The sequence below is a fragment of the Pseudomonas sp. GD04019 genome, from assembly GCF_029837695.1.
Lineage (GTDB): Bacteria > Pseudomonadota > Gammaproteobacteria > Pseudomonadales > Pseudomonadaceae > Aquipseudomonas.
Window position 1 is genome coordinate 57,672 of record NZ_JAOEEA010000008.1, and the last position, 54,735, is coordinate 112,406.

Sequence of the window (54,735 nt, forward strand, 5' to 3'; positions counted from 1 at the left end):
GGAAGGCCTGGCGGACATGCCCAGCGCCGATCCAGCGGTGCGCGCCGAGCTGGAGGCCTGGGCCGCCGCCGAGGGTTGGGAGGCACTGCACCAAGAGCTGGCGCGCATCGATCCGCAGTCCGCGGCGCGCATTCATCCCAATGACCCGCAGCGCCTCACCCGGGCTTTGGAGGTCTATCGGGTCAGCGGCCTCAGCATGAGCGAGCACCGCCTGCGCCAAGCGGCTCAAAATAGCGGCTCAGAGGCGCCTGGTACCGGGCAATTGCCTTATACTATCGCGCAATTCGCCATTGCTCCCGAGCAGCGCCAGGTACTGCACGAGCGGATCGCTCGTCGATTTCACCTGATGCTAGAACAGGGCTTTGTCGAAGAGGTCGAAGCGTTGCGCCTGCGGGGCGACCTGCACGCGGGACTGCCATCGATCCGTGCGGTGGGCTATCGACAGGTATGGGATTACTTGGAGGGTGGCCTGAGCCGCGAGGAAATGACGGAGCGGGGGATCATCGCCACGCGTCAGTTGGCCAAGCGCCAATTTACCTGGCTGCGTGGCTGGGAAAACCTGCACTGGCTGGACAGCCTGGCCAGTGACAATCTGAGGCGTACCTTGAAATACCTGAGGGCGGTCTCCATATTGTGATGAGACCCGTCTATTCGCCGTCTATCCTTGGCTTTTGAGGCTTATACGGCATAAGCCATCTTTGCTTTACTACATTTGACCCTTAAGGAGTGCGGCACATGTCAAAAGGGCATTCGCTACAAGACCCTTACCTGAATACCCTGCGTAAGGAACGCGTACCGGTTTCTATCTATCTGGTGAACGGCATCAAGCTGCAGGGCCAGATCGAATCCTTCGACCAGTTCGTTATTTTGCTGAAGAACACTGTCAGCCAGATGGTCTATAAGCACGCCATTTCCACCGTGGTGCCGAGCCGCCCGGTGCGCCTGCCTAGTGCGACCGAAGGCGAGCAGGTCGAGCCGGGCAACGCCTGATAGGAGCCTGACTTGTTCTTCGAGCGTCACGGCGGTGGTGAACGGGCCATCCTTGTCCATCTGGAAGGCAGCAACCCCGAGGTGGCCGAAGACCCGCAGGAGTTTCAGGATCTGGCGTTGTCGGCGGGTGCCGACATGGTGGCTCTGGTCACCGTGTCGCGGCACATGCCGACCGCCAAGTTCCTGATCGGCAGCGGCAAGGTCGAGGAGCTGCGCGACCTGGTCAAGGCCGAAGAGGCCGAGCTGGTCATCTTCAATCACACACTCACGCCCAGTCAGGAGCGCAACCTAGAGCGCGTGTTCGAGTGTCGTGTGCTCGACCGTACCGGGCTGATTCTCGACATCTTCGCCCAACGCGCGCGCACCCACGAGGGCAAGCTGCAGGTCGAGCTGGCCCAGCTGGACCATATGAGCACGCGCCTGGTGCGCGGCTGGACCCACCTCGAGCGGCAAAAGGGTGGTATCGGTCTGCGCGGCCCGGGTGAAACCCAGTTGGAAACCGACCGCCGCCTGCTGCGCGTGCGCATTCGCCAGATCAAGCAGAAGCTGGAGAAGGTGCGTAGCCAGCGCGAGCAGGCTCGTCGCGGCCGTCGGCGTGCGGACATCCCTTCGGTTTCCCTGGTCGGCTATACCAACGCCGGCAAGTCCACCCTGTTCAATGCGCTGACCACTTCCGAGGTCTACGCCGCCGACCAGCTGTTCGCCACCCTTGACCCGACCCTGCGTCGGCTGGAGCTGGACGATCTCGGCCCAGTGGTGCTGGCCGACACCGTGGGCTTCATTCGCCACCTGCCGCACAAGCTGGTGGAGGCGTTCCGCGCCACGCTGGAAGAGTCGAGCAACTCGGACCTGCTGCTGCACGTGATCGACTCCCACGAGCCAGAGCGTGACCAGCAGATCGAGCAGGTCATGGCGGTACTCGGCGAAATCGGCGCCAACGAGCTACCGATGCTCGAGGTGTACAACAAGATCGATCTGGTCGAGGGCGTCGAGCCGCAGATTCAGCGCGATGGCGACGGCAAGCCCGAGCGGGTATGGCTGTCGGCACGGGATGGCAAAGGCCTGGAGTTGCTGCGTCAGGCGGTCGCCGAATTGCTCGGCGAGGATCTGTTCGTCGGTACCTTGCGTCTGCCGCAGCGCCTGGGGCGTCTGCGCGCGCAGTTCTTCGCGCTGAACGCGGTACAGAGCGAGGCGCATGACGAGGCGGGTGATACGCTGCTGGCGATCCGTTTGCCGCGCGCCGAGCTCAATCGCTTGGTCAGTCGCGAAGGTTTGAAGCCGCAGGACTTCCTCGCGCAACACACTTTGCAATAAAGCCCGCGCCGCCGTTTTTGCGGCGGCTCGGGGGCTTTCGGTAGCATGGGCCGGCGCGCCGTGGGCGCGTCTTCGCTTTATTTGATGGAGAGCGCTATGGCTTGGAATGAGCCGGGTGGCAACTCGAACAACCAGGATCCCTGGGGCGGCCGCAAAGGCGGTGGACGCCAGGGCCCACCTGATCTCGACGAAGCCTTCCGCAAGCTGCAGGAGAGCCTCAACGGCATCTTCGGCGGTAAAAAACGTGACAGTGACGGCCAAGGTGGCGGTTGGGGCATCCTCCTGATCGGCGCGGCGCTGCTGTTCGCGGTCTGGCTGTGGAATGCCATCTACATCGTCGATGCCCAGGAGCAGGCGGTCATCCTGCGTCTCGGCAAGTATCACGAGACGGTCGGTCAGGGCCTGAACATCTACTTCCCGCCGATCGACAAGAAATTCCAGGAGAACGTGACCCGCGAGCGTTCCTTCTCCAAGGAAGGGCAGATGCTCACCGAGGACGAGAACATCGTCGAGGTGCCGCTGACCGTCCAGTACAAGATCAGCAACCTGAAGGACTTCGTGCTCAACGTCGATGCGCCCGAGATCAGTCTGCAGCACGCCACCGAGAGCGCCCTGCGCCATGTCGCCGGCTCCACCTCGATGGACGAGGTGATCACCCTCGGCCGCGAGCAGATGGGCCAGGACGTCAGCAAGCGTCTGCAGGACTTCCTCGACAACTACGGCACCGGTATCACCGTCACCCAGGTCAACATCCAGCGCGCCACGGCTCCGGCCGAGGTCAAGGATGCCTTCGACGACGTGATCCGCGCCCGTGAAGACGAGCAGCGCGAGAAGAACCAGGCCGAGACTTACGCCAACGGCGTGGTGCCCGAGGCTCGTGGTCAGGCCCAGCGCATCATCGAGGACGCCAATGGCTACCGTGATGAAGTGGTGGCCCGCGCCCAGGGTGAGGCCGATCGCTTCACCAAGCTGGTGGCCGAGTATCGCAAGGCGCCCGAGGTGACTCGTCAGCGCCTGTACCTGGACACCATGCAGCAAGTCTTCAGCAGCACCAGCAAGGTGCTAGTCACCGGGAAGGAAGGGCAGAACAACCTGCTCTATCTGCCGCTGGACAAGATGATCGACAGCCGCGGCAGCGCTGGCGCCAATGCCTCGGGCGCACCGAGCGCCAGTGGCGATGCCGGTACCCGCATCATCAATAACGTCGAGCGTGGCGATCTGCGCACCAGGGAGAGCCGCTGATGAGCAACAAATCGCTGTTTGCCCTGATTGCCGGGGTAGTGGTCGCCGTTCTGGCATGGAACAGCCTGTACATCGTCACCCAGACCGAGAAGGCCGTACTCCTGCAGTTCGGTAAGATCCAGGTGGCCGACGTGCCGCCGGGTCTGCACGTCAAAGTCCCGGTAATGAATCAGGTGCGCAAGTTCGACGCGCGCCTGCTGACCCTGGAGTCGCCGATTCAGCGCGTGCTGACCCTGGAGAAGAAGGCCGTGATGGTCGACGCCTACGCCAAATGGCGTGTCGCCGACGCCCAGCGCTACTACACCGCGACCTCCGGCATTCGCCAGATCGCCGACGATCGTCTGTCTCAGCGCCTGATCACCGCCCTGGCCAACCAGTTCGGTACTCGCACCCTGCATGAAGTGGTCTCCGGTGAGCGTGACGCACTGATGGCGGCCATCACCAAGTCGCTCAACGCCATGGCGCAGAAGGAGCTGGGCATCGAAGTGGTGGACGTTCGCGTCAAGGCCATCGACCTGCCGAAAGAGGTCTATCGCAGCGTGTTCGACCGCATGAGCTCGGAGCGTGAGCGCGAGGCCCGCGAGCACCGCGCCAAAGGCCGTGAACTGGCCGAAGGTATCCGTGCCGATGCCGATCGGCAGAAGCGTGTGATCCTCGCCGAGGCCTATCGCGAGGCCGAGGAAATCCGCGGTGACGGCGACGCCAAGTCCGCTGCCATCTACGCCGGAGCCTACGGCCAGGATGCCGAGTTTTATGCGTTCTACCGCAGCCTGGGCGCCTATCGCGACAGCTTCTCGAGCAAGAGCGATGTACTTGTGCTGGACCCGGATAGCGAGTTCTTCCGCTATCTGCAGCAGCCCAAGCCCTGATCGAAGGCGCCCCGAGGCGGCCGTTCGGCCGTGTCGGGGTGACCTCCGGGGAAAACGTGTTATCATGGGTCAGCCGGGAAAAAGCCCGGCTTTTTTGCGTCTGCGGGAATCATGTGGCAGGAACTGGGCATCGCGTTTTGTCTGATGTTGGTGCTGGAAGGCATCCTGCCCTTCCTCTATCCGCGGCGTTGGCGCGGAACGATCGCGCAACTGGCACAACTGCCCGACCGGCAGCTGCGTCTCATGGGGTTGGCCAGCATGCTGCTGGGGACCGCCCTCCTGTATCTGCTTCACTGAAGGCTGCCGCCCGTACCGAGAGGGGAATGGCGAAATGGCAACGGTAGACCGCTGGCTGCTGCCAGATGGCATCGAAGAAGTACTGCCGCCGGAAGCGGCACTGATCGAGGCGGCGCGCCGCCAGGTGCTGGATCTGTTCCAGCGCTGGGGTTACGAGTTCGTCGTCACCCCGCACATCGAATACCTCGAGTCCCTGCTCACCGGTGCCGGCCAGGACCTGGATCTGCGTACCTTCAAGGTGACCGACCCGCTGTCCGGGCGGCAGATGGGCTTTCGCGCCGACATCACGCCGCAGGTGGCGCGGATGGATGCGCACACCCTGCGTCGCGAAGGCCCGAGCCGCCTGTGCTATGCCGGCAGCGTGCTGCATGCCAAGCCGCGTGCCCTGGCCACCTCGCGCAGCCCGATCCAGCTGGGCGCCGAGCTGTACGGCGACGCCAGCCCGGCCAGCGACGTGGAAGTCATCAGCCTGATGCTTGATACCCTGGCCCTGGCCGGTGTGCCGGATGTGCACATGGACCTCGGTCATGTGGGCATCTACCGCGGCCTGGCCCGCGCCGCCGGCCTGTCCGGCGAGGCCGAGCAGCAGCTGTTCGACGCCCTGCAGCGCAAGGCCATCGACGAGGTCGATGCGCTTACCGAGTCCCTGCAGCCGCACCTGGCCAGCATGCTGCGCGCGCTGGTCGAGCTGTGTGGCGGCCGCGAGGTGCTGGACCTGGCCCAGGCCTGCCTGGTCGAGGCGCCGGCCGAGGTGCATGCCGCGCTGGATCAGCTGGTGGCCATCGCCGACCAGCTGGAGCTGCGCTATCCCGAGCTGCCGCTGTATTTCGACCTCGGCGAGCTGCGTGGCTACCACTACCACACCGGCGTGGTGTTCGCCGCGTTCGTGCCGGGCGTAGGCCAGTCCATCGCCCAGGGCGGCCGCTACGACGACGTCGGCGGCAATTTCGGTCGGGCGCGTCCGGCCACCGGTTTCTCCACCGATCTGAAGACCCTGGTCACCCTCGGCGACATGCGTGTCGACGAACCGGCCGCCGGGGTCTGGGCGCCAGATCATCACGATCTGTACCTGTGGCAGGCCGTACAGCGCCTGCGCAGTGAAGGCGTGCGTGTGGTCCAGGCTCTGCCCGGGCAGGATGTAAGCGCGGCGAGCGAGGCGGGCTGTGACCGCCAGCTGCAGCTGCGCGATGGACGTTGGCAGTTGGCGCCGCTGGCGTCCTGATGGTTTTCCGCCGGCTGTGGCCGGCATCGAGCTTCCAAAGAGGACAAGTGTTATGGGTAAGAATGTCGTGGTCCTGGGCACCCAGTGGGGTGATGAGGGCAAGGGCAAGATCGTCGATCTGCTGACCGAGCAGGCCGCCGCGGTAGTGCGCTACCAGGGCGGCCACAACGCCGGCCACACGCTGGTGATCGACGGCGAGAAGACCGTGCTGCACCTGATCCCGTCCGGCATTCTGCGCGAAGGCGTGCAGTGCCTGATCGGCAACGGCGTGGTAGTCGCCCCCGACGCCCTGATGCGCGAGATCACCAAGCTGGAAGAGAAGGGCGTACCGGTGCGCGAGCGCCTGCGCATCAGCCCGTCCTGCCCGCTGATCCTGTCCTACCATGTGGCCCTCGATCAGGCTCGCGAGAAGGCCCGTGGCGACGCCAAGATCGGCACCACCGGTCGCGGCATCGGCCCGGCCTACGAAGACAAGGTGGCCCGTCGCGGTCTGCGCATCGGCGACCTGTTCCACCGCGAGCGCTTCGCCTCCAAGCTGGGCGAGCTGCTGGACTACCACAACTTCGTGCTGGTCAATTATTACAAAGAGCCGGCCATCGACTTCCAGGCCACCTTGGACGAGTGCATGGCGTTCGCCGAGCTGCTGCGCCCGATGATGACCGACGTCACCGCCGACCTGCACGAGCTGCGCCGCGCCGGCAAGGACATCATGTTCGAAGGTGCCCAGGGCTCGCTGCTGGACATCGACCACGGCACCTACCCGTACGTCACCAGCTCCAACACCACCGCCGGCGGCACCGCCACCGGTTCCGGTTTCGGCCCGCTGTACCTGGACTACATCCTCGGTATCACCAAGGCCTACACCACCCGAGTCGGCTCCGGCCCGTTCCCGACTGAGCTGTTCGATGAGACCGGCGCCTTCCTGGCCAAGCGTGGCCACGAGTTCGGTTCCACCACCGGTCGTGCCCGTCGCTGCGGCTGGTTCGATGCCGTGATCCTGCGTCGCGCCATCGAGATCAACAGCATCTCCGGCCTGTGCCTGACCAAGCTGGACGTGCTCGACGGCCTGGAAACCATCAGCATCTGCACCGGCTACAAGGACGCCCAGGGCAACCTGCTGGTGGACGCGCCGACCGACGCCGACAGCTATATCGGCCTGCAGCCGGTGTACGAGGAAATGCCGGGCTGGAGCGAGTCGACTCTGGGCGCCAAGAGCCTGGAAGAGCTGCCGGCCGCCGCTCGTGCCTACATCAAGCGTGTGGAAGAGCTGGTCGGCGCGCCGATCGACATCATCTCCACCGGCCCGGACCGCAACGAGACCATCGTGCTGCGGCACCCGTTCGCCTGATCCGCTGTCACGAAAAAGGCCGCTGCGAGCGGCCTTTTTTGTGGGCGTGATTCCTGTGGGGCGGCAAATCGCAGGCAATAAAAAGGCCGGCTTGTGGCCGGCCTTCAGGGGGTGGTACTGGCTTATTTTTGGTAAGCCGCTACCGCCTTCAGAATGGCTTGGCGGGCTTCGTCGGCGTTGCCCCAGCCTTCGACCTTGACCCACTTGCCCTTCTCGAGATCCTTGTAGTTCTCGAAGAAGTGCTTTATCTGCTCCAGCAGCAGGGCCGGCAGGTCGGTGTATTCCTGTACGTCCTTGTAGATCACGCTCAGCTTGTCGTGCGGGACGGCGATCAGCTTGGCGTCGCCGCCGGCTTCGTCGGTCATGTTCAGCACGCCCACCGGACGGCAGCGGATGACCGAGCCCGGGGCTACCGGATACGGGGTCACGACCAGCACGTCGAGGGGGTCGCCGTCGTCGGCCAGGGTGTGCGGGATGAAACCGTAGTTGGCCGGGTAGAACATCGGGGTGGCCATGAAGCGGTCGACGAACAGGCAATCGGTATCGTGATCGATTTCGTATTTGATCGGCGCGTGGTTGGCCGGGATTTCGATGGCGACGTAGATGTCGTTCGGCACGTCTTTGCCGGCCGGGACTTTGCTGTAGCTCATGGTGGATACCCCAGGGTTGGGCCAAAAAAGTGGGCGGATTATAGGCACATTCCGGTGGCGTTACTACGCCCGCGTGCTCATCCGTTGGTCGTGTCGCGATAGTCCGGATGGCTTTGCTGCAGGCCGCGCAGGCGAGCGAGCGGGTCCTGACGGTAGAAGGCGGCGAGCTGGCCGTAGACCGCTGGGAAGGCCTCCTGCAACAGGTCGGGGGCGGTAAAGAAGTACTCGCTGGTGACGGCGAAGAACTCGGCCGGGTTCTCTGCCGCGTAGGGATCGATCGCGGTTTCCGCCTCGGGATTGGCGTCGAGCTGCGCATTCATGCCGTCATAGGCGGGCTGCATGGCCTGCGCCCAGTCCTGGATGCGCATGTCGCGGTGTAGCGGTGGCAGGCCGTTGGCATCGCCGTTGAGCATGTCCAGCTTGTGCGACAGCTCGTGGATCACCAGGTTATAGGCGTCCCAGCCGCCGCCGGCTTGCACGCCGGGCCAGGCGAGAATGACCGGGCCCTGCAGCCAGGCTTCGCCGCTGCGCTCGTCGTCCCACTCGTGTTCGATGCCACTGGCATCGCGGTGGCGCTGCGGGCTGACGAAGTCGTCCGGGTACAGGACGATCTCATGGAAGCCCTGGTACCAGTCCAGGTCGGCCAGGTGCAGCAGCGGCAGCTCGGCCTGGGCGGCCAGGGTCAGGCGGTCGACCTCGTCCAGCGTGACGCCGGGCAGTGCCGTCAGGCGCTTGTGATGGAGAAACAGGATGGCGCGCTGGAACAGGCGCTGCTCCTCGGTCTCGCTCAGGCCGTCGAGGATCGGCAGGCGTGCGCGTGCCGCGTGCCAATGGCGGGTGGTGTAGGGCGAGTGGGAGAGGATGCGCTGGCGGCGCCAGGCACGGAACGACCACATGGAAAGCTCTCGGGCGATGGCGGACGGGCAGACCGTCCGCCTGGCTGTCAGTCGCCTATTTCCAGGGTGTAGTTCTTGAAGCGGGTGTCTTCGCGGAAGCCGATGGACTCGTAGGTCTTCTGCGCCACTTCGTTGCTCACGCTGGTGGCCACGCGCATGCGCACGGCGTTGGTTTCCTTGGCCATCTGCTTGGCGGTCTGCAGCAGGCGGTCGGCGACCAGCATACGGCGGGCGTCTTCGGCGACGAAGATGTCGTTGAGGATCCACACGCGCTTGAGCGACAGCGAGGAGTAGCTGGAGAACAGCTGGCAATAGCCGAGCAGCTTGTCCTCGTCGTCGGCCAGGGCCAGGTAGATCACCGATTCCTTGCGCTTGAGACGGGTCTCGAGGAACTTGCGCGAGGAGTCCGGGAACGGCAGCTCGCCATAGAACTCACGGTACTTGATGAACAGCGGGGTCAGCAGGTCCAGGTGCTCCAGGGTGGCTTGGACAATGCGCATGGCGGGCCTCGGCGTCTATGGAGTGGTGAAATTGGCACTGTGCCAATGGTCGGGTCGATGCTGCCGAAAGCGGATGGAAAGCGCAATCCAAGCAAGCGTTTGATTCTGTTCGCGGCTCAGGCCGGCGGCGCTAGCCGCTCTGCGACGGCGCTCGCCGGCCTGGCCGAGGTGGCTCATAGGCGACCATGCACGGCGTCGGTAAACAATCTGGCGACGTTTTCCTCGGTCAGTGGCAGCGGATTGCCCCCGGCGGAAGGGTCGACCACCGCCATCTGCGCGATCAGCGCGGTCTTGCCGTCGTCGACGCCCAGCTCGGCCAGGCTGTGCGGCACGCCGGTGTTGGTGCGTAGCTGCAGGACCAGCTCGAGGAAGCTGTCGAAGCCCGGGTTGGCCAGTTGCAGGTAAGCGGCCAGGCGGGTGATGCGCTCCTCGATGGTGCTGCGGTTGAACTTCAGCACGTAGGGCATCAGCGTGGCGTTGGTCATACCGTGGTGGGTGTCGTACAGCGCGCCGATCGGGTGGGCCAGGGCGTGCATGCCGCCGAGGCCCTTCTGGAAGGCGGTGGCGCCCATGGCAGCGGCGGCGAGCATGTCGGCGCGGGCGTCGAGGTCGTCGGGTTGCTTGACCGCGCGTACCAGCGCGCCCTTGACCAGGCGCATGCCTTCCACCGCGATGCCGTCGGCCAGCGGGTGGAAGCCCGGCGCGCAGTAAGCCTCCAGGCAGTGGGAGAAGGCATCCATGCCGGTGCCGGCGGTGATGAAGGCCGGCATGCCCACGCTCAGTGCCGGGTCGCTGATAACGATCTTTGGCATCATCAGCGGATGGAAGATGATGCGCTTGGTGTGGCTGCGTTCGTCGGTGAGGATGCCGGCGCGACCGACTTCCGAGCCGGTGCCGGCGGTGGTCGGCACGGCGATCACCGGGGCGATGCCGCGCGGGTCGGCGCGGGTCCACCAGTCGCCGATATCCTCGAAGTCCCACACCGGCCGGGCCTGGCCGCTCATGAAGGCGATCAGCTTGCCCATGTCCAGGCCGCTGCCGCCGCCAAAGGCGACTACGCCGTCGTGCTTGCCGGCATGGTAGGCGGCCAGGCCGGCGGCAAGGTTACTTTCCACCGGGTTGGGCTTGAGGTCGCTGAACAGCGCGGCGCCGAGGCCGGCTGCCTTGAGCGAGTCGAGGGCGGCGAGGGTGATCGGCGCGTTGCCCAGGCCGCGGTCGGTGACCAGCAGCGGGCGCAGCATGCCGATGCTCTTGCACAGCTCCGGCAGCTCCTGGATGCGGCCGGCACCGAAGCGTACCGAGGTCGGGTAGTTCCAGTTGGCGGTCTTGCTCATGGCGGACTCCTTGTCAGAGCTGGTGGCGCAGGTGGAAGGACTTGGGCCGGGTGAGGTGCTCGTAGCCTAGGCGCGAGAGAGTGGCGCCACGCCCGGTGTGCTTGACCCCGGTCCAGGCCAAGGCCGGGTCGAGGTAGTCACAGCGGTTCATGAATACGGTGCCGGTCTCCAGTTGCTGGCCGATGCGTTCGGCGGCGTCCAGGTCCTCGGTCCAGATCGCCGCGCTGAGGCCATAGGGGCTGTCGTTCATCAGGGCGATGGCCTCGGCCTCGCTGGCCACCGGCATGATGCCGACCACCGGGCCGAAGCTCTCGTCGCGCATCACCGCCATCTGGTGGTTGACCCCGGTCAGCACCTGCGGCGCCAGGTAGGCGGTGCCGGGGGCGTCGTTGGCGAAGCTGGTGGGGTCGATCAGGGCCTTGGCGCCTTTGGACTTGGCCTCGGCGATCTGCCCGCGGACGAACTCGGCTGCGCTGCTGCGTACCAGCGGGCCGAGGGTGGTGGCCTCGTCCAGCGGGCTGCCCAGCACGTACTGCTTGGTCAACTCGACGAAGCCCTCGACAAAGGCCGGGTACAGCGCCTTATCCACATAGATGCGCTCGATGCCGCAGCAGCTCTGCCCGGAGTTGAAGAAGCTGCCGTCCACCAGGTTCTCCACGGCATGGGCCAGGTCGGCGTCGCCGCGCACGTAGGCCGGGTCCTTGCCGCCCAGCTCCAGGCCGACGCCGATGAAATGCCCGGCGGCGGCGCTCTCCATCAGGCGGCCGCCCTCGACCGAGCCGGTGAAGTTGACCTGTTGCACCTGGCCGGAGGCGATCAGAGTGGCGGTCTGGCCATGGTCCAGCACCAGGTTGTGGAACAGCCCGGCGGGCAGGCCGGCGCGCTCGAAGGCCTGGGCGAAGCGCTCGCCGACCAGCAGGGTCTGGCTGGCATGCTTGAGCAGCACTGCGTTGCCGGCCATCAGCGCCGGGATGATGGCGTTCACGGCGGTCAGGTAGGGGTAGTTCCACGGCGCCACCACCAGCACGGTACCCAGCGGCTCGCGGCGGATATAACGGCGGAAGCCGGCCTTGGGATCGGGCACCACGTCGGCCAGGGCGCTCTCGGCGATGCCGATCATATGGCGTGCGCGTTCCTCGAAGCCGCGCAGCTCGCCGGCGCCGAAGCGGATCGGGCGGCCCATCTGCCAGGCCAGCTCAGGGACTATCTCGTCCTTCATCGCCAGCATGGCGTCCACCGCCTTCAGACAGTAGCCGGCACGCTGGCCGATGGAAAGTTCGCGCCAGGCGCGTTGGGCCTGGGTGGCGGCGGCCAGGGTCTGCTCCAGGGCGCTGCTGCTGGCGATGGGGCGCTCTGCATAGAGGCTGCCGTCGACCGGGGAAATCAGGCGGATATGGTTCATTCTCGTGCGGGACTCCCTGTGATCATCCCCTCTCCCGCGTACGGGAGAGGGTTAGGGAGAGGGCGTGGTCCGTCCCTCTCCCCCGGCCCCTCTCCCATGAGTGGGAGAGGGGAGTGAGGTCAATAACGCTCGAAGCCGCGGCGCAATTCCCAGTCGGTCACCCGGCGGTCGTATTCCATCTGCTCCCAGCGCGCGGTGTGCAGGTAGTGCTCGACCACATCGTCGCCCAGGGCCTGGCGCAGCAGCTCCGAGCGGTCGAGGGCGTCGGTGGCGCCGCGCAGGGTTTTGGCCACTTCCGGCAGTTCGTCGTTCTCGTAGGCGTCGCCGGAGAAGGGCGCCGGCAGCTCCAGCTGTTCATCGATGCCGGCCAGGCCGGCGGCGATCAGCGCGGCATAGGCCAGGTAGGGGTTGAGATCGGCGCCGCCGATGCGGCACTCGATGCGGATACCCTTGCTGTCCGCGCCGCACAGGCGGAAGCCGGCGGTGCGGTTGTCGCAGCTCCACACGGCGCGGGTCGGGGCGAAGGTGCCGGCCTGGAAGCGTTTGTAGGAGTTGATGTAGGGGGCGAGGAAATAGGTGATGTCGCTGGCGTACTTGAGCTGGCCGGCCACCCACTGGCGCATCAGCTTGGACATGCCGTACTCGCCGGCTGGGTCGTGGAACAGCGCCGTCTCTCCGTCGAGGCTGAACAGCGAGTTGTGGATATGGCTGCTGGAGCCGGCCAGGTTGTAGTTCCACTTGGCCATGAAGGTGACGGCCTTGCCCTGCAGCAGGGCGATCTCCTTGCAGGCGTGCTTGATGATGCTGTGCCGGTCGGCCATCACCAGCGCCTCGGCGTAGCGCACGTTGATCTCTTCCTGCCCGGGGCCCCACTCGCCCTTAGAGTTCTCCACCGGGATACCGGCGGCCTGCAGGTGCTTGCGGATGGCGCGCATCACCGGCTCCTCGCGGATGGTCTGCAGGATGCTGTAGTCCTCGATGTAGTAACCGGCGGTCTTGGGGTTTTGGTAGTGCTGGGCGTGGATGTCCTCGTAGCTCTGGTCGAACAGGTAGAACTCCAGCTCCGAGGCGAACATGCCCTTGTAGCCGCGCTCGGTGAGGCGGGCTATCTGCCGCTTGAGGATGCCGCGCGGGCTGTGCGGCAGGTCGTGGTGGTGATGGTCCTGTACGTCGCACAGCACCAGGGCCGTGCCTTCCAGCCAGGGCAGCACGCGCATGGTGGAGAGGTCAGGCTTGAACACGAAGTCGCCGTAGCCCTGCTTCCAGCTGGCAGCGGCGTAGCCGGGCACCGGCTCCATGTCGATGTCGTCGGCCAACAGGTAATCGCAGCCGTGGGTTTCCTCGTAGGCGCTGTCGAGGAAAAACTCGACCTGGAAGCGTTTGCCGATCAGGCGGCCCTGCATGTCGACCATGCAGGCCAGGACGGTGTCGATCTTGCCGGCTACGGCGAGCTCGCGCAGGCCGGCCAGGGTGAGGTGGGCAGTCATCCGTTGGTCTCCGGAAAAGTGGCCGCACCCGCGGGCGCGGCCGGGGCTCATCAGTTATTGGTTTTGTCTTTTTCGCGCTGTTCCATGGCGAATTCCTCTTCTGGCGAGAGGATCAGGCGGTGGCGGCCGACGATGGCGAAGTAGGTGATGCCGATGGCGAACCACACGGCCACCCAGAACACGCCGAGGGTGTAGGCCGGGTCGCCGGTGAGCTGGAAGTACAGGGTCACGGCGGCGATCAGCATGGTCAGCACGGCGCCGGGTACGCCCAGCGGGCTGCGGTAGGGGCGCTCGATGTCGGGCATCTTGCGGCGCAGCAGAATGAACGACAGGGCCTGCATGAAGTAGGAGAACATGGCGCCGAACACCGCCATGTTGAGCAGGGTGCCGCCGATCACCGCACCACCCTTTTCCTCACCGAAGATGAACCACAGGGTCATCATCACGGCCAGCGCCATCAGGCTGCCAATCAGCATGGCCACGTGCGGGGTCTTGCGCTGGCCATGAGTGATCGACAGTTGCGGCAGGAAGTAGCCGGCACGGCTCAGCGAGTAGATCTGCCTGCCCATGGCGAAGATGATGGTGTGGAAGCTGGCCACCAGGCCGAGCACCGCCACCAGGGCCAGGAGCTTGGCGATGTCGTCACCGTAGATGGCCTTGAAGCCGTCCAGCAGCGGCTCGCCGGAGGAGCCCAGGGCGTGTGAGCCGACACCACTCACTGCCGGGTTCAGCCAGAGGATCATGAAGGCCGAGAGGATCAGGGTGAACATGCCGAGGATGATGCCCTTGGGCATGTCGCGTTTCGGGTCGACCGACTCTTCCGCCGCCAGCGGCAGCTGCTCGATGGCAAGAAACAGCCAGACCGCGAAAGGCATCGCCGCCAGCACACCGAGCAGGCCGTTGGGCAGGAATGGGCCGTTGCCCTCCGGCAGCTCGACGCCGCCCGGGCCGACGTTCATGGCGAAGCGGTTGAAGTCGATATGCGGCAGGGCGCTGATCCAGAACACCACCAGGCAGGCCAGGGCCAGCAGGGTGACGACTAAGGTGACCTTGAAGGACAGCTCGACGCCGATCACGTTGAGCCAGATGAACACCACGTAGAAGCCGATCCACCACAGCGGCTGGTATTCGCTGGGCGTGCCGAAGATGCTGCCCATGTAGCTGCCGATAAAGAACACGATGACGGCTGGGGTGAGCACGTATTCGACATTCTCCGCCAGGCCGGTGAGAAAGCCGCCCCACGGCCCCATGGCGCTACGGGCGAAGGAGTAGGCGCCGCCGGTGTGGGGCAGGGCCGGCGACATCTCCGCCAGGGAGAAGGTCAGGCCCAGGTACATGATGGCGATGATGATGGCGGCGATCAGCATGCTGCCCCAGCCATTGGCCAGGCCGAAGTTCCAGCCGGAGAAATGGCCGGAGATCACCGCGCCGACGCCCAGCGCCCAGAGCGACCAGACGCCGGCATAGCGGCGCAGGCCGCGTTGTTCGAAGTAACTCTTGTCGACCGTGGTGTAACTGACTCCCGATTGCTGCTTCATGGTCCTCTCCTGCATTTCGCGTTGGCTCGGGTTCTTGTAGGAATTGCGGCCTTGCTTGAAACGGGATGGAGCACAGCGGCTGACAGCGGGAGGATGCACGGAGGAGGAGCCCGGACGGGCTCGGGTGCCATGCACGCATGGCGGGTGTGTTGCTCCCCCGGATGCCGGGAAAGTTTCCCGGCGAGATCGAAGCGCAGACGGACATCCGGTCGCTGACAGCTTGCGGGCATGGACGACGAGGAACCTCATGCCACCTCGGTGTTCCGAGGCTCCTGACACTCTAGTCGAGATTTCGCGGGGCGGTGCGGCAGCCTGTCAGGTGCCGCCCTGTGCTACCCTGCGGCCAGTTCTGCCGGGGCTTCCCGGTTCTTTTCGAGGTCATCGATGCACATCCATATTCTCGGTATCTGCGGCACCTTCATGGGCTCCCTGGCCGTGCTGGCCAAGGAACTGGGGCACCGCGTCACCGGCTCCGACGCCAGCGTCTATCCGCCCATGAGTACCCAGCTCGAAGCCCAGGGCATCGAGCTGATGCAGGGCTACCTGCCCGAGCACCTGCAGCCGGCCCCCGACCTGGTGGTGATCGGCAACGCCCTGAGCCGCGGCAACCCGGCGGTGGAATATGTGCTCAACCAGAGCCTGCCTTATGTGTCCGGGCCGCAGTGGCTGGCCGATCATGTGCTGCAGGGCCGCTGGGTGCTGGGCGTGGCCGGCACCCACGGCAAGACCACCACCACCAGCATGCTGGCCTGGGTGCTGGAGCATGCCGGCATGAGCCCGGGCTTCCTGATCGGCGGCGTGCCGCAGAATTTCGGCGTCTCCGCGCGCCTGGGTGGCACGCCGTTCTTCGTGGTCGAGGCCGACGAGTACGACAGCGCCTTCTTCGACAAGCGCAGCAAGTTCGTCCATTACCGCCCGCGCACGGCGATCCTCAATAATCTGGAGTTCGACCACGCGGACATCTTCCCGGACCTGGCGGCCATCGAACGGCAGTTCCACCACCTGGTACGTACGGTTCCCGGAGAAGGGCTGATTATCCATCCGCAGGCTGAAGAGGCGCTGGCGCGGGTGATCAAGATGGGCTGCTGGACCCCGGTGCAGACCACTGGCGAAGGCGGCCAGTGGCAGGCGCGCCTGCTCAGCGAGGACGGCTCGCGCTTCGAGGTGGTGTTCGACGGCAAGGTCGAAGGCACCGTGGAGTGGGAACTGACCGGTCAGCACAACGTGGCCAACGCCCTGGCTACTCTGGCCGCGGCGCGGCATGTCGGCGTGGTGCCGGAGCTGGGCATCGCCGGCCTGTCGAGCTTCAAGAGCGTCAAACGGCGTATGGAGAAGGTCGCGGAAGTGCAGGGCGTAACCATCTACGACGACTTCGCCCACCACCCGACCGCCATCGCCACCACCCTCGACGGCCTGCGCAAGCGTGTCGGCGATGCACCGATAATCGCGGTGGTCGAACCGCGCTCCAACTCCATGAAGCTCGGCGCCCATCGCGACGGCCTGCCGGATTCCGTGGTGCAGGCCGATCAGGTGTTCTGGTATGCCCCGGCCAACCTGGGCTGGGACCTGGCCGCCACCGTGGCCGGCTCCAGCGTGCCAACCCAGGTCTGCGACTCGCTGGAGGCCATCATCGCGGGCGTCAAGGCCGTCGCCGCGCCCGGCACCCAGGTGGTGATCATGAGCAACGGCGGCTTCGGCGGCCTGCATGGCAAGCTGGCGGCGGCGCTGGCCGAGTAACTGACGCTGGGGTCGACAACTCCCTCTCCCTCCGGGAGAGGGTTGGGGTGAGGGTGTTATAGGCAGCTCGGAGTTGCCTGAAGGACCCTCATCCTACGCGGCCTGCCCTGCCCCCTCTTCCGGGTGGAGAGGGGCAAACTCACACACCGAGGAGCCTGCATGAACGGTCCCGAACGCATCACCCTGGCCATGACCGGCGCCTCCGGCGCCCAGTACGGCCTGCGCCTGCTCGACTGCCTGGTGCAGGAAGACCGCGAGGTGCACTTCCTGATCTCCAAGGCCGCGCAGCTGGTGATGGCCACCGAGACCGACGTGACCCTGCCGACCAAGCCCCAGGCCATGCAGCAATTCCTCTCCGAGTACACCGGCGCGGCGCCCGGACAGATCCGCGTGTACGGCAAGGAAGACTGGATGGCCCCGCCGGCCTCCGGCTCCGGCGCGCCGAGCGCCATGGTGGTGGTGCCATGCAGCACCGGCACCCTGTCGGCCATCGCCACCGGCGCCTGCAACAACCTGATCGAGCGCGCCGCCGACGTGGTGCTCAAGGAACGCCGCCAGCTGATCCTGGTGCCGCGCGAGGCGCCGTACTCCAGCATCCACCTGGAGAACATGCTCAAGCTGTCCAACCTCGGCGTGACCATACTGCCCGCGTCTCCCGGCTTCTATCACCAGCCGCAGACGGTGGACGACCTGGTCGACTTCGTTGTGGCGCGCATCCTCAACTGCCTGGGCATCCCTCAGGACATGCTGCCGCGCTGGGGCGAGCATCACCTGATCAGCGATGACTGATCTCTTTGTAGGAGCGAGCTCTGCTCGCGAACGGTTGCCGCACAGAAGCTTCGCGAGCAGAGCTCGCTCCTACACGGTTGGTCTGGCTATGCTGCTGGTGCTACCCGGCTGTGCCAGCGTGCGCACCCTGGATGCGGCCAAGCCCGGTGCACCGATCATTTATTCCGGCACGCGCCTGGACTGGTATTCGCTGCAGGGCGGCTGCTGCCCGGTGGAGCGCTTCGGCGCCGAGGCGCCCAAATACGCCGGCCTCGACCTGCCGTTTGCCGCGTTGCTGGAGACCCTGCTGCTGCCCTTCGCTGTGGCCGCCGAGCTAGGCATAGGCCTCGGCGTCAGCGGCGGTAACTGAAAGCCTGGCCAAAAACTCCGCTTGCTCAGCCATTTCCGCCACCGTTTGGCTTTAGCTAGCTCGCTTTTGACCAGGCTCTGCGGTCGGCGTTTACTCAGGCGAAGGCCTGACAGACGTCCACCCACTCGCCTTGCACCAGCTCGGCCATGCGCTTCGGGCAGATGCGCACCGCGCTGTGGATGGCGCCCGCCGCCGGCAACACTTCTTCATAGTCGAGCAGCGAGCGGTCGCAGTATACCGCCAGGTCGGTGGCCAGGCCGAACGGGCACACCCCGCCAACTGGATGCCCGGTCAGCGCCACCACGCTTTCCGCGTCGAGCATCTTGGCCTTGGCGCCGAAGGCTTCCTTGAGCTTGCGGTTGTCCAGGCGGGCATCGCCGCGCGCCACCACCAGCAGTTCGCGTTCGCCGATGCGGAAGGCCAGGGTCTTGGCGATCTGTCCTGGCTCCACGCCATGGGCCTCGGCAGCCAGGGCCACGGTGGCGGTGCTGGTCTCCAGCTCTATGATGGCGATGTCGGGGGCCTTGGCGGCGAAGAAGGCGCGGACCGATTCCAGGCTCATGGCGGTTTCCTTGGGCAAAAGCGCCATGCTTGCCGGCCGGTCCGGAGGAGTCAACCCGCCGGCATCAGGCGGCCCAGCCGCGCCAGACCCAGGTCATCGGCCGCGGGCCAGGCAGGTAGCTGCTCTGCACTTCAGCGATATGGAAGCCGCCTGCGGCAAGCAGGGCAGGGATGTCGCGATTGAGGTGGCAGCCACCGGCTAGCGGTTTCCACAACGGTGTGATGCGGTCCTGCCAGGCGCGTACCTTGGCGTCCGGCGCACGGCCATGTTCGCTGAACAGCAGCTTGCCGCCGGGCTTGAGCACCCGGCGCATCTCCAGCAGCGCGGCCAGCGGATCGGGGATGGTGCACAGGGTGAAGGTGCAGACGATGCTGTCGAAGCTGGCATCGGCGGCCTGGATCTGCCCCAGTTCCAGGGCGACCATCTCCACCGGAATGCCGATGCCTGCGGCGCGCTGGCGGGCCAGGCTCTGCATCTGCGCGGCCGGGTCGACGCCGACTATGGCGCTGACCTTGTCGCGATCGTAGAAGCTCAGGTTGAGGCCGGTGCCGATGCCGATCTCCAGCACCCGGCCTTCGGCCAGCGGCACGACCTGGGCGCGGGTCTTCATCACCTGGCCCATGCCGCAGGCGAAGTCGATCAGGCGCGGCAGGATCTTCTCGTCGTAGAACTTCATCAGCGCCCGAGGCGCCGTAGTTCGTCGGATTCGACAATGCGAATGCCGTCGTTCTCCTCCAGCGCCAGGCGCCACAGGGCGCGGGCCAGAGCGGCGACCTCGATGCCGCGGTACTTGCCGGGAATCCAGCGCAGCAGCGGCGCGGCCAGGCGTTCGCCGAGGCGGAACTCGCGGCGCGGGCCGAGCAGCAGGGACGGGCGCACGATGGTCAGCTGCGGCCAGTCCATCGCCTTGAGCGCCTCCTCGGTTTCACCCTTGACCCGGTTGTAGAACACCGAGGAGCTTGGGTCGGCGCCCAAGGCGCTGATCACCAGCAGGTGGCGGGTGCCCAGTTCGCGGGCGCGGCGGGCGAAGGCCAGCACCAGTTCCTGGTCGACGGCGCGGAAGGCTTCCTGGGAGCCGGCCTGGCGGATGGTGGTGCCCAGGCAGCAGAAGGCCGCGTCGATCTGCCCGTCGAGCTGTGGCAGCAGGTCGCTCAGCTGCCCGACCGGGTTGTCCAGGTGCGGGTGCTCGGCCAGCGGGCTGCGGCTTGGGGCCAGCACGCGGCTGATGGTCGGCTCGCTGAGCAGGCGGTCGAGCAGGTGTTCGCCGGTAAGGCCGGTGGCTCCGGCGAGCAGTATGTGCTGGGGCGTCAGGTACATGCTGGTCCTCCGCTATTACTGGTCAGCTTAGAGCGAATCGGCAGAAGCGTCCTGAAATTGATCGCCAATTAATGAGCTTTCGTCGCTGCGGTCAGCGCCTGCTCGGCCTGCTGCGTGCGCAGCTTCTTCCAGTGTTCCACTACGGCCCGTGGCGCCCATAGTTGCGGCTCGGAGGGCTCGAAGTCGTCGGCCTCTTCGCGTTCGGCGACCTTGGCCTTGGCCAGTTCGAAGGCGCGGTTCAGGTCGTCGGTCTCGTTCAGCGCATCGGCGAACAGGGCGCGACCGAAATAGGTGAAATCGTTCTCCTCGGAGCAGCCGAAGGACACCCGGTCGGCCCTGGCCGCAGTCATCACCAGGGTCTTGTCGTTCTTCAGTGGCGGGATGAAGCCGCCGGAATAGCAGGCCGAAATCACCACCACCTTGTGCCTGTCCTTCAGCGGTGCCAGCAGCGCCGCCAGTTCGTTGGCCGGCAGGTCGGCGAGCTGCAGGCGCGGCTGGTCGATGCTCAATTGATGGTCGCGCGAGCCATGGCTGGTCAGGTAGAGGAACACCAGGTCCTCCGGACCGCTGCGCTCGGCCAGCGCCTGTACGGCGCGGGTCAGGCTCTCGCGGGTGGCCAGCGGGCGATCGGCCAGGTGGTCACGATGGTTGGTCAGGGTGATGTTGCCGCGGGCGCCGAAGCGCTCGCGCAGCAGCTTGCTGACGTAATCGGCCTCTCGCAGGAACACGCTCTGCTTGCCGTCGCCGGCCAGGGTCAGGCTGTACAGCTCGACGGCCGGGGTTGAGGCGGGCAGGGCGTCCAGCGCCTGTTGCAACAGTTGACCCTGCTGCAGCAGGCCGAGTTCCAGCGGGTCCGGTCGTGCGGCGCCGTCGGCCTGGCGGATCAGCTCGCCGCCGCGCCAGGTGCCCGCGGTGCGGCTGCCGTCGAGGGCGGTCAGCTCGCCTGTGCCTGCGTACTGGCCGTTGGCGAACTGGCCCTGGTAGACGCTGCCGTCGGCCAGGCTCAGCTTGCCCTGGCCATGGAACTGCCAATGGCGGAATTCGCCTTCGTAGTGGCGGCCGTCGGCACCGCGGAATTCGCCCTTGCCGGTCAGCCCGCCATCCTTGAAGCGGCCGCTCCAGACTTCGCCTTCGCCGTTCTGGTAGCGGCCCTTGCCGTGGAACATGTCGTTGCGGAATTCGCCGCTGTAGCGCTCGCCGTCCTCGCCCTGGTAGCTGCCTTCACCTTGCAGCATGCCGTTCTTGAAGGTGCCGCTGAACTGGCCCTCGGCATTCTTGCGCACGCCTTCGCCCTGCGGCTCGCCGCGCACGAAACGGCCCTGGTAGCGGCTGCCGTCCGGCCATTCGAGGGTGCCGAGGCCATGGTAGCGATCGTCGCGGAACTCGCCGCGGTAGCTGACGCCGCCCTGCTGCAGGTGGCCTTCGCCGTGCATGTTGCCCTGCCTGAAACCGCCCTGGTAACGGGTGCCTTCGCCGTAGACGAATTCGCCCTGGCCCTCGAACAGGCCGAGGTGGAATTCGCCTTTGTAGCGCTCGCCGCTGGCGCCATGCCATTCGCCGAGGCCTTCGAGCAGGCCATCCTTGAAGCGGCCCTGGTAGTAGGTGCCGTTGGCATAGTCGATGCGGCCCTCGCCCTGCAGGCGGCCGTCGATCACCTCGCCGCGATAGCGACCGCCATCGGGTAGCACCGCATCGGGCGGCAGCAATGGTTCGCCATCGCCGCAGGCGGCGAGCAGCAGGGCGAGGGTGAGGGGGGCTAGGCGGCGGGGCATGACGGACGTCCTGGTCGGGGCATGCGCCGAGTATGCCAGCGCACAATGCAAACGGGGCGCCTGAGCGCCCCGTCGGTTGCGAACCGCTGTGCAATCAGACGAAGCAGAGCGACAGCGACTCGGCGATGTAGGCGGGTTTTTCCTGGCCTTCGATCTCCAGGGTGGCCTCGACCTTGAACAGCCACTGCCCGGGCCGCTTTTCGGTGATCTCGAGCACCTTTGCGGCCAGGCGTACCCGCGAGTCGACCTTGACCGGCTGGATGAAGCGCACGCTGTCGAGGCCATAGTTGACGGCCATTTTCAGGCCTTCAGGCGCGAGCATGAGCTTTTCCATCAGTACCGGGATCAGCGACAGGCTGAGGAAGCCGTGGGCGATGGTGGTGCCGAACGGGGTGTGCTTGGCCTTGACCGGGTCGACGTGGATGAACTGATGGTCGCCGGTGCACTCGGCGAACTGGTTGATGCGTTGCTGATCGATGGTCAGCCATTCGGAACGTCCGAGTTCCTTGCCTACATAGTCTTGCAGTTGTGCTACGGGTACGAGCGGCATAGATCCTCCTTGAGGATGCGCGGTTATTTATTGTTTTTGATGAACCAGGCTGGCCCTAGAACAGCATGGGCTGCGGGGGTGGGTCAAGCCGAAAGTCGCGGTTTATGGCGCACCCTCAGGCGTGTCTATAATGGCCGTCTTTTTGCAGCCGGAGTCTCTTGCATGCTGCTTCGCGGCCTGACCTGGCTGGTGCTGTTCCAGTTGCTCGGCACCGCCCTCAATGCCCTGTTCCTGCCCTTGCTGCCGGGGCCGATCATCGGCATGCTGCTGCTGTTCGTGTTCCTCCTGCTGCGTGGCGAGGTGGGCCAGCCGATGACCGAGGCCGCCGCCGGCCTGCTGCGCTACCTGCCGCTGCTGCTGGTGCCGCCGGCGGTGGGGGTGATGGTCTACGCCGAGCAGATCGCCGCCGACTTCTGGGCCCTGGCCGGTGCGCTGGGCCTGTCCCTGCTGATCTCCATGCTGTTCGCTGGCTGGCTGATGCAGAAGCTGATCGAGCGCCAGGCGCGCCGCGAGGAACGTCCATGAGCCTGGACTGGCATGGCGCATTGCAGGCGGTGGTGCATCACCCGCTGTTCGGCGTCGGCATCACCCTGGCCGTGTACCAACTGGCGCTGGCCGCCTACGAGCGCACGCGCTGGGTGTTCCTGCAGCCGGTGCTGGTGTCGATGACCGTGCTGATCGGCGTGCTGCTGCTCACCGGGCTGACCTTCCAGGAATACCGCGACAGCACCTTCCTGCTCAGCGTGCTGCTCGGCCCGACCACCGTGGCCCTGGCCGTGCCGCTGTTCCTCAACCTCAAGCGCATCCGCCAGCTGTTCTGGCCGACGCTGATTACCCTGCTGCTCGCCGGCGCCTTTGCCACCGTGCTGGGTGTGGCCCTGGCCTGGGCCTTCGGTGCCGAACGCATGATGCTGATGACCCTGGCGCCGAAGTCGGTGACCTCGCCCATCGCCATGCTGGTGGCCGAACAGATCGGCGGCGTGGCGGCCCTGGCCGCGGTGTTCGTGCTGATCACCGGCGTGCTCGGCGCCATGTGCGGACCGGAGCTGCTGCGCCGCATCGGCGTGCATCATCCGGCCGCCCAGGGCATGGCGCTGGGCATCACCGCCCACGCCGTGGGTACGGCGCGTGCCCTGCAAGACAGCGAGGAAAGTGGCGCCTTCGCCGCCCTGGCCATGAGCCTGATGGGCATGCTGACTGCCGTGGTGCTGCCACTGGTGGTGGTCCTGGTCGCCTGAGGAGTTGCCCATGAACTACCCGCTATTCCCCCTCAATACCGTGCTGTTCCCGGGCTGCACCCTCGATCTGCAGATCTTCGAGGCGCGCTACCTGGACATGGTCAGCGCCTGCATGAAGCGCGGCGAGGGCTTCGGCGTGGTGACCATCATAGAGGGCGCGGAAGTCGGCGAGGCGGCCAGCCGCTTCTCGGCGCTGGGCTGCGAGGCGCTGATCCGCGACTTCCAGCAGCGTTCCAATGGCCTGCTCGGCATTCGTGTCGAGGGTGGCCGGCGTTTTCGCGTGGAGCGGGTCGAGGTGCAGGCGGACCAGCTGACGCTGGCTGAAGTGGATTGGCTCGACGAGCCGGACGATGCGCCGCTGCTGGCCGAGCATGCCGACCTTGCCGCGTTGCTGGCGGCGCTTGCCGAGCATCCGCTGGTGGCCGGGTTGGCCATGGGCGGCGTGGTCGCCGGCCAGCAGGCACTGGCCAATCAGCTGGCCTACCTGCTGCCGTTCGCCACCGACCAGAAGCTGCAGCTGTTGCAGCTGGACGATCCGTTGCGCCGCCTGGAGCAGATCCAGCAGCTGCTGGACCAGATGCAGGGCGAGATGATCGCGTAGGGTGGATGGCCGAAGCCATCCACCTTGGTGGACAAGCCTGCGGCGTTGTCCACCCTACGAAAGATGGCGATCAGTACCGGTACTGCTGGATCGCCTCCGGCAACGCCCAGGCGCTCACGCCGCCGAGCAGGGCCAGGGTGGCGGGCAAGACCAACCACCACACCTGTGCGCCGAGCGGGCGCATCGGCTCGCGGCGCTGCAGCCAGGCCAGGCTGGCGGCGCATACGCTGCCGGCCAGCAAGGCACCGGCCAGGATGTCGGTCGGCCAGTGCACCCCCAGGTAGACCCGCGAGGCGGCGATGCTCAGCGCCGGCAGGCTGGCCAGCAGCAGCCAGGTCAGGCGCGTGCGCGCCGAGGCGCCGCGGCCGGCCAGCACGCCCAGGGCGAGGAAGAAGGCGAAGGCCGCCGAGCTGTGGCCGCTGGGCAGGCTGAAGGTTTCCAGTGGCTGGTGCAGCACATCCGGGCGGGCGCGGGCGAACAGCAGCTTGAGGCCGGTGGTGGCCAGGGCGGTGAACAGGGTGCAGCTGGCCAGGAATAGGGCCGCGTGGACTCTTCGAGATAGCAATAGCAGCAGGGTCACCAGCACGCCGGCCGCTACCTGGGTGCGGAAGTCGCCGAGCCCGGTGATCAACATGGCCAGGCTATCGACGCTGGCGCTGCGGTGTTCCTGGACCAGGGCGATCAGACCCTTGTCCAGCGCGTCGAGATGCGGGATGCCGATCAGCAGGGCCAGCAGCAGGACGGCGCTGGAGCCGGCGGCCGCCGGCACGGTCCAGCGCTGTTCGCGCAGGCTGCTGAGAATCAGCACCACCAGCATCAGGCCGACGCCGGCGGCGACTATGCCGGCGGCGCTCCAGAAGCCCTCCGGCAACGGCAGGCGGATGGCGGCGCCGGTGGCCCAGCCCGGCAGGATGTAGGCGATGGCCCAGCCGGCGGCGGCCAGCATGCTGACCAGGAAGAAACGCACCACGGGCATGTCGAGCATGCCGGCCACCAGCGGCAGCATCGGGCGCAGCGGCCCGATGTAGCGGCCCACCAGTAGGCTGGCCACGCCGTAGCGCTTGAAGTAGTGCTCGGCACCGCTCAGCCATTCCGGGTGGTCGCGCAGCACCGGCAGGCCGCGGATGCCCTGATGGAAGCGCCGGCCCAGGCCGTAGGAGATCGCATCGCCGAGCAGGCCGCCGGCATAGGCCAGCAGCAGGGTCTCGCTCAGGCCCAGGGCGCCGCTGCCGGCCAGCACGCTGAGGGTGAACAGCAGCACGGTGCCGGGAATCACAATGCCGGCCACGGCCAGACATTCCAGGCAGGCGGCCAGGAAGATGGTCAGGCCCAGCCATTCCGGGTTGGCCTCCAGCCAGTGCGACAGGGTCGCGAACCATTCGCTCATGCTTACAGCTCCTCGGGGTTCAGCAGAATGTAGTCGCGACCTTCGACCTGGCCACGGCGCAATGGGTTGCGTGTGCAGTGCCGGGCGTAGCCGGCATCGACGAAACGGTAGGGCAACTGCTCGTCACGGCCCTGGGGAATGCCCAGGCGGGTGGTCTGGATCACCTGCGCCGGACGCTGGCCGACATCCTCGACGAACAGCCGCTGCGGGTGGAAGCGCTGCGCATCCCACTCCGGCACCTTGAGGCCGAGGGCCTTGCACAGCAGGGTCTGGCCGGCGCACAGGCGCTCCGGATGGCGCTGGCCACCACCGGCCGCGGGGTTGTTGGCCTGCATGCGCTGCAGGGCATCATCGGCGCAGTGCTGGTCCAGCCAGGGCATGGCCGACTTGATCAATACGGCATTGCCCGGACCTTGGGCGCTGAAGTTCAGCGAGTCGCCGCCGCGGGCGTAGTACATGTAGATGTGCCCTCCGTCGAGGAACAGCGCGCGGCGCTTCTCGGTGTAGCCGAGCGAGGCGTGGCTGCCCTTTTCGGCCAGGTAGTAGGCCTCGGTCTCGATGATCCGCGCCGCCAGCCAGTGGCCGTGGTGGCGATGGCGGATGACCTTGCCCAGCAGCGCACGGGCGAGCAGCTGGGCGTCGCGGTCGAAGAAGCTGTCGGGCAGCGCGGCGGCTGCGGGCCAGGGCAGGGCGGTCATCGGTGATCCGGGGCGGGAAAAGGCGCGATCTTAGCAATGCCCGCCGGCACCGGCCGTGAATCTTGTTCCGCAATGTTGCACGGGTTGCACCATCCGCCCGGCAGTGCTGGGCGCGGCGGGGTGCGCCCGCTATAATCAGCCACTTTTTCCAACTGCCAGACCTCCGCCGACCATGACCGAGTCCGTGCTCGATTATATGACCCGCCTGGGCCGCGCCGCGCGCGCCGCCTCGCGGGTGCTCGCCCGAGCCAGCACCGCGCAGAAGAATAGCGCCCTGCAGGCCGCCGCCAATGCCCTCGACGCTGCCCGCGCCGAGCTGACCGCCGCCAACGAGCTGGACCTGGCCGCCGCCCGCGCCAACGGCCTTGAGCCGGCCATGGTCGACCGCCTGGCGCTGACGCCGAAGGTGATCGACTCGATGATCGAGGGCCTGCGCCAGGTCGCCACCCTGCCCGACCCGATCGGCGAGATCCGCGACATGCGCTTCCTGCCGTCGGGCATCCAGGTCGGCAAGATGCGCGTGCCGCTGGGCGTGATCGGCATCATCTACGAGTCGCGCCCGAACGTGACCATCGATGCTGCCAGTCTGTGCCTGAAGTCCGGCAATGCCACCATCCTGCGTGGCGGTTCCGAAGCGATTCATTCCAATCAGGCCATCGCCCGCTGCATCCAGCTCGGCCTGGCCGAAGCCGGCCTGCCGGCCAGCGCCGTGCAGGTGGTGGAAACCACCGATCGCGCCGCCGTCGGCGCGCTGATCACCATGCCGGAGTTCGTCGACGTCATCGTGCCGCGTGGCGGCAAGGGGCTGATCGAGCGCATCAGCCGCGATGCCAAGGTGCCGGTGATCAAGCACCTGGACGGCGTTTGCCACGTCTATGTGGACAGCGCCGCCGACCTCGACAAGGCCATCCGCGTCTGCGACAACGCCAAGACCCAGCGCTACTCGCCGTGCAATACCATGGAGACGCTGCTGGTGCATGCCGGCATCGCCGCCCGCGTGCTGCCGCCGCTGGCCGCCATCTACCGCGACAAGGGCGTGGAACTGCGCGGCGACGCCGCGACCCGTGCGCTGCTCGGCGGCGATGTGCTGGAGGCGACGGAAGACGACTGGTACGCCGAGTACAACGCGCCGATCCTGGCGATCCGTATCGTCGACTCGCTGGATGTGGCCATCGAGCACATCAACCAGTACGGCTCGCAGCACACCGACGCGATCATCACCGAGAACTTCAGCGATGCGCGGCGTTTCCTCACCGAGGTGGATTCGGCGTCGGTGATGGTCAACGCCTCGACCCGTTTCGCCGACGGTTTCGAGTACGGCCTGGGCGCGGAGATCGGCATCTCCACCGACAAGCTGCACGCCCGCGGCCCGGTCGGCCTGGACGGCCTGACCAGCGAGAAATACGTGGTGTTCGGCGACGGGCACATTCGTACCTGATGGGACGCACCTGATGGCGCGACGTAGCGACGCCCGCCGCATCGGGATACTGGGCGGCACCTTCAATCCGGTGCATATCGCCCACCTGCGCGGGGCGCTGGAAGTGGCCGAGTTCATGGCCCTGGACGAGTTGCGGCTGATTCCCAGCGCGCGTCCGCCGCACCGCGAGGCGCCGCAGGCCACGGCCGAGCAGCGCCTGGCCATGGTCGAGCTGGCGGTGGCCGGCGAGCCGAAGCTGAGGGTCGACGACCGCGAGCTGCGGCGCGACAAGCCGTCGTTCACCTTCGACACCCTGGAGTCGGTGCGCGGTGAGCTGGCGGCGGACGATCAGTTGTTTCTCCTGCTGGGCTGGGATGCCTTCTGCGGGTTGCCGACCTGGCATCGCTGGCAGGAGCTGCTGGGGCATTGCCATATCCTCGTGCTGCAGCGGCCGGATGCCGACAGCGAGCCGCCCGAGGCGCTGCGCGACCTGCTCGCCGCGCGCAGCGTGACCGATCCGCACGACCTCTCGGGGCCGGGCGGGCAGATCAGTTTCATCTGGCAGACGCCGCTGGCGGTGTCTGCCACCCTGGTTCGCCAGTTGCTGGCACAAGGGCGTTCGGTGCGTTTTCTGGTGCCCGACGCCGTATTGGCCTATATCCATGCGCACGATCTGTACCGTGCGAAAAACGATTCATGAGGTAACGATGCAAAACGAAGAACTGGTTAAGGTCGCCGTGGCGGCCCTGGAAGACATGAAAGGCGCCGACATCACCACCATCGATGTGCGCGGCAAGACCAGCGTCACCGATTTCATGGTGATCGCCAGCGGTACCTCCAGCCGCCACGTCAAATCGATGGCCAACGAAGTGCTGGAGAAGGTCAAGGAACAGGGCGTGCGCCCGATCGGCAATGAAGGCCTGGACGGCGGCGAGTGGGCCCTGCTCGACCTGGGCGACGTGGTGGTCCACGTGATGCAGGTCGCCACCCGCCAGTTCTACGATCTGGAGCGCCTGTGGCAGGGCGCCGAGCAGAGCCGCGCGCAGCACCAGGATCCGGCTGAGTAAGATAGGGTCTGTTCCCGTTTCGCCACGGCCGCGCCGGCGCCGGTTTTGGCGCGGGGCAAGGCATGAGGAGAGAAGTTTGGTCATTCCAAATGAGCGACGAATAACGCAGCACCGCGCCAAAACCGGCCCGGCCCTACGGGTTGCGCGGAAAATGGCGCCATGCGTCGTTGCGGGACTTGCCAAGGGAGTGACCATTGCCTGCGTCCCGCGCCTAGCCTGGCGCCATTTGGCGCAGCAACGCGGCTCGTGCCGAAACGGGAACAGACCCTAATCGTGCGTATCAAGCTGATCGCCGTCGGCTCGCGCATGCCGCGCTGGGTGGAGGAGGGCTGGCAGGAGTACGTCAAGCGCCTGCCATCCGAGCTGCCGCTGGAACTGGTGGAGATTCCGCTGACCACCCGCGGCAAGAACGCCGACGTCACTCGCCTGATCCGTCAGGAGGGCGAGGCGATGCTGAGCAAGGTGCAGGCCGGTGAACGCATCGTGACCCTGGAGGTCACAGGCAAGCCCTGGAGTACCGAGCAGCTGGCCGCGGAGCTGGAGCGCTGGCGCCTGGATGCGCGCACCGTCAACCTGATGGTCGGCGGCCCCGAGGGGCTGGCGCCGGAAGTGTGCGCACGCAGCGAGCAGCGCTGGTCGCTGTCGCCGCTGACCCTGCCGCACCCGCTGGTGCGCATCCTGGTCGGCGAGCAGATCTACCGGGCCTGGACCGTGCTGTCCGGCCACCCGTACCACAAGTAAGCAGTAGTCGATGCCGCAACCCATCCGCCTGAAGGACCATGAGAAGGACGCCCGCCTGGTGCGTCGGCGCGTGGTCGTGGGCGGTGTGGCGGTGGTGCTGCTGACCTGCGTGCTGGTGGCGCGCATGTACTACCTGCAGGTGATCCAGTACGACCACCACACCACCCTGGCGGAAAACAACCGCATCCACGTACAGCCGATCCCGCCGACCCGCGGGCTGATCTTCGATCGCAACGGGGTGATCATCGCCGACAACCGCCCCAGCTTCAGCCTGACCCTGACCCGCGAGCGCGCCGGCGACTGGCAGCAGGCGCTGGACGTGATAGTCGAGGTGCTGGAGCTGACTCCGGAAGACCGCGCCCTGTTCGAGAAGCGCATGCGCCAGGGGCGGCGGCCGTTCGAGCCGGTGCCGGTGCTGTTCGAGCTGTCCGAGGAGCAGATCGCCCGGATCGCGGTGAACCAGTTCCGCCTGCCCGGGGTGGAGGTCAGCGCCCAGCTGGTGCGCCACTATCCGCAGAAGGAGCGCTTCGCCCACTCGGTCGGCTATGTCGGGCGGATCAACGAGAAGGAGCTCAAGGAGCTCGACCCCACCGACTACGCCGGCACCCACCATATCGGCAAGACCGGCATCGAGCGCTTCTACGAGGAGCTGCTGCACGGCCAGGTCGGCTACGAGGAGGTCGAGACTAACGCCCGTGGCCGCGTGTTGCGGGTGCTCAAGCGTACCGACCCGACCCCCGGCATGGACCTGACCCTGAGTCTCGACGTGCGCCTGCAGGAGGCCGCCGAAAAGGCCCTGGCCGGTCGGCGTGGCGCGCTGGTGGCTATCGAGCCGGCCAGCGGCGACGTGCTGGCGATGGTCAGCCTGCCGAGCTTCGACCCCAACCCCTTCGTCACCGGCATCGGCTTCCAGGCCTATGCCGAGCTGCGCGACTCCATCGACCGGCCGCTGTACAACCGCGTGCTGCGCGGCCTCTACCCGCCGGGCTCGACCATCAAGCCGATGGTGGCGGTGGCCGGCCTGGACGCCGGGGTGATCACCCCGCAGACCCGGGTGTTCGACCCCGGCTATTACCAGTTGCCCGGCCACAGCCACAAGTACCGCAACTGGAACCGCTCGGGCGACGGCTCGGTGAACATGGAGTTCGCCATCATGCGCTCCAACGACACCTACTTTTACGACCTCGCCCGCAAGATGGGCGTGGACCGCCTGCACGACTACATGACGCGCTTCGGTCTGGGCCAGAAGGTGGCCCTGGACATGTTCGAGGAAACCGCCGGGCTGATGCCCTCGCGCGAGTGGAAGCGCGCCCGCTACCGCCAGGCCTGGTACCCGGGCGAGACGCTGATCCTCGGCATCGGCCAGGGCTACATGCAGACCACGCCGCTGCAACTGGCCCAGGCCACGTCGCTGATGGCCACCCGCGGCAAATGGATTCGCCCGCACCTGCTGAAGACCGCCGAGGGGCAGACGCCGCAGCAGCTGATGGCCGATGGCGCCATGGACGGGGTGGAGACCCCGCCGGACATCCTGCTGCGCGACGACAAGTTCTGGGACTACGGCCGCCAGGGTATGGAGGCGGTGATGCACGGTCCGCGCGGTACCGCGGCCAAGGTCGGCGCCACCTCCGTCTACCGCATCGCCGGCAAGAGCGGTACGGCCCAGGTGGTGGCGATCAAGCAGGGCGAGAAGTACGACCGCAGCAAGGTCCACGAGCGTCATCGCGACCACGCCCTGTTCGTCGCCTTCGCCCCGGCCGAGGCGCCGAAGATCGCCGTGGCGGTGATGGTGGAGAACGGCGAGTCCGGCTCCGGCGTCGCCGCACCGGTGGTCAAGCAGGTGATGGATGCCTGGCTGCTCGGCCCGGACGGCCAGCTCAAACCCGAGTACCGCCCGCCGGTGCCGGTAACCGAAGAGGCCAGTGCGCAGCAATGAAACGCCAGGAATTCGACCGCAGCATCTCCGACGAGGACGTTTTCAAGCGCCGCGCCACCCTGCTGCAACGCCTGCATATCGACGGCTGGCTGGTGCTGATCCTGCTGGTGCTGTGTGCCGGCAGCCTGTTCGTCCTCTATTCGGCCAGCGGCAAGAACTGGGATCTGGTGATCAAGCAGGGCACCTCCTTCGGCATCGGCCTGGTGGCGGCTTTCGTCATCGCCCAGTTCGAGCCGCGCTTCATGGCGCGCTGGGTGCCGCTGGCCTACCTGGCGGGCGTCGGCCTGCTGGTGGCGGTGGAGGTGATGGGTCACACGGCGATGGGCGCCACCCGCTGGATCAACATTCCCGGGGTGATCCGCTTCCAGCCCTCGGAGTTCATGAAGATCATCATGCCGGCGACCATCGCCTGGTACCTGGCGCGACATAACCTGCCGCCCAAGCTCAAGCACATTGCCATCAGCCTGGTGCTGATCCTGGTGCCCTTCGTGCTCATCCTCAAGCAGCCGGACCTGGGCACCGCCCTGCTGATCCTCGCCTCCGGTGCCTTCGTGCTGTTTATGGCCGGCCTGCAGTGGCGCTGGATCATCGGCGCGGTGGCGGCGGTGGCGCCGATCGCGGTGGGCATGTGGTTCTTCGTGCTGCGCGAGTATCAGAAGCAGCGGGTACTGACCTTCCTCGACCCGGAGAGCGATCCGCTGGGCACCGGCTGGAACATCATCCAGTCCAAGGCGGCCATCGGTTCGGGCGGAGTCTTCGGCAAGGGCTGGCTGCTCGGCACCCAGTCGCACCTGGATTTTTTGCCGGAAAGCCACACGGACTTTATCATTGCCGTGCTGAGCGAGGAGTTCGGCATGGTCGGGGTGTGTATCCTGCTGTTCGTCTACCTGCTGCTGATCGCCCGGGGACTGGTGATCACCGCCCAGGCGCAGACGCTGTTCGGCAAGTTGCTGGCCGGTAGCCTGACCATGACGTTCTTCGTCTACGTATTCGTTAACATCGGCATGGTCAGTGGCCTGTTGCCGGTGGTGGGGGTGCCCCTGCCCTTTATTAGCTACGGCGGAACCCATCTGGTGACGCTACTGTCTGGGTTTGGGGTTTTGATGGCGATCCAGACGCACCGCAAGTGGATCGCCCAGGCATGACAAGAGTGCAGAATTTGAAGCAAGCAATGCGCAGCTGGGGAGTGGCCATGGTGGCACTGCTCGGCGTGGCCGGCCAGGTCCAGGCCGCCGGGGAATATCAGGGTTCGCCGAAGGTCGCCGAGTTCATCGGCGAGATGACCCGCGACTACGGCTTCGCCGCTGAACAGCTGACCGGGCTGTTCGACCAGGTGGAGCGCAAGCAGGCGATCCTCGATGCCATTTCCCGCCCGGCCGAGAAGGTCAAGCCGTGGAAGGAGTACCGGCCGATCTTCATCACCGAGGCGCGCATCAGCAAAGGCGTGGACTTCTGGAACAAGCACGCCGCTGCCCTGGCCCGTGCCGAGCAGGAGTACGGCGTGCCGGCCCAGGTGATCGTCTCGATCATCGGTGTGGAAACCTTCTACGGCGGCAACACCGGCAGCTGGCGCGTGCTCGATGCACTGTCCACCCTGTGCTTCGACTACCCGCCGCGCGCCGAATTCTTCTGCCAGCAGCTGCGCGAATTCCTCATCCTGGCCCGCGAGCAGCAGGTCGATCCGCTCACCCTGAAGGGCTCCTATGCGGGGGCGATGGGCCTGCCGCAGTTCATGCCGAGCAGCTTCCGCGCCTACGCCGTGGACTTCGACGGTGACGGCCACATCGATATCTGGACCAACCCGGTGGATGCCATCGGCAGCGTCGCCAGCTACTTCAAGCGCCATGGCTGGACTACCGGCGAGCCGGTGGTCAGTCGTGCCCAGGTCAAGGGCGAGCAGGCCGACAGCGGCCTGACCCAGGGTCTCGACCCGGTGAAGAATGTCGGCGAGCTGCGCGCCCTGGGCTGGACCAGTGGCGACGTGCTGCGCGACGACATTCCGGTCACCGCCTTCCGCTTCGACGGTGCCGAAGGCCAGGAGTACTGGATGGGCCTGCCCAACTTCTACGTCATCACCCGCTACAATCGCAGCGCCATGTACGCCATGGCCGTCCATCAATTGTCCGGCGAGCTGGTCGCCAAGCGGGGTCGTCCTTGAAGTCCGTCCTGCGTACCCTGACCGTCACCGCCCTCGGGCTGGCGCTGGTCAGCTGCTCCAACAACCGCGCGCCGCAGCCGGTCGCGCCGGGCTCGCAGCCGATTTCCGGACCCGGCGACTACAGTCGCCCGCATCGCGACGGTGCGCCCTGGTGGGATGTCGACGTGTCGCGCATCCCCGACGCCGTGCCGATGCCGCACTACGGCAACTACAAGGCCAACCCCTACACGGTGATGGGCAAGACCTACTACCCGATCCGTGACAGCCGCCGCTACTCGGCGACCGGCACCGCCTCCTGGTACGGCACCAAGTTCCACGGCCAGGCCACTGCCAACGGCGAAGCCTACGACCTGTACGGCATGACCGCGGCGCACAAGACCCTGCCGCTGCCGAGCTACGTGCGGGTGACCAACCTGGACAACGGCCAGAGCGTGATCCTGCGGGTCAACGACCGCGGTCCGTTCTACTCCGACCGCATCATCGACCTGTCCTTCGCCGCCGCGAAGAAGCTCGGCTATGCCGAGAGCGGTACCGCGCGGGTCAAGGTCGAGGGCATCGACCCCCACGAGTGGTGGGCCGCCCAGGGTCGTCCGGTGCCGATGGTGCTGGCGCAGCCGAAGATGGCCAGCCAGGGTGCTCCGGCCGTCGCCGAGCCGGTGGCGGTGGCCCAGAGCCAGCCAATCGAGCAGTACACTCCGCCGCCGGCGCAGCATGCAGCCGCCGTGCTGCCGGTGCAGATCGACGTAAAAAAAAACGCTTCGCCCGCAGTCTCTGGCCTGTATCTCCAAGTGGCCGCCTTCGCCAATCCGGACGCTGCGGAACTCCTCAGGGCCAAGCTGAGCCAAACGGTGCCTGCCAAGGTGTTTATCAGCTCGGTGGTGCGCAACCAGCAGACCTTGCACCGGGTACGCCTGGGGCCGGTCGAAACCCAGGCTGAGGCCCTGCAGCTGCAGGACAGCGTGCGCCTGGCCAACCTCGGCGATCCCGCCCTGGTCAAGCCGGACTAGAACTTCGTGCGTCGCCCTCAGGGGCGGCGGTGAATGCAGGCGGGCCCCGGCCCGCCTGTGCCATTGTTGAATAGCTATTTCAGAGAGACGGATGAACATCGCCCGCTTTGCCCAACGCCTTTCCCTGCTCGTCACCCTGCTGGCCGCTCCTCTCGCCGCGTCCGCCGACGCGGCCATTCCCTCGCCGCCACAGCTGGCCGCCAAGTCTTACGTGCTAATGGACGGCGCCAGCGGCAAGGTGCTGGTGGAGAACAATGGCGACCAGCGCCTGCCGCCGGCCAGCCTGACCAAGCTGATGACCGCCTACATCGCCACCCTGGAGATCCGCAAGGGCAAGATCGGCGAGCAGGACCTGGTCACCGTCAGCGAGCACGCCTGGCGCACCGGCGGCGCCGCCTCCGGTGGTTCCACCATGTTCCTGCCGCTGAACAGCCAGGTGAAGGTCGATGACCTGCTGCACGGCATCATCATCCAGTCCGGCAACGACGCCAGCATCGCCATCGCCGAATACATCGCCGGCAGCGAAGACGCCTTCGCCGACATGATGAACGAGACCGCCGAGAAGCTCGGCATGAAGAACTCGCACTTCATGAACGCCACCGGCCTGCCGCACCCGGAGCACTATTCCAGTGCCCACGACATGGCCATCCTGGCCCGCGCCATCATCAACGAGGACAAGGAGCACTACGCGATCTACTCGCAGAAGGAGTTCTTCTGGAACAACATCAAGCAGGGCAACCGCAACCTGCTGCTGTGGCGCGACAGCACCGTCGACGGCCTGAAGACCGGCCACACCGAGGAAGCCGGCTTCTGCCTGGTGGCCTCCGCCGTGCGTGACGGCGCTCGCATGATCACCTCGGTATTCGGTACCGACAGCGAGAAGACCCGCGCCGCCGAAACCCAGAAGCTGCTGACCTACGGCTTCCGCTTCTTCGAGACCCAGACCTTCTACAAGGCCGGCCAGGAGCTGGCCAAGGCCCAGGTCTGGAAAGGCACCACCCGCCAGGTCAAGGCCGGCCTGGCCCAGGACCTCAGCCTGACCCTGCCCAAGGGCCAGGTGAAGCAGCTGCAGGCCAGCATGGTGCTGGAACCGCAACTGGTGGCCCCGCTCAAGGTGGGTGACGTGATCGGCAAGGTCGAGGTCAAGCTCGGCGCCGAGGTGGTGCACAGCGCCGACCTGATCGCCCTGGAGCCGGTCGACGAGGGTGGTTTCTTCCGCCGCCTGTGGGATAGCATCCGCCTGTTCTTCTACGGACTGTTCAACTGAAGAGTCGCCGAGCGGTCTTGAAATACCGCCGTTCGGGCCCCAGATTGGGGGCTAGCTGAAGACTGACAAGGACGCCCCGGAATCGGGGCGTTCGCATTTCACGGGTGAGCAACCCGGAGCGACCGCGATGACAGATACCGAAGTACAAGCCCCGAAAATCGAATTCCCCTGCGAGCGCTACCCGATCAAGGTGATCGGCGAGGCCGGCGAAGGCTTCTCCGATCTGGTGGTCGAGATCATCCAGCGCCATGCGCCGGGCTTCGACACCGCCAGTCTGGTAGTGCGCGACAGCCGCAACGGTCGCTTCCTCTCCGTGCAGGTGCTGATCACCGCCACCGGCGTGGAGCAGCTGCAAGCGATCCACATCGACCTCAAGGCCACCGGCCGCGTGCACATGGTGCTCTAGTGGCAGCGCTCGTCGTGCGTCATCTGGGGTTGGCGGAATACCTGCCGACCCTGGAAGCCATGCGCCGCTTCACCGCCGAGCGTGACGAGTCGACTGCCGACGAGATCTGGCTGCTGCAGCACCCGCAGGTGTTCACCCAGGGGCAGGCCGGCAAGGCCGAGCATCTGTTGGCACCAGGCGATATCCCGGTGGTGCAGGTCGAGCGCGGTGGTCAGGTCACCTACCACGGCCCCGGTCAGCTGGTGGCCTACCTGATGCTCGATCTGCGCCGCCAGAAGCTGGGCGTGCGCGAGCTGGTCACGGCCATGGAGAACGCGCTGGTCGACGTGCTGGCCGGCTATGGCATCGAGGCGGCGCCCAAGGCCGACGCCCCGGGCGTCTACGTGGCCGGCGACAAGATCGCCTCGCTGGGCCTGCGGGTGCGCAATGGCTGCTCGTTCCACGGCCTGGCGCTGAACGTCGACATGGACATGGCGCCGTTCCAGCGCATCAACCCCTGTGGTTACGCCGGTCTGAAGATGATCCAGCTGAAGGATCTGCTGGAAACGCCACCGTCGCTCGACGAGGTAGGCGAGCGCCTGGAGCGCGCTCTGCGCGAGCGTCTGGGTTACGTCTGAGGTTGAGATAGACAGCAAGCAAAAGGCCCTGGGGCGCATGCCACAGGGCCCTTCTGTTTCCAGGCTCAGGCTCAGGCTCAGTTCAGATTGAGCGCCGGAATCAGGCTGTTGTCCTGCTGCTGGCCCGGCACCGGTGCGGGCGCGGCCAGGCCCAGGTTGTTCTTCTCGAACACGCGGTCGGCGCGATAGCTGGAGCGCACCAGCGGGCCGGCGGCGACTTCCATGAAGCCTTTTTCCAGGCCGATGTCGCGCAAGCGATTGAACTCCTCGGGGCTGACCCAGCGTTGCACCTTGAGGTGGTTGCGCGTGGGTTGCAGGTATTGGCCGAGGGTAAGGATGTCCACGCCGATGGCGCGCAGGTCATCCATGGTCTGCAGGATTTCCTCGTCGGTCTCGCCCAGGCCCAGCATCAGGCTGGTCTTGGTGATGACGGTGGGGCGGTGCTGCTTGGCGTACTCCAGCACCTTGAGGGTCTTCTCGTAACCGGCGCGGGGGTCGCGCACCACATGGGTCAGACGCTTGACCGTCTCGACGTTCTGCGCGAACACCTCCAGGCCGGAATCCACCACGCGGGCGATGGCCTCATGGTCGCCGTCGAAGTCCGGGGTCAGGGCTTCCACCACTACCTGCGGGGTGTTGGCCTTGATCGCCTGCACGCACGCGGCGTAGTGGGCGGCGCCGCCGTCGGGCAGGTCGTCGCGGTCCACCGAGGTCAGCACGATATAGCGCAGGCCCATCAGTTCCACCGACTTGGCGGTGTTCTGCGGTTCTTCCAGATCCAGCCAGCCGTTCGGGTTGCCGGTGTCGACCGCGCAGAAGCGGCAGGCACGGGTGCACACCGAGCCCATCAGCATGATGGTGGCGGTGCCGTTGGACCAGCATTCGCCCATGTTCGGGCAGTGCGATTCCTGGCACACGGTGCTCAGGCGGTGCTCGCCGACATTGCGCTTGACGGCGTCGAAGCGGCTACCGCTCGGCGCCTTGACTCGCAGCCAGCTCGGCTTGGGCTCGACGACCTGCGGTTCGGCCGAGGCGCGGCGCTTCTGGCCGTCCTTGATCGCGGTGATCCCCTGGGGGGTGCGGAATTTCTCGCCGCTGGAGACGGGCTTGGACGGGGCGGTGTCGGACATCGAGATCTCGGCTCCGGTAGGAGGCTTCGGTAGCGGGGCTTTTGGCCGGCCGGCAGTCTACCACGGATGGCTGGTCTGCGGCTTCCGGCCCTTGTCCGACGCGCTCTGCAGCCCGCAAGGCACTGCCGCTTCGGCGTGCCCGACAAACTGCCGGGCAGCGCTGGAATTGCACTTTCCGCCCGCCGGGTTCGGCACATCGCCGTGCCGCTGTCAGGTTTTCAACTGGTTGGCGAACTGCTCCACCGCCTGCACCACTTGCTTGGCGCCGTCCTGGATCTCGACGATCACCGCGCCGGCCTCGTTGGCCAGGCTCAGCCCCTGTTCAGCCTGCTGACGGCTGCTGGCCATGCTGTCCACGGCGCTCTGGGCCAGATTCTGGTTCTTCTGCACCACCTCGACGATTTCCTCGGTGGCCTGACTGGTGCGGCCGGCCAGCTGACGTACTTCGTCGGCGACCACGGCGAAGCCGCGGCCCTGGTCGCCGGCCCGGGCCGCTTCGATGGCGGCGTTGAGTGCCAGCAGGTTGGTCTGATCGGCGATGCCGCGGATGGTCTGCATGATGGTGCTGATCAGCTGCGACTGCTTGCCCAGCGCTTCGATGCCGTCGCTGGCGTCCTGCATCTGGCGAGCGATGCGCTGCATCACTTCGACCGTCTGGCGCACCACGGCGGCACCCTTGTCGGCGCTTTCATCGGTGTGCTGGGAGATGCTGTAGGCGATGTTCGCCGCCTCGGCCACCGCCTGTTCCTGGTTGACCTGGTCGGTGATCACGGTGGCGAACTTGACCACCTTGTACAGCTTGCCGTGGGGGTCGTGGATCGGGTTGTAGGAGGCCTCCAACCATACCTCCCGACCGTGGCTGTCGACCCGCTTGAAGCGCCCGGCGACGAACTCGCCGCGGTTCAGGCGCGCCCAGAATTCGCGATAGGCCTGGGAGTTGTACTCTTCCGGGTCGCAGAAGGTGCGGTGGTGCTTGCCCTGGATCTGCTCCAGGCGATAGCCCATGCCGCTGAGGAAGCGCTCGTTGGCGGTCAGCACCTCGCCGGCCAGGTTGAACTCGATCACCGCGGTGGAGCGCAGCAGGGCGTCGATCAGGCCCTCGTGCTCGCGTGAGGTGGTGATGGTGCGGGTCAGGTCGTTGGCGCAGAGGGTGAAAAAGGCCAACTGGCCCTGGCTGTTCAGCACCGGTTGCCAGATGGCGCGTATCCAGGCCTCCTCGCCATTGCCGCGCAACAGGCGATAGGCGCCGCTGATGTGTTCGTTGCGGCGCAGGGCCTGTTGCAGCTTCTGGTAGTTGGCTTCCTGGTGGAAGGAAGGCGGGATCAGCGACTCCAGATTGCGGCCCAGCAAGGCTTCGCGCTGGTAGAGCATCTCGCCGAGGAAGTTGTCGTTGGCGTAGCGCACCCGGCCATCGGGCTCGAGCTCCAACACCATCATCTCGTTGTAGATGGAGTCCCTGATCTGACGCATGCTGGCGAGCTGCTCGCGCAGCTGCGCCACTTCTTCTCTCAGCTTGTTGTTGAACATCGGCAAGGCACCTTTGGATAGAGAACCTGGTGATCGTATGAAGGCATTGTCTCTAGTGATCGACCGCCAGCAGGAAATCCACAGTCTTCGCAGTGTAGTCTCCGATCAGCTGCCTTCCTTTCCTCTGCGAGAGCCCGATGTCGCGAATCGAACTTGCCCTGCCACTGCCTGCCGACTACCGCGTCGGCGACCTGCTGACCTTCCACCGCCGCGATGCGCAGGCCGTGGCCGAGCGGGTGAGCGACAGCGGCCTAGACAAGGGCATTCTCTGGCAGGGTGTGCCGGCGTGCCTGGGCATGCGTTTCGCGGCGGGGCAGGTGCGGGTGGCGCTGGAGGTCGATGGGGCCGTGGCGGACGATCAGGCGCCGTTGCGCGCTCTGGCCGAGCGCATGCTGGGCCTGAACCAGCCGGTCGCCGCTTTCGAGGCGGCACTGGCCGGGCATCTGCTGCTCGGCGGCTTGATCGCCGCCAATCCTGGCCTGCGGGTGCCGCAGTCGGCTTCGCCGTTCGAGGCGCTGAGTTGGGCCATCAGCGGCCAGCAAATCAGTCTGCCGGTGGCGATTTCCCTGCGGCGCAAGCTGATCCAGCTGGCTGGTCGCGCACATTCCAGTGGGTTGCTCTGCTACCCGGATGAGGCGGCGGTGGCGGCGCTAGACGAGGATACGCTCGGGCGCTCGGGCTTCTCCCGGGCCAAGTCCCAGTGCCTGCTGCTGCTCGCCCGCGAGATAGTCGAGGGACGCCTGCCGCTGGAGGATTGGCTGGAAGATGCGCCGGCCGAGCTGATCGGCGAACGTCTGCTGGCGCTGAAGGGGATCGGCCCCTGGACGGTGGACTATGCGTTGCTGCGCGGCTTCGCCCGCCTGGACGGTTCACTGCATGGCGATGCCGCGGTGCGCCGTCAGCTGCAGCGCCTGCTGGGCGCGGAGGACAAGCTGAGCCAGCCCTTCGTGCGCGACTGGTTGCTGCCCTTCGCGCCCTGGCGGGCGCTGGTGGCGGCGCATCTGTGGGCGATGCCTTAACCCCTGTAGGAGCGAGCTCAGCTCGCGATCAGGCGGCTGGTGAGCTTATTCGCGAGCAGAGCTCGCTCCTACAGCGCTTGATCAGTGCAGCTGCTGCAACAGCGCCGGGGTTGGATAGCCGTCGGCCGGTAGGCCCAGGCTCTGCTGGAAGGCACGTACGGCGCGGCGCGTATTGGCACCGATGATGCCGTCCGCCGGGCCCGGCTCGTAGCCGCGGGCGCTCAGGCCCTCCTGCAGCTCGATGCGCTCGCTGCGGCCCAGCGGGCGCTCGTCCTTCGGCCAGTTGGCCAGCAGCGGTCCGCCGCCATTCAGGCGCTGGCCGAGCAGGCCGACGGCCAGGGCATAGGACGAGGAGTTGTTGTACTTGAGGATGGTGCCGAAGTTGCGGAACACCAGGAAGGCCGGGCCGCGATGGCCGGCCGGCAGCAGCAGATAGCCGGTGTCGTTCGGGTCGACGTTGGTCGGCGTGCCCTTCACCCCGTAGCCGTACCACTCGCTGTAGGTCTTGCGGATCTCGCTGTCGGCCAGGGCGTAGTCGAAGCCAGTGGGTAAGGCCACCGGGATGCCCCAGGCGCGACCCTTCTGCCAGCCGGACGCCTGCAGGTAGTGGGCGGCTGAGGCGAGGGCATCGGCGCTGGAATTCCAGATGTCGCGACGGCCGTCGCCGTCGAAGTCCACCGCGTGGGTCAGGTAGGTGGTGGGGATGAACTGGGTCTGGCCCATGGCGCCGGCCCAGGAGCCGCGCAGGCCGGTGGCGCTGATGTCGCCGCTCTGCAGGATCTGCAGGGCCGCCAGCAACTGGTCTTCGGCGAACTGCGGGCGGCGTCCCTCGTAGGCCAGGGTGGCCAGGGAGCGGATCACCGACTGTTCGCCCATGAACTGGCCGAAGCTGCTCTCCATGCCCCAGATGGCGACCAGGGTCTCGCGGTCTACGCCGTAGCGCTGCTCGATGGCGTCCAGGGTGGCGGCATGTTGCGCCATCAGGGCTTGGCCTTTGCGCACGCGCACCGGCGAGATGGCGCCATCCAGGTATTCCCACACCGGGCGGGTGAACTCCGGCTGCGCGCCGTCGGCCTTGACCACGCTCAGGTCCGGGGCGATGCCGGCGAAGGCCTGGTCGAACAGTTGCGGCTGGATGCCGGCGCGCAGGGCCTTGATACGGAAGCGGTCGCGCCAGTCCTCGAAGTTCAGCGCCGGTGCCGGTTGCACGGCGACCTGAACCTGGGCGCTGCTCGGTTCTATGCGTTGCGGCTGCGCACCGGGCTTGCTGGAGACCAGTTCGGGAGCGGGATTCGGGGTTTCGGCACAGGCGCCGAGGAACAGGGCGGCGCCGGCGAGCAGGCAGCTCAGGCGACCGTTGGCGGAGAGGTGGAACATCGTGCGGTGTCTCGGTCTTGCCAAACAGACCGCGACCTTAACATGCCGGGCGGGTTTCAGAACCCTTGTGGGTGCTCGGTGCTGGTTCGGCAGGTGCTCAGGCCGCGCATTTCAGCAGGGCCATAAAACAAGAAGCCTCCCAGTGGGAGGCTTCGCGGCGGTAGCTGCCTTTGCCTTTCTTCGGCTGTTCCTGGCGGCTGCGGAACAGTGGCTGGGCGACTATGGACTTGGCCTTGTTCGGCCGCTTGGGGGCTTTCTTGCTCATCTGAATGGTCCTCGTACGCCCGCGGGATTGCGAGCGGCGCGGACTATGCGCCGATGGTTAAAAAATGTCCAGCGATGCGGTTTGCTCGTAGGGCGGACTTCACGAGCGGGGCTTTGGCGTACTGCCTGCGGAGGGTTTGTAGGGTGGATAACGCGAAGCTTATCCACCGGGACATAACGGCGACACCGCGCTCAGGGCGCGCCCGGGCTGTGCCCGATGGTGGAAAACGCGGCGCGGTTTTCCACCCTACATGGAGTTCTGCCTGCCGGGAGAGCGCTATTCGCTGAGCGGCAGGCGTTGGCCGGCCATCAGCAGGGCCAGACGCGCCAGGCTGCTCCAGGGATCGCCGGCGGCCTGGCCCTTGACCTGGGCGTCGATGCGCTGGGCGTCGATCAGCAGTTGGTTCCAGCGTGCGGCGGTGTGACGCTGCACGGCCTTGCTGATCAGCGGGCGGCGCTTGTCCCAGATCGGCGGCCGGGCGCTGGCGAAGGCCTTCTCCAGGGGAATGCCCTGGCTGAACTGCAGGGCGATGCCGGCCAGCTGGCGCAGCTCGCGGGCCAGCATAACCACGATGAACAGCGACTCCACTCCCTCGCCGCGCAGGCCTTCGAGCATGCGCAGGGCGTGGGCGGCCTCGCCGTTGAGCACGGCGTCGATCAGGCCGAACACGTCATAGCGGGCGCTGTCGGCCACCGCTGCCTGCACGGTGCCGGCGTCGATCTGGTTGCCTTCGGCGAGCAGCTTGAGCTTCTCGATCTCTTGCGCGGCGGCCAGCAGGTTGCCTTCCACTCGCGCGGCGATCAGCTCCACCGCTTCCTGGGTGGCGGCCAGGCCGGCCTGGGACAGGCGCTGGCGAATCCAGCTGGGCAGCTGGCTGGCCTCGATCGGCCAGATCTGCAGGAACTGGCTGTGCTGGCCCTCGATCAGGGCCTTGGCCCACTTGGTCTTCTGCGTGCTGCCGTCGAGCTTGGGCAGGCTGATCAGCAGCACCGTGTCTTCCGGCGGTCGCTCCAGGTATTCGAGGATGGCGGCGGTGCCCTTGTCGCCGGGCTTGCCGTTGGCGATGCGCAGTTCGATCAGGCGCTTCTCGGCGAACAGCGACAGGCTGGCACCGGCCTCATAGAGCTGGCCCCAGTCGAAGCTGGCCTCGGCATGGAATACCGTGCGCTCGCTGAAACCCTGCTGGCGGGTGGCGGCACGGATGGCGTCCTCGGCCTCCTGGCACAGCAGCGGCTCGTCACCGCTGACCACGTAGACCGGGGCCAGGCCGCCTTGCAGGTGTTTGCCGAGTTGCGCGGGATTCAGTTTCATCGAGAGTTGGGCGTCGTCGCTTGTGAAAAGGGCCGGTTGCCCGGCCCTCTCGTCTTACTGCTTGATCGGCAGCTGGATCGGCGACTGCAGCGGCGCCGATTCCTGCTCGGCGCGGCGGGCGGCCGCGGCGGCTTCCGCTTCCGCCTGGGCGCGGGCCTCGGCTTCCTGCTGCAGCTGCTCCAGCTGGGCCGGGGTCAGCAGTTGCAGGCGCAGGGACATCTGCTGGATCAGCTCGCGGCGCATTTCCTGGCGCAGCTGGGCGGATTCCTGGCCGGAGCCGATCAGGTTGTTCTCGTCGTGCACGTAGACGCTCTGCACTTCCAGCTTGTCGCTGAGCAGCAGCAGATTCTTCTCGCCGCGGATCTCGTAGTCGAGGTGGGTGGTCAGCTCGTACTCGGCGCTGCGGGCGCTGCTGGTGACGCTGGCGGTGCGCTGGGTTTCCTGCTCGTTGGCCAGGAACAGGCGGTAGGGCGCGCCGTTGTGCACCTTCACGCCGCTGTTTTCCAGCAGCTGCTTCAGTTGCTTGGCGGTTTCGCCGTAGGCGTTGCGCGCCTGCAGGTCGATTTCCTTGAGGGCGAACTCGGCGGTGCCGGTACCGCGCAGCTGGAAGCCGCAGGCGCTGAGCAGGACGGCCAGACCGATTACCACCAGATTCCGTTTCATCATTCTCTTCTATCCCCTTGGAGAGTCACGGCGCCACGCAGGCATGGCGCCGAGCTTAATCAGTTGGCGAGCGTTTTCAATTGGCCACGATGTTGACCAGCTTGCCCGGCACGACGATGACCTTGCGAATGGTCACGCCCTCGGTGAAGCGCAGCACATTCTCGTTGGCGCGGGCGGCGGCCTCGACTTCCTCGCGGCTGGCACTGGCCGGCACTTCGATCTGGCCGCGCAGCTTGCCGTTGACCTGGATCACCAGGGTCAGGCTGTCCTGCACCAGAGCCGCTTCGTCGACCTGAGGCCACTGCGCGTCGATGATCGAACCGCTCTTGCCCAGTTGCTGCCACAGTTCATGGCAGATATGCGGGGTGATCGGCGCCAGCAGCAGGGCGACGGCCTCCAGGCCTTCCTGCAGCAGGGCGCGGTCCTGGGCGCTGGCGGTCGCGGCTTTTTCCAGCACGTTCATCAGGGTCATCACCTGGGCGATGGCGGTGTTGAACTTGTGGTGCAGGCCGACATCGTTACTGGCCTGCTTGATGGCCAGGTGAATGGCGCGGCGCACAGCCTTCTGCTCGTCGTTCAGGCTGCTCTTGTCGAGCTCGCCCGGCAGGCCGGCGCTGACATGGCTATGGGCCAGGCGCCAGACGCGGCGCAGGAAGCGGTTGGCGCCTTCGATGCCGGCGTCGGACCATTCGCAGCTCATGTCGGGCGGCGAGGCGAACATCATGAACAGACGGCAGGTGTCGGCGCCGTAGGCATCGATCATGGCCTGCGGGTCCACGCCGTTGTTCTTCGACTTGGACATCTTCTCGGTGCCGCCGATTTCCACCGGCAGGCCGTCGCTCTTCAGCTTGGCGCCGATGACCTTGGCCTTGGCGTCGCGTTCGACTTCCACGTCGGCCGGGTTGAACCAGTCCTTGCCGCCATTTTCCAGGGTGCGGAAGTAGGTCTCGGCGACCACCATGCCCTGGGTCAGCAGGTTCTTGAACGGCTCGTTCGAGCTGACCAGGCCTTCGTCGCGCATCAGCTTGTGGAAGAAGCGCGCGTACAGCAGGTGCAGGATGGCGTGTTCGATGCCGCCGATGTACTGGTCGACCGGCAGCCAGTGGTTGGCCGCGGCCGGGTCGACCATGCCGCCGGTGTATTGCGGCGAGGCGTAGCGGGCGTAGTACCAGGACGACTCGACGAAGGTGTCCATGGTGTCGGTTTCGCGCTTGGCCGCGCTGCCGCATTTCGGACAGGTGCAGCTGTAGAACTCGGGCATCTTGGCCAGCGGCGAACCGGCGCCATCCGGCACCACGTCTTCCGGCAGCACGACCGGCAGCTGGTCGTCCGGTACCGGCACGTCGCCGCAGCTCGGGCAATGGATGATCGGGATCGGGCAGCCCCAGTAGCGCTGGCGGCTGATGCCCCAGTCGCGCAGGCGGAACTGGGTCTTGCGCGCGCCGTGGGCGGATGCTTCCAGGTCGGCGACTATGGCGTCGAAGGCTTCGGAGAAGTTCTTGCCGTCGTACTTGCCGGAATTGAGGGTAGTCAGGCCTTCCTTGTCGCCGTACCAGGCTTGCCAGGTGCTGGCGTCGTAGTCCTTGCCTTCGCCGGCATAGACTTGCTTGATCGGCAGGCCGTACTTGTTGGCGAACTCGAAGTCGCGCTCGTCATGGGCCGGCACGGCCATCACGGCACCTTCGCCGTAGCCCCACAGCACGTAGTTGGCGACGAATACCGGCAGCTTGTCACCGGTCAGCGGATGGAGGACGAACTGGCCGGTGGCCACGCCCTTCTTCTCCATGGTGGCCATATCGGCCTCGGCCACGGAGCCGGCCTTGCACTCGGCGATAAAGGCAGCGATGGCCGGATTGCTCTCGGCGGCGCGCTGGGCCAGCGGGTGCTCGGCGGCCACGGCCACGTAGGTGGCGCCCATCAGGGTGTCGGGGCGGGTCGAATAGACTTTCAGCTGGCCGTCGATGCCGATGCTGGCGACGTCGTAGTCGAACACGATGTCGGCGCCGAAGCTCTTGCCGATCCAGTTGCGCTGCATGGTCTTGACCTGTTCCGGCCAGCCAGTCAGTTCGTCCAGGCTACTCAGCAGCTCATCCGCGTAGGCGGTGATCTTGAAGTAGTACATGGGGATTTCGCGCTTCTCGATCAGCGCGCCGGAGCGCCAGCCGCGGCCGTCGATGACCTGCTCGTTGGCCAGTACGGTCTGGTCCACCGGGTCCCAGTTGACGGTACCGTTCTTGCGGTAGATCACGCCCTTCTCGAACAGCTTGGTGAACAGCCACTGCTCCCAGCGGTAGTAGTCCGGCTTGCAGGTGGTGACTTCGCGGGTCCAGTCCACCGCCAGACCCAGGCTCTGCAGCTGGCTCTTCATGTAGGCGATGTTTTCGTAGGTCCACTTGGCCGGGGCCACCTGGTTCTTCATCGCGGCGTTTTCCGCCGGCATGCCGAAGGCGTCCCAGCCCATCGGTTGCAGCACATTCTTACCCTGCATGCGCTGGTAGCGGGCGATCACGTCACCGATGGTGTAGTTGCGCACGTGGCCCATGTGCAGCTTGCCGCTCGGGTAGGGGAACATCGACAGGCAATAGAAGGTTTCCTTGCCCGGCTGTTCACTCACGACAAAGGATTTCTGCGCGTCCCAGTGGGACTGCGCGGCGGCTTCGATTTCACGGGGCGAATACTGTTCGTGCATGGGCTTTCGGCGCTGAAAATGAGGGCTTTCGAGAAGCGCCGTAGCATACATGACCCCCCTCGATTCAGGGAAACCCTGATTACGCGCCTTGCCCAGCCGCTTCGCCGTTTGTCGCGGCGTGCGGCCTCGCCTGCGGCCGGCGCTAAGCTTTGCAGAGAGAGGCGCGATGTAGGTGCCCGGTCGAGGTGATGGATGGCTGAGTTGCGGCGTTCGGAGGTTGGGGGCGGGCTCTATGAGCGGCTGCTACAGCGCCTGGCGCTGGCCCTGGAGGAAGCGGATACCGCCACCCGTCTGCACGAGGTGCCACCGGATGAGTTGGAGCTGCGCGGCCTGACCCCAGCGGAGCTGGAGCTGATCCGCGCCTACCTCGATCGCGATCTCAACTGGCTGCGTGGCTGGCATGCCGCCGCCGAAGAGCTGGCGTTGATCGAGCAGCAACCGACGCGCGCGAGCAAGCCGGCCGGCAAGCTGCCGGGACGGGTGGCGAGCAAGTCGCTGCCGCGCGGCAAGCCGGTGATCAAGAAGCGCCAGCAACTCTGCTGCGCCCTGTGCGGCGCTGTGGCCCAGGTGCAGCGCGGCGAGGGCGTGTTGCCGTGCAACGCCTGCGGTTCCAAGCTGTTCCGGGCGGGGCAACCCCGCTAGTCTTCGCGGGCACTGGAGGTGCCCATGGAACTGCGCTTTATCCTCAAACAACTGATTCTTCCCCCTGGCGGCCTGATGCTGCTGATCCTGCTGGCTTGGCTGTTATGGGCCTGGGCGGGGCGGCCGCGGCTGGCCGTGTTGTGCCTGCTGTTTGGTCTGGGCGGTTTGTGGCTGCTGAGCCTGCCGGTGGTGATGGAGTGGTCGGCGCGGCTGCTGGAGCGCGAGCCGGCGCTGGCCGAGGCGCAGTGGGCCGGGTTGGCGCGGCGGGCCGAGGTGATCGTGGTGCTGGGCTCGGGGCGCGAAGAGGCCGATCCGGCCTGGGGCAGCGACCAGCCCAGCGGCACGGCCATCGAGCGTTTGCGCTACGCGGCGCGGTTGCATCGGGCCTCCGGCTTGCCGCTGCTGATCAGTGGCGGCTTGCACTACGGCCAGCCGCCCAGCGAGGCGGCGATGATGGCCGAGGTGCTGCAGCGCGACTTCGCCGTGGCGACCCGTTGGCAGGAGGAGCGCAGTCGCACCACCTGGGAGAACGCCCAATTCAGTGCCGAGCTACTCAAGGCCCAAGGCGTGAACCGCGTGGTGCTGGTGACCCAGGCGGCGCATATGCCACGCTCGCGTTGGTGCTTCGAGCGCGCCGGGCTGGAGGTGGTGACGGCGCCATTGGGCTTCCTCGGCGTACCCAACGAGCGCCCGCTGGGCGGCTGGCTGCCGGAAGGCAAGGCGCTGTGGCAGAACACCCGGCTGCTCAACGAGGCGATAGGTTTGGCCGTCTATCCGCTGCTCTATCGTTAGGCGCAGTTTTTTTGTGGGAGCGAGCTCTGCTCGCGAACATCGGCAGCCGCGAGGCTCTTCGCGAGCAGAGCTCGCTCCTACATGTCTTCAGGCGCCCTGCAGGGCCATTGCGCGACTTTCGCGGCGGCGGGCGACGAAGGCCCAGCCCAGCAGCAGGCTGCACAGCGCGACCAGCGGCCAGGCGCGCCATTGCAGGTAAGGCGTAAGGCCCTGCATCGGCTGCACTTCGCCGTAGAGAACGGCCTGCTGGAACTGCGGGACCTGCGCGGTGATGCGGCCTTGCGGGTCGATCAGTGCGGTGACGCCATTGTTGGTGGCGCGGATCATCCAGCGCCCGGCTTCCAGGGCGCGCATCTGCGCCATCTGCAAATGCTGCAGCGGGCCGATGGAGGTGCCGAACCAGGTGTCGTTGCTTACCGTCAGCAGCAGGTCGCTCTGCGCGGCCAGGCCGGCGGCGAACTCCGGATAGACCACTTCGTAGCAAATGAATGGCGCGATTTTCAGGCCCTTGGCCTGCAGCGGGCCCTGGTCGGAAGGGCCGCGGGCGAAGTCGGACATGGGCAGGTCGAAGAAGGCGATCAGCCCGCGCAGCAGGTCCTGCAGCGGTACGTATTCGCCGAACGGCACCAGCTTCTGCTTGAGGTAAGTGCCTTCGCCCCAGCCGGTCACGGTGATCGCGTTGTAGTAGCGCTTCTCGCCGCGCTCGTTGCTCTGGCGCACCGGCACACCGGTGATCAGGGTGGCATCGCGGTCCACGGCGACGCGGCCCATCACCTTCAGATAACCCTCGGCGAACTCCTTGAGCACCGGCACCGCGGTTTCCGGCCAGACGATCAGATCCGCCGGTCTGCTGGCCAGGGTCATGTCGCGGTACAGGGCCAGCTGGGCGTCCAGTTGCTCGGGATCCCACTTCATATTCTGTTCGACGTTGCCCTGCAGGGCAGCGACCTTGAGCGGCTCGCCCATGCTGGATGTCCAGGCGTGGTCCTTGAGCGCCAGGCCGGCGATCCAGGGTGCCAGCAGCAGGACGACGCCGGCGGCCAGGCGCGGTTTGTCGCCCAGCAGGCGCGGCAGATTGACCAGCAGCGCGGCGCTCAGGGCCAGGGTCAGCGACAGCAACCACATGCCACCGACCGGCGCCAGGCCGGCCAGCGGGCCGTGCAGCTGGCTGTAGCCCGCGTAGAGCCAGGGGAAGCCGGTGAGGAACCAGCCGCGGAAGGCCTCCTGGGCCAGCCACAGGGAGGCGAAGGCCAGGGCGTCGGTGATCGGCTCGTCGTTGCGGCGCAGCCAGCGGGCCCAGAGCCAGGCGGGCAGGGCGAAGAACAGGGCGACGCCGGCGCAGAAGCCGAAAGTGAGGAAGCCGGCCAGGGCCGGCGAGGCGGCGCCGTAGTCGTGGATGCTGACGTAGATCCAGCTGGTGCCGGCGAGGAACAGGCCGAGGCCGTAGCACCAGCCGCGCAGCAGCGCCTGACGCGGGTTCAGCTCGCGCAGGCCGAGATAGAAGATGGCGATGGCCAGCAGGGCCAGCGGCCAGATATCGAAGGGGGCCAGGGCCAGGGTGGTGCAGGCGCCGCCGGCCAGGGCCAGCAGGTTGCCCGGCCAGCCGGGTTGGGTGATCCAGCGCATCGTGCGTCCTTGATCGGGAATCTGGCGGGCAAGGGTACTGGAAGGGCGGGGAGGCTGGAAGTCGAGCGGCTTGGGAGGGCGAGGTCGGCATCTCGCCCCTGCGGGGGCGTAGGCTAGAACGTAGCCCGGACTTCAGTCCGGGGCATGGCAGCCTGTTTCCCGGACTGAAGTCCGGGCTACGAGCCTATAGCGTGGAGTTGCCTGGGAGGCCCTCACCCCCGACCCCTCTCCCGGCGGGAGAGGGGAGGGTTTGACCTAGCGTTCCAGCGGGGTCAGGCGCAACAGGTGCACCCGACGGCTGTCGGCGTTGAGTACGCGGAAGCGGTACTCGCCGATCTCGGTCACTTCGTTGCGCTTGGGCAGGTGGCCGAAGGCATTCATCACCAGGCCGCCGACGGTGTCGAACTCGCTGTCGGGGAACTCGGTGTCGAAGGTCTGGTTGAAGTTCTCGATCGGCGTCAGCGCCTTGATCAGGAAGTCGCCGGACGGCAGCGGCTTGATGTAGCTGTCCTCCTCGACGTCGTGCTCGTCCTCGATGTCGCCGACGATCTGCTCCAGCACGTCCTCGATGGTCACCAGGCCGGCGACGCCGCCGTACTCGTCGATGACCACGGCCATGTGATTGTGGTTGGCGCGGAACTCGCGCAGTAGCACGTTGAGGCGCTTGGACTCCGGCACGAAGGTGGCCGGGCGCAGCAGATCCTTGATGTTGAACGGCTTGTCGCCACCCAGAATCAGCGGCAGCAGGTCCTTGGCCAGGAGGATGCCGATCACCTCGTCGAGGCTCTCACCGATCACCGGGTAGCGCGAGTGGGCGGAGTCGATGATGGCCGGGAGGAATTCGGCCGGGTTCTGGCTGGCCTTGATGCTGACCATCTGCGAGCGCGGCACCATGATGTCGCGCACCTGCAGGTCGGCGACCTGGATGGCGCCCTCGACGATGGTCAGGGCTTCGCTGTCGAGCAGCTTGTTCTGGTGCGCGTCGCGCAGGACTTCCAGCAGTTCCTGGCGGTTTCTCGGCTCATGAGCAAAAGCCTGGGTCAGCTTGTTGAACCAGGACTTCTGCTCGTTGCTCGATCGGTCTTCGCTCATGGTGTTTCTCGAGGCCTTCTCTGGCAGTTATTCGTCGGCGGCGTAGGGGTCGGGGTGGCCCAGTTCGGCCAGCAATTCCCGTTCCAGCGCTTCCATTTCCTCGGCTTCCTCATCTTCGAGATGATCGTAGCCGAGCAGGTGCAGGCAGCCGTGGATGACCAGGTGCGCCCAGTGCGCCTCCGGCGTCTTGCCCTGTTCGCGGGCCTCGCGCTCGACCACCGGCACGCAGATCACCAGGTCGCCGAGCAGCGGTATGTCGAGGAATTCCTCCGGCACGTCGGCCGGGAAGGACAGCACGTTGGTGGCGTAGTCCTTGTGCCGCCAAGTGTGGTTCAGCTCGCGGCCCTCGGCCTCGTCGACCAGGCGGATGGTCATTTCCGAGTCGGCCTTGCGCTGACGCAGGGCCAGCTCGCACCAGCGGCGCAGCTGCGCCTCGCTGGGCAGGTCGGTGGCGCTGGAGGCGTTCTGCAGGTCCAGTTCAAGCATCGCGCGGGCTGTCCTTGCCGGGCTGGCGCTCTTCGAAGCGCTCGTAGGCCTCGACGATGCGCTGCACCAGGGGGTGGCGCACCACGTCCTTGGGCTTGAAGTGGGTGAAGCTGATACCCGGCACGTCCTTCAGCACTTCCATCACGTGGCTGAGGCCGGACTTGGTGCCGCGCGGCAGGTCGACCTGGGTGACGTCGCCGGTGATCACGGCGGTGGAGCCGAAACCGATACGGGTGAGGAACATCTTCATCTGTTCGAGGGTGGTGTTCTGACTCTCGTCGAGAATGATGAAGCTGTTGTTAAGGGTGCGGCCGCGCATGTAGGCCAGCGGGGCGATCTCGATCACCTGCTTCTCGATCAGCTTGGCCACGTTGTCGAAGCCGAGCATCTCGTACAGCGCGTCGTACAGCGGGCGCAGGTAGGGGTCGATCTTCTGCGCGAGGTCGCCGGGGAGGAAGCCGAGCTTCTCGCCGGCCTCGACCGCCGGACGCACCAGGAGGATGCGTCGCACCTGTTCGCGCTCCAGGGCGTCCACCGCGCAGGCCACGGCCAGGTAGGTCTTGCCGGTGCCGGCCGGGCCGATGCCGAAGTTGATGTCGTTGTCGAGGATGGCCTTGACGTAGCGCTGCTGGTTGGCGCCGCGCGGCTTGATCGCGCCCTTCTTGGTGCGCAGGGTCACGCCGGCGTCGGCCTTGCCGCTGTCCAGCGCTTCCAGGCCGGACTCCTGCAGGTACAGGTGGATCATCTCCGGCGACAGCTCGGCGCTCTTGGTCTCGCGGTACAGGCGGCGCAGCAGGTTCTCGGCGGACTGGGTGTGCTTGCTCGGACCGACCAGTTCGAACTGGTTGCCGCGATTGCGGATCTCGATGGCCAGGCGCTGTTCGATCAGGCGCAGGTGCTCGTCGAATTGCCCGCAGAGGTTGGCGAAGCGGCGTGCTTCGTAGGGTTCGAGGGTGAAACGATGCGGTTCTATGGGAGCGTTCAATGGGGTCCGGTTGCCGCTGTGCGGCGGGAGTGATGATCGAAGGATAACCCCAGGCGCCCGAGGGCGAAAGTTCGGGCGCCCGGCAATCGGCTAGCCGTTAGTCGATAAGGGTGCCGCGCAGCGAGTTGGGCAGTGCCTCGTCGATTTCCACGTCGACGAACTGGCCGATCAGGCGCGGGTTGTCGCAGCGGAAGTTGACGATGCGGTTGTTCTCGGTGCGGCCTTGCAGCTGGCCCGGGTCACGCTTGGCGTAGTCGGTGACGAGGATGCGCTGGCGGGTGCCGACCATCCGTCGACTGATCTCGAAGCCCTGCTGGTTGAGGCGGCCGTTGAGGGTCAGCAGGCGCTGCTTCTTCACCTCGTCCGGGGTGTCGTCCACCAGGTCGGCGGCCGGGGTGCCCGGGCGCGAGCTGTAGATGAAGGAGAAGGAGAAGTCGAAGCCGACGTCCTCGATCAGCTTCATGGTCTGCTCGAAGTCCTTCTCGGTCTCGCCGGGGAAGCCGACGATGAAGTCCGAGCTGATGCAGATGTCCGGCACCGCCGCCTTCAGCTTGCGGATGCGTGACTTGTACTCGAGCGCCGTGTGGTTGCGCTTCATCGCCGACAGCACGCGGTCCGAGCCGGACTGCACCGGCAGGTGGAGGAACTTCACCAGCTGCGGGATATCGGCGTGGGCCTGGATGATGGCGTCGGAGAACTCCAGCGGGTGGCTGGTGGTGTAGCGGATGCGCTCGATGCCGTCGATGGTCGCCACCGCGTAGAGCAGGTCGGCGAAGTCGGCGATGTCGCCGTCCGGGGTCGCGCCGCGGAAGCCGTTGACGTTCTGCCCGAGCAGAGTCACTTCCTTGACGCCTTTCTCGGCCAGCTGGGTGATTTCCAGCAGTACGTCGCCCAGCGGGCGGCTGACTTCCTCGCCACGGGTGTAGGGCACCACGCAGAAGGTGCAGTACTTGCTGCAGCCTTCCATCACCGAGACGAAGGCGCTGGGGCCGTCGACGCGCGGCTCGGGCAGGCGGTCGAACTTCTCGATCTCGGGGAAGCTGATGTCGATCTGCGCCTTCTTGGTGCTGCGCGCGGCGTCGATCATTTCCGGCAGACGGTGCAGGGTCTGCGGGCCGAACACCACGTCGACATAGGGCGCGCGGTCGCGGATGGCGGCGCCTTCCTGACTGGCCACACAGCCGCCGACGCCGATCACCAGGTTGGGATTCTCCTGCTTCAGGGCACGCCAGCCGCCCAGCTTGGAAAACACCTTCTCCTGGGCTTTTTCGCGAATCGAGCAGGTATTCAGCAGGATCACGTCGGCTTCCGCCGGGTTTTCCGTGACTTCAAGGGCCTGGTGTTCACCCAGCAAGTCGACCATGCGCGAGCTGTCGTACTCGTTCATCTGGCAACCGTGGGTCTCGATATAAAGCTTCTTGGCCATCTGCGTGCGTCGGGCTGTTCGGATTGGACCGCGCATTATAGGGGGCGGTCAGCGGCGTTCCTAGCGTTGCCTGTCCGGGCGCTGGTAAGATTCGCGCCCTCGATTTCCAGCCGTCCTCTATCCTCCTTCCTATGAGCAAGCGCGAACCCATCTACAAGGTGATTTTCCTCAACCAGGGCCAGGTGTACGAGATGTACGCCAAGCAGATCTACCAGAGCGATCTGTGGGGCTTCCTGGAGGTGGAGGAGTTCGTCTTCGGCGAGCGTACCCAGGTAGTGGTCGACCCCAGCGAGGAAAAGCTCAAGGCGCAGTTCGAGGGTGTGGTACGCAGCTTCGTGCCGATGCATTCGATCGTGCGCATCGACGAGGTCGAGCGCCTGGGCACACCGAAGATCAGCGAGGCCAGGGGCGGGGGCAATGTGATGCCGTTCCCCATGCCGATGCCGGAGAAGTAGGCGGGTTTGCCTTAAGGGGCGAAGGCCGGGGCCTGCGGGCCGATGCTGGTTCCCGGTGCGCTCGGGGGGCTGAAGCCGGACGGCGCGCCACTGTCGATGTGCTGCAGCTCCAGCAGGTAGCTGCGGAAGATCTGCCCCAGCACCTGGCTGGCGGCCTGCAACTCCTCACGCTGCATGCGCTCGGCCACCTGGTCGGCGCTGTCCATCGCCTCGTCCGAGCCGTTCACCGCCGCCATCTTCAGCACGATGTAGGCCTGCACGTTGTTGGCCGGTACGCCTTCGCCATGGAAGAACATGTTGCCCAGGCGCAGCTGGGCCTGGGCGTTGCCCTGCAGGGAGGATTGTTCGAACCAGTGCAGGGCCTGGGGCAGGTCGCGCGGGGTGCGCTTACCGTCGTAGAAGAATTCGCCGAGTTCGAGCTGGGCCTGTGTATCGCCCTGCTTGGCCATTTCCTGGCAGGCGGCGAGGGCCTGGGGCAGTTCTTCGGGGGAGGCGTTCAGCGAGCAGCGCCCGATGGCGGGCACCAGCAGGGAGTTGTCGCCCGC

The 54,735-nt window shown here is 66.4% G+C and carries 56 protein-coding genes (2 of these 56 running past the window's edge); 29 read left to right on the top strand and 27 right to left on the bottom strand.

Annotated features, from left to right (window positions below; genetic code table 11):
* The 8 genes from miaA to N7607_RS13760 form a co-directional block, all read left to right on the top strand.
* Positions 1-637, top strand: the 3' portion of a protein-coding gene (gene miaA / locus N7607_RS13725) for a tRNA (adenosine(37)-N6)-dimethylallyltransferase MiaA (protein WP_279868422.1). 335 nt of this gene lie to the left of the window's left edge; the window shows 637 of its 972 coding nt (coding positions 336-972); the start codon falls outside the window, past its left edge; it ends in the stop codon at positions 635-637.
* A 98-nt stretch (positions 638-735) separates the two neighbouring features.
* Positions 736-990: an RNA chaperone Hfq gene (gene hfq, locus N7607_RS13730; RefSeq protein WP_021701802.1), complete on the top strand. Its 255-nt coding sequence runs from the start codon at positions 736-738 to the stop codon at positions 988-990.
* 12 nt (positions 991-1,002) lie between these two features.
* The gene (gene hflX / locus N7607_RS13735; RefSeq protein ID WP_279868420.1) at positions 1,003-2,304 is read left to right on the top strand and encodes a ribosome rescue GTPase HflX; all 1,302 of its coding nucleotides are present in this window, start codon (positions 1,003-1,005) and stop codon (positions 2,302-2,304) included.
* 96 nt (positions 2,305-2,400) lie between these two features.
* Positions 2,401-3,546 (top strand): FtsH protease activity modulator HflK, encoded by a 1,146-nt coding sequence (gene hflK / locus N7607_RS13740; protein ID WP_279868418.1) that lies wholly within the window; start codon positions 2,401-2,403, stop codon positions 3,544-3,546.
* On the top strand, positions 3,546-4,415 hold the full coding sequence (hflC, locus tag N7607_RS13745; RefSeq protein ID WP_279868417.1) for a protease modulator HflC: 870 nt from the start codon (positions 3,546-3,548) through the stop codon (positions 4,413-4,415). The genes hflK and hflC overlap by 1 nt, the downstream gene beginning before the upstream one ends.
* 111 nt (positions 4,416-4,526) lie before the next feature.
* On the top strand, positions 4,527-4,712 hold the full coding sequence (locus N7607_RS13750; protein WP_279868416.1) for a DUF2065 family protein: 186 nt from the start codon (positions 4,527-4,529) through the stop codon (positions 4,710-4,712).
* 34 nt (positions 4,713-4,746) lie between these two features.
* On the top strand, positions 4,747-5,934 hold the full coding sequence (locus N7607_RS13755) for an ATP phosphoribosyltransferase regulatory subunit (protein WP_279868414.1): 1,188 nt from the start codon (positions 4,747-4,749) through the stop codon (positions 5,932-5,934).
* A 52-nt stretch (positions 5,935-5,986) separates the two neighbouring features.
* Positions 5,987-7,282 carry an adenylosuccinate synthase gene (locus N7607_RS13760; RefSeq protein WP_279868412.1) on the top strand — a complete coding sequence of 432 codons (1,296 nt, stop codon included), beginning with the start codon at positions 5,987-5,989 and terminating at the stop codon, positions 7,280-7,282.
* Between the two features lie 122 nt (positions 7,283-7,404).
* On the opposite strand, the gene ppa is transcribed toward N7607_RS13760, so the two are convergent.
* The 7 genes from ppa to N7607_RS13795 form a co-directional block, all read right to left on the bottom strand.
* Positions 7,405-7,932, bottom strand: coding sequence for an inorganic diphosphatase (gene ppa / locus N7607_RS13765; protein WP_021701809.1), 528 nt, complete (start codon positions 7,930-7,932; stop codon positions 7,405-7,407).
* A 77-nt stretch (positions 7,933-8,009) separates the two neighbouring features.
* Positions 8,010-8,828: a zinc-dependent peptidase gene (locus N7607_RS13770; RefSeq protein WP_279868411.1), complete on the bottom strand. Its 819-nt coding sequence runs from the start codon at positions 8,826-8,828 to the stop codon at positions 8,010-8,012.
* Between the two features lie 47 nt (positions 8,829-8,875).
* Positions 8,876-9,328 (bottom strand): GNAT family N-acetyltransferase, encoded by a 453-nt coding sequence (locus N7607_RS13775; protein ID WP_279868410.1) that lies wholly within the window; start codon positions 9,326-9,328, stop codon positions 8,876-8,878.
* A 173-nt stretch (positions 9,329-9,501) separates the two neighbouring features.
* Positions 9,502-10,662, bottom strand: coding sequence for an iron-containing alcohol dehydrogenase (locus tag N7607_RS13780; protein ID WP_279868409.1), 1,161 nt, complete (start codon positions 10,660-10,662; stop codon positions 9,502-9,504).
* Positions 10,663-10,675: 13 nt separating this feature from the next.
* On the bottom strand, positions 10,676-12,064 hold the full coding sequence (locus N7607_RS13785) for an aldehyde dehydrogenase family protein (RefSeq protein WP_279868408.1): 1,389 nt from the start codon (positions 12,062-12,064) through the stop codon (positions 10,676-10,678).
* A 119-nt stretch (positions 12,065-12,183) separates the two neighbouring features.
* Positions 12,184-13,551 (bottom strand): glutamine synthetase family protein, encoded by a 1,368-nt coding sequence (locus N7607_RS13790; protein ID WP_279868406.1) that lies wholly within the window; start codon positions 13,549-13,551, stop codon positions 12,184-12,186.
* Between the two features lie 50 nt (positions 13,552-13,601).
* Complete coding sequence (locus N7607_RS13795) at positions 13,602-15,089, bottom strand: amino acid permease (protein ID WP_137975065.1); 1,488 nt, start codon at positions 15,087-15,089, stop codon at positions 13,602-13,604.
* 384 nt (positions 15,090-15,473) lie between these two features.
* On the opposite strand from N7607_RS13795, the gene mpl reads away from it, so the two are divergent.
* From mpl to N7607_RS13810, 3 genes are all read left to right on the top strand, one after another.
* Positions 15,474-16,826 carry a UDP-N-acetylmuramate:L-alanyl-gamma-D-glutamyl-meso-diaminopimelate ligase gene (mpl, locus tag N7607_RS13800; protein ID WP_279868404.1) on the top strand — a complete coding sequence of 451 codons (1,353 nt, stop codon included), beginning with the start codon at positions 15,474-15,476 and terminating at the stop codon, positions 16,824-16,826.
* A 159-nt stretch (positions 16,827-16,985) separates the two neighbouring features.
* The gene (gene ubiX / locus N7607_RS13805) at positions 16,986-17,615 is read left to right on the top strand and encodes a flavin prenyltransferase UbiX (protein WP_279868403.1); all 630 of its coding nucleotides are present in this window, start codon (positions 16,986-16,988) and stop codon (positions 17,613-17,615) included.
* An 88-nt stretch (positions 17,616-17,703) separates the two neighbouring features.
* On the top strand, positions 17,704-17,964 hold the full coding sequence (locus N7607_RS13810; protein ID WP_279868401.1) for a YceK/YidQ family lipoprotein: 261 nt from the start codon (positions 17,704-17,706) through the stop codon (positions 17,962-17,964).
* Between the two features lie 94 nt (positions 17,965-18,058).
* On the opposite strand, the gene N7607_RS13815 is transcribed toward N7607_RS13810, so the two are convergent.
* The 5 genes from N7607_RS13815 to N7607_RS13835 form a co-directional block, all read right to left on the bottom strand.
* Positions 18,059-18,526, bottom strand: coding sequence for a YbaK/EbsC family protein (locus N7607_RS13815; protein ID WP_279868400.1), 468 nt, complete (start codon positions 18,524-18,526; stop codon positions 18,059-18,061).
* A 64-nt stretch (positions 18,527-18,590) separates the two neighbouring features.
* Complete coding sequence (locus N7607_RS13820; protein ID WP_279868399.1) at positions 18,591-19,202, bottom strand: class I SAM-dependent methyltransferase; 612 nt, start codon at positions 19,200-19,202, stop codon at positions 18,591-18,593.
* Positions 19,202-19,843, bottom strand: a complete 642-nt coding sequence (locus tag N7607_RS13825) for an oxidoreductase (RefSeq protein ID WP_279868398.1) — start codon at positions 19,841-19,843, stop codon at positions 19,202-19,204. The genes N7607_RS13820 and N7607_RS13825 overlap by 1 nt, the downstream gene beginning before the upstream one ends.
* Positions 19,844-19,911: 68 nt before the next feature.
* Entirely contained in the window at positions 19,912-21,615 is a 1,704-nt protein-coding gene (locus N7607_RS13830; protein WP_279868397.1) for a C13 family peptidase, read from the bottom strand.
* A 94-nt stretch (positions 21,616-21,709) separates the two neighbouring features.
* The gene (locus N7607_RS13835; protein ID WP_279868396.1) at positions 21,710-22,165 is read right to left on the bottom strand and encodes a MaoC family dehydratase; all 456 of its coding nucleotides are present in this window, start codon (positions 22,163-22,165) and stop codon (positions 21,710-21,712) included.
* Positions 22,166-22,327: 162 nt separating this feature from the next.
* Between N7607_RS13835 and N7607_RS13840 the strand changes: the two genes are divergently transcribed.
* Genes N7607_RS13840 through N7607_RS13850 form a run of 3 tightly spaced genes read left to right on the top strand, consistent with a single transcriptional unit; the run spans position 22,328 to position 24,004 of the window.
* Positions 22,328-22,690 carry a CidA/LrgA family protein gene (locus tag N7607_RS13840; RefSeq protein ID WP_279868395.1) on the top strand — a complete coding sequence of 121 codons (363 nt, stop codon included), beginning with the start codon at positions 22,328-22,330 and terminating at the stop codon, positions 22,688-22,690.
* A gap of 2 nt (positions 22,691-22,692) precedes the next feature.
* Positions 22,693-23,403 carry an LrgB family protein gene (locus N7607_RS13845; RefSeq protein ID WP_279868499.1) on the top strand — a complete coding sequence of 237 codons (711 nt, stop codon included), beginning with the start codon at positions 22,693-22,695 and terminating at the stop codon, positions 23,401-23,403.
* A gap of 10 nt (positions 23,404-23,413) precedes the next feature.
* On the top strand, positions 23,414-24,004 hold the full coding sequence (locus tag N7607_RS13850) for an LON peptidase substrate-binding domain-containing protein (protein ID WP_279868394.1): 591 nt from the start codon (positions 23,414-23,416) through the stop codon (positions 24,002-24,004).
* Positions 24,005-24,074: 70 nt separating this feature from the next.
* Here the strand turns inward: N7607_RS13850 and N7607_RS13855 are convergent, their stop codons facing one another.
* The gene (locus tag N7607_RS13855; protein WP_279868392.1) at positions 24,075-25,391 is read right to left on the bottom strand and encodes a bifunctional DedA family/phosphatase PAP2 family protein; all 1,317 of its coding nucleotides are present in this window, start codon (positions 25,389-25,391) and stop codon (positions 24,075-24,077) included.
* A 2-nt stretch (positions 25,392-25,393) separates the two neighbouring features.
* Positions 25,394-26,089 carry a DNA-3-methyladenine glycosylase gene (locus tag N7607_RS13860; RefSeq protein WP_279868391.1) on the bottom strand — a complete coding sequence of 232 codons (696 nt, stop codon included), beginning with the start codon at positions 26,087-26,089 and terminating at the stop codon, positions 25,394-25,396.
* 172 nt (positions 26,090-26,261) lie between these two features.
* Here N7607_RS13860 and N7607_RS13865 point away from each other — a divergent pair, with 172 nt between their 5' ends.
* The 11 genes from N7607_RS13865 to lipB all read left to right on the top strand — a co-directional run bounded on the left by N7607_RS13865 (position 26,262) and on the right by lipB (position 36,705).
* Positions 26,262-27,527, top strand: a complete 1,266-nt coding sequence (locus N7607_RS13865; RefSeq protein WP_279868390.1) for a glutamate-5-semialdehyde dehydrogenase — start codon at positions 26,262-26,264, stop codon at positions 27,525-27,527.
* A 13-nt stretch (positions 27,528-27,540) separates the two neighbouring features.
* The gene (gene nadD / locus N7607_RS13870; RefSeq protein WP_279868388.1) at positions 27,541-28,206 is read left to right on the top strand and encodes a nicotinate-nucleotide adenylyltransferase; all 666 of its coding nucleotides are present in this window, start codon (positions 27,541-27,543) and stop codon (positions 28,204-28,206) included.
* A gap of 7 nt (positions 28,207-28,213) precedes the next feature.
* Positions 28,214-28,573 (top strand): ribosome silencing factor, encoded by a 360-nt coding sequence (gene rsfS, locus N7607_RS13875; RefSeq protein WP_137975051.1) that lies wholly within the window; start codon positions 28,214-28,216, stop codon positions 28,571-28,573.
* Positions 28,574-28,846: 273 nt separating this feature from the next.
* Positions 28,847-29,314, top strand: a complete 468-nt coding sequence (gene rlmH / locus N7607_RS13880; protein WP_279866299.1) for a 23S rRNA (pseudouridine(1915)-N(3))-methyltransferase RlmH — start codon at positions 28,847-28,849, stop codon at positions 29,312-29,314.
* Positions 29,315-29,324: 10 nt separating this feature from the next.
* The gene (gene mrdA, locus N7607_RS13885; RefSeq protein WP_279866298.1) at positions 29,325-31,250 is read left to right on the top strand and encodes a penicillin-binding protein 2; all 1,926 of its coding nucleotides are present in this window, start codon (positions 29,325-29,327) and stop codon (positions 31,248-31,250) included.
* Entirely contained in the window at positions 31,247-32,395 is a 1,149-nt protein-coding gene (rodA, locus tag N7607_RS13890; RefSeq protein ID WP_279866297.1) for a rod shape-determining protein RodA, read from the top strand. Before mrdA ends, rodA begins: the two co-directional genes overlap by 4 nt.
* 26 nt (positions 32,396-32,421) lie before the next feature.
* Positions 32,422-33,408: a lytic murein transglycosylase B gene (gene mltB, locus N7607_RS13895; protein WP_192400160.1), complete on the top strand. Its 987-nt coding sequence runs from the start codon at positions 32,422-32,424 to the stop codon at positions 33,406-33,408.
* Positions 33,409-33,452: 44 nt separating this feature from the next.
* Positions 33,453-34,415, top strand: a complete 963-nt coding sequence (locus tag N7607_RS13900) for a septal ring lytic transglycosylase RlpA family protein (RefSeq protein WP_279866311.1) — start codon at positions 33,453-33,455, stop codon at positions 34,413-34,415.
* 91 nt (positions 34,416-34,506) lie between these two features.
* A complete protein-coding gene (locus N7607_RS13905) occupies positions 34,507-35,682 on the top strand; it encodes a D-alanyl-D-alanine carboxypeptidase (RefSeq protein WP_279866296.1) in 1,176 nt (391 codons plus the stop codon).
* 127 nt (positions 35,683-35,809) lie between these two features.
* Positions 35,810-36,088: a DUF493 domain-containing protein gene (locus tag N7607_RS13910; protein ID WP_279866295.1), complete on the top strand. Its 279-nt coding sequence runs from the start codon at positions 35,810-35,812 to the stop codon at positions 36,086-36,088.
* The gene (gene lipB / locus N7607_RS13915) at positions 36,088-36,705 is read left to right on the top strand and encodes a lipoyl(octanoyl) transferase LipB (protein ID WP_279866294.1); all 618 of its coding nucleotides are present in this window, start codon (positions 36,088-36,090) and stop codon (positions 36,703-36,705) included. Before N7607_RS13910 ends, lipB begins: the two co-directional genes overlap by 1 nt.
* 77 nt (positions 36,706-36,782) lie before the next feature.
* Here the strand turns inward: lipB and lipA are convergent, their stop codons facing one another.
* Both lipA and N7607_RS13925 read right to left on the bottom strand, forming a co-directional pair.
* Positions 36,783-37,835, bottom strand: coding sequence for a lipoyl synthase (lipA, locus tag N7607_RS13920; protein ID WP_279866293.1), 1,053 nt, complete (start codon positions 37,833-37,835; stop codon positions 36,783-36,785).
* Positions 37,836-38,045: 210 nt separating this feature from the next.
* On the bottom strand, positions 38,046-39,362 hold the full coding sequence (locus tag N7607_RS13925) for a PAS domain-containing methyl-accepting chemotaxis protein (RefSeq protein WP_279866292.1): 1,317 nt from the start codon (positions 39,360-39,362) through the stop codon (positions 38,046-38,048).
* A 137-nt stretch (positions 39,363-39,499) separates the two neighbouring features.
* On the opposite strand from N7607_RS13925, the gene N7607_RS13930 reads away from it, so the two are divergent.
* Complete coding sequence (locus tag N7607_RS13930) at positions 39,500-40,381, top strand: AlkA N-terminal domain-containing protein (RefSeq protein ID WP_279866291.1); 882 nt, start codon at positions 39,500-39,502, stop codon at positions 40,379-40,381.
* Positions 40,382-40,462: 81 nt separating this feature from the next.
* Here the strand turns inward: N7607_RS13930 and N7607_RS13935 are convergent, their stop codons facing one another.
* The 5 genes from N7607_RS13935 to leuS form a co-directional block, all read right to left on the bottom strand.
* Positions 40,463-41,758 carry a lytic murein transglycosylase gene (locus tag N7607_RS13935; RefSeq protein ID WP_279866290.1) on the bottom strand — a complete coding sequence of 432 codons (1,296 nt, stop codon included), beginning with the start codon at positions 41,756-41,758 and terminating at the stop codon, positions 40,463-40,465.
* 97 nt (positions 41,759-41,855) lie between these two features.
* Complete coding sequence (gene arfA / locus N7607_RS13940; protein ID WP_279866289.1) at positions 41,856-42,023, bottom strand: alternative ribosome rescue factor ArfA; 168 nt, start codon at positions 42,021-42,023, stop codon at positions 41,856-41,858.
* 276 nt (positions 42,024-42,299) lie between these two features.
* Positions 42,300-43,334, bottom strand: coding sequence for a DNA polymerase III subunit delta (gene holA / locus N7607_RS13945; protein ID WP_279866288.1), 1,035 nt, complete (start codon positions 43,332-43,334; stop codon positions 42,300-42,302).
* A gap of 54 nt (positions 43,335-43,388) precedes the next feature.
* Complete coding sequence (gene lptE, locus N7607_RS13950) at positions 43,389-44,000, bottom strand: LPS assembly lipoprotein LptE (RefSeq protein ID WP_279866287.1); 612 nt, start codon at positions 43,998-44,000, stop codon at positions 43,389-43,391.
* Positions 44,001-44,073: 73 nt separating this feature from the next.
* The gene (leuS, locus tag N7607_RS13955; protein WP_279866286.1) at positions 44,074-46,686 is read right to left on the bottom strand and encodes a leucine--tRNA ligase; all 2,613 of its coding nucleotides are present in this window, start codon (positions 46,684-46,686) and stop codon (positions 44,074-44,076) included.
* Positions 46,687-46,878: 192 nt separating this feature from the next.
* Here leuS and N7607_RS13960 point away from each other — a divergent pair, with 192 nt between their 5' ends.
* A complete protein-coding gene (locus N7607_RS13960; protein ID WP_279866285.1) occupies positions 46,879-47,328 on the top strand; it encodes a hypothetical protein in 450 nt (149 codons plus the stop codon).
* 24 nt (positions 47,329-47,352) lie between these two features.
* Entirely contained in the window at positions 47,353-48,120 is a 768-nt protein-coding gene (locus N7607_RS13965; RefSeq protein ID WP_279866284.1) for a YdcF family protein, read from the top strand.
* Between the two features lie 87 nt (positions 48,121-48,207).
* On the opposite strand, the gene lnt is transcribed toward N7607_RS13965, so the two are convergent.
* The 5 genes from lnt to miaB all read right to left on the bottom strand — a co-directional run bounded on the left by lnt (position 48,208) and on the right by miaB (position 53,735).
* Entirely contained in the window at positions 48,208-49,746 is a 1,539-nt protein-coding gene (lnt, locus tag N7607_RS13970; protein WP_279866283.1) for an apolipoprotein N-acyltransferase, read from the bottom strand.
* 255 nt (positions 49,747-50,001) lie between these two features.
* Entirely contained in the window at positions 50,002-50,838 is an 837-nt protein-coding gene (locus tag N7607_RS13975) for an HlyC/CorC family transporter (RefSeq protein ID WP_279866282.1), read from the bottom strand.
* Positions 50,839-50,865: 27 nt separating this feature from the next.
* A complete protein-coding gene (ybeY, locus tag N7607_RS13980; protein ID WP_279866281.1) occupies positions 50,866-51,324 on the bottom strand; it encodes an rRNA maturation RNase YbeY in 459 nt (152 codons plus the stop codon).
* Positions 51,317-52,309 carry a PhoH family protein gene (locus N7607_RS13985; protein ID WP_279866280.1) on the bottom strand — a complete coding sequence of 331 codons (993 nt, stop codon included), beginning with the start codon at positions 52,307-52,309 and terminating at the stop codon, positions 51,317-51,319. Before N7607_RS13985 ends, ybeY begins: the two co-directional genes overlap by 8 nt.
* A 97-nt stretch (positions 52,310-52,406) precedes the next feature.
* Positions 52,407-53,735, bottom strand: coding sequence for a tRNA (N6-isopentenyl adenosine(37)-C2)-methylthiotransferase MiaB (gene miaB / locus N7607_RS13990; RefSeq protein ID WP_279866279.1), 1,329 nt, complete (start codon positions 53,733-53,735; stop codon positions 52,407-52,409).
* Between the two features lie 131 nt (positions 53,736-53,866).
* Between miaB and N7607_RS13995 the strand changes: the two genes are divergently transcribed.
* Complete coding sequence (locus tag N7607_RS13995) at positions 53,867-54,190, top strand: DUF1820 family protein (RefSeq protein ID WP_137975027.1); 324 nt, start codon at positions 53,867-53,869, stop codon at positions 54,188-54,190.
* A gap of 11 nt (positions 54,191-54,201) precedes the next feature.
* On the opposite strand, the gene N7607_RS14000 is transcribed toward N7607_RS13995, so the two are convergent.
* Positions 54,202-54,735, bottom strand: the 3' portion of a protein-coding gene (locus tag N7607_RS14000) for a tetratricopeptide repeat protein (protein WP_279866278.1). It continues 66 nt past the right edge of the window; only the last 534 of its 600 coding nucleotides appear in the window; the start codon falls outside the window, past its right edge; its stop codon occupies positions 54,202-54,204.

What these genes read in the sequence shown, in the direction of transcription:
- N7607_RS13810 (WP_279868401.1), top strand. Translation starts at nt 17,704, where the DNA reads ATGCTGCTGGTGCTACCCGGCTGTGCCAGCGTGCGCACCCTGGATGCG.
- N7607_RS13855 (WP_279868392.1), bottom strand. Translation starts at nt 25,391, where the DNA reads ATGAGCGAATGGTTCGCGACCCTGTCGCACTGGCTGGAGGCCAACCCG.
- N7607_RS13910 (WP_279866295.1), top strand. Translation starts at nt 35,810, where the DNA reads ATGACAGATACCGAAGTACAAGCCCCGAAAATCGAATTCCCCTGCGAG.
- N7607_RS13825 (WP_279868398.1), bottom strand. Translation starts at nt 19,843, where the DNA reads ATGTACCTGACGCCCCAGCACATACTGCTCGCCGGAGCCACCGGCCTT.
- N7607_RS13815 (WP_279868400.1), bottom strand. Translation starts at nt 18,526, where the DNA reads ATGAGCCTGGAATCGGTCCGCGCCTTCTTCGCCGCCAAGGCCCCCGAC.
- N7607_RS13975 (WP_279866282.1), bottom strand. Translation starts at nt 50,838, where the DNA reads ATGAGCGAAGACCGATCGAGCAACGAGCAGAAGTCCTGGTTCAACAAG.
- ybeY (WP_279866281.1), bottom strand. Translation starts at nt 51,324, where the DNA reads ATGCTTGAACTGGACCTGCAGAACGCCTCCAGCGCCACCGACCTGCCC.
- N7607_RS13820 (WP_279868399.1), bottom strand. Translation starts at nt 19,202, where the DNA reads ATGAAGTTCTACGACGAGAAGATCCTGCCGCGCCTGATCGACTTCGCC.
- N7607_RS13905 (WP_279866296.1), top strand. Translation starts at nt 34,507, where the DNA reads ATGAACATCGCCCGCTTTGCCCAACGCCTTTCCCTGCTCGTCACCCTG.
- mrdA (WP_279866298.1), top strand. Translation starts at nt 29,325, where the DNA reads ATGCCGCAACCCATCCGCCTGAAGGACCATGAGAAGGACGCCCGCCTG.
- N7607_RS13755 (WP_279868414.1), top strand. Translation starts at nt 4,747, where the DNA reads ATGGCAACGGTAGACCGCTGGCTGCTGCCAGATGGCATCGAAGAAGTA.
- arfA (WP_279866289.1), bottom strand. Translation starts at nt 42,023, where the DNA reads ATGAGCAAGAAAGCCCCCAAGCGGCCGAACAAGGCCAAGTCCATAGTC.
- ubiX (WP_279868403.1), top strand. Translation starts at nt 16,986, where the DNA reads ATGAACGGTCCCGAACGCATCACCCTGGCCATGACCGGCGCCTCCGGC.
- N7607_RS13850 (WP_279868394.1), top strand. Translation starts at nt 23,414, where the DNA reads ATGAACTACCCGCTATTCCCCCTCAATACCGTGCTGTTCCCGGGCTGC.
- rodA (WP_279866297.1), top strand. Translation starts at nt 31,247, where the DNA reads ATGAAACGCCAGGAATTCGACCGCAGCATCTCCGACGAGGACGTTTTC.
- N7607_RS13925 (WP_279866292.1), bottom strand. Translation starts at nt 39,362, where the DNA reads ATGTTCAACAACAAGCTGAGAGAAGAAGTGGCGCAGCTGCGCGAGCAG.
- lptE (WP_279866287.1), bottom strand. Translation starts at nt 44,000, where the DNA reads ATGATGAAACGGAATCTGGTGGTAATCGGTCTGGCCGTCCTGCTCAGC.
- leuS (WP_279866286.1), bottom strand. Translation starts at nt 46,686, where the DNA reads ATGCACGAACAGTATTCGCCCCGTGAAATCGAAGCCGCCGCGCAGTCC.
- N7607_RS13785 (WP_279868408.1), bottom strand. Translation starts at nt 12,064, where the DNA reads ATGAACCATATCCGCCTGATTTCCCCGGTCGACGGCAGCCTCTATGCA.
- N7607_RS13840 (WP_279868395.1), top strand. Translation starts at nt 22,328, where the DNA reads ATGCTGCTTCGCGGCCTGACCTGGCTGGTGCTGTTCCAGTTGCTCGGC.
- N7607_RS13865 (WP_279868390.1), top strand. Translation starts at nt 26,262, where the DNA reads ATGACCGAGTCCGTGCTCGATTATATGACCCGCCTGGGCCGCGCCGCG.
- N7607_RS13790 (WP_279868406.1), bottom strand. Translation starts at nt 13,551, where the DNA reads ATGACTGCCCACCTCACCCTGGCCGGCCTGCGCGAGCTCGCCGTAGCC.
- N7607_RS13995 (WP_137975027.1), top strand. Translation starts at nt 53,867, where the DNA reads ATGAGCAAGCGCGAACCCATCTACAAGGTGATTTTCCTCAACCAGGGC.
- N7607_RS13960 (WP_279866285.1), top strand. Translation starts at nt 46,879, where the DNA reads ATGGCTGAGTTGCGGCGTTCGGAGGTTGGGGGCGGGCTCTATGAGCGG.
- ppa (WP_021701809.1), bottom strand. Translation starts at nt 7,932, where the DNA reads ATGAGCTACAGCAAAGTCCCGGCCGGCAAAGACGTGCCGAACGACATC.
- rsfS (WP_137975051.1), top strand. Translation starts at nt 28,214, where the DNA reads ATGCAAAACGAAGAACTGGTTAAGGTCGCCGTGGCGGCCCTGGAAGAC.
- N7607_RS13775 (WP_279868410.1), bottom strand. Translation starts at nt 9,328, where the DNA reads ATGCGCATTGTCCAAGCCACCCTGGAGCACCTGGACCTGCTGACCCCG.
- N7607_RS13860 (WP_279868391.1), bottom strand. Translation starts at nt 26,089, where the DNA reads ATGACCGCCCTGCCCTGGCCCGCAGCCGCCGCGCTGCCCGACAGCTTC.
- N7607_RS13780 (WP_279868409.1), bottom strand. Translation starts at nt 10,662, where the DNA reads ATGAGCAAGACCGCCAACTGGAACTACCCGACCTCGGTACGCTTCGGT.
- N7607_RS13935 (WP_279866290.1), bottom strand. Translation starts at nt 41,758, where the DNA reads ATGTTCCACCTCTCCGCCAACGGTCGCCTGAGCTGCCTGCTCGCCGGC.
- N7607_RS13835 (WP_279868396.1), bottom strand. Translation starts at nt 22,165, where the DNA reads ATGCCGCTCGTACCCGTAGCACAACTGCAAGACTATGTAGGCAAGGAA.
- mpl (WP_279868404.1), top strand. Translation starts at nt 15,474, where the DNA reads ATGCACATCCATATTCTCGGTATCTGCGGCACCTTCATGGGCTCCCTG.
- hflC (WP_279868417.1), top strand. Translation starts at nt 3,546, where the DNA reads ATGAGCAACAAATCGCTGTTTGCCCTGATTGCCGGGGTAGTGGTCGCC.
- N7607_RS13830 (WP_279868397.1), bottom strand. Translation starts at nt 21,615, where the DNA reads ATGCCCCGCCGCCTAGCCCCCCTCACCCTCGCCCTGCTGCTCGCCGCC.
- N7607_RS13930 (WP_279866291.1), top strand. Translation starts at nt 39,500, where the DNA reads ATGTCGCGAATCGAACTTGCCCTGCCACTGCCTGCCGACTACCGCGTC.
- lnt (WP_279866283.1), bottom strand. Translation starts at nt 49,746, where the DNA reads ATGCGCTGGATCACCCAACCCGGCTGGCCGGGCAACCTGCTGGCCCTG.
- N7607_RS13760 (WP_279868412.1), top strand. Translation starts at nt 5,987, where the DNA reads ATGGGTAAGAATGTCGTGGTCCTGGGCACCCAGTGGGGTGATGAGGGC.
- nadD (WP_279868388.1), top strand. Translation starts at nt 27,541, where the DNA reads ATGGCGCGACGTAGCGACGCCCGCCGCATCGGGATACTGGGCGGCACC.
- lipA (WP_279866293.1), bottom strand. Translation starts at nt 37,835, where the DNA reads ATGTCCGACACCGCCCCGTCCAAGCCCGTCTCCAGCGGCGAGAAATTC.
- N7607_RS13965 (WP_279866284.1), top strand. Translation starts at nt 47,353, where the DNA reads ATGGAACTGCGCTTTATCCTCAAACAACTGATTCTTCCCCCTGGCGGC.
- N7607_RS13750 (WP_279868416.1), top strand. Translation starts at nt 4,527, where the DNA reads ATGTGGCAGGAACTGGGCATCGCGTTTTGTCTGATGTTGGTGCTGGAA.
- miaB (WP_279866279.1), bottom strand. Translation starts at nt 53,735, where the DNA reads ATGGCCAAGAAGCTTTATATCGAGACCCACGGTTGCCAGATGAACGAG.
- holA (WP_279866288.1), bottom strand. Translation starts at nt 43,334, where the DNA reads ATGAAACTGAATCCCGCGCAACTCGGCAAACACCTGCAAGGCGGCCTG.
- N7607_RS13770 (WP_279868411.1), bottom strand. Translation starts at nt 8,828, where the DNA reads ATGTGGTCGTTCCGTGCCTGGCGCCGCCAGCGCATCCTCTCCCACTCG.
- mltB (WP_192400160.1), top strand. Translation starts at nt 32,422, where the DNA reads ATGCGCAGCTGGGGAGTGGCCATGGTGGCACTGCTCGGCGTGGCCGGC.
- hfq (WP_021701802.1), top strand. Translation starts at nt 736, where the DNA reads ATGTCAAAAGGGCATTCGCTACAAGACCCTTACCTGAATACCCTGCGT.
- N7607_RS13795 (WP_137975065.1), bottom strand. Translation starts at nt 15,089, where the DNA reads ATGAAGCAGCAATCGGGAGTCAGTTACACCACGGTCGACAAGAGTTAC.
- hflK (WP_279868418.1), top strand. Translation starts at nt 2,401, where the DNA reads ATGGCTTGGAATGAGCCGGGTGGCAACTCGAACAACCAGGATCCCTGG.